Here is a 57,105-nt window from a genome sequence, read left to right on the forward strand (position 1 = left end):
CACGCGTCTGTGGCATTGGACCGTCAGTCGCGGCAACTACCAGGATTGCGCCGTCCATCTGAGCCGCACCGGTGATCATGTTTTTCACGTAGTCGGCGTGGCCTGGGCAGTCAACGTGCGCATAGTGACGGCTTGGCGTATCATATTCTACGTGAGAAGTAGAGATGGTGATACCACGCGCTTTTTCTTCTGGCGCGTTATCAATCTGGTCGAATGCGCGAGCGTTACCACCGAAGGTTTTAGCCAGTACAGTAGTGATGGCAGCAGTCAGGGTAGTTTTACCATGGTCAACGTGGCCGATAGTACCAACGTTAACGTGCGGTTTTTTACGTTCAAATTTTTCTTTAGACACGACTCTATTCCTTAATATCGCTCCCTCGTTATATTGGGAGGGAGCTAAATCTAGATATTAAACCCGAAAAGCTTATTTAGCTTTACGAGCTTCGATAATAGCCTGAGCGACGTTGCTCGGCGCTTCATTGTACTTCAGGAACTCCATGGAGTAAGAAGCACGACCTTGGGTCTGAGAACGCAGGTCAGTAGCATAACCAAACATTTCAGATAATGGTACCTGAGCACGTACGATTTTACCGGTAGTCATATCTTCCATACCATCAATCATACCACGGCGGCGGTTTAGGTCACCGATAACGTCACCCATGTAATCTTCTGGTGTTTCAACTTCAACTTTCATGATAGGCTCCAGCAGAGCTGGTTTCGCCTTCATAAAGCCTTCTTTGAAGCCCATAGAACCTGCGATTTTGAACGCCATTTCAGAAGAGTCCACTTCGTGGTAAGAACCATCGAACAGTGCCACTTTAACGTCAACAATCGGGTAACCGGCCAGAACACCATTTTTCATTTGTTCCTGAATACCCTTATCTACTGCTGGGATATATTCTTTAGGAACAACACCACCAACGATTTCGTTGGCAAATTCATAGCCTACGCCACCTGGTTCCATTGGCTCAATACGCAGCCATACGTGACCAAACTGACCACGACCACCAGACTGACGAACAAATTTACCTTCTTGTTCAACAGTAGAACGGATGGTTTCACGGTAAGCAACCTGAGGTTTACCGACGTTCGCTTCAACTTTGAACTCACGACGCATACGGTCAACCAGAACATCCAAGTGAAGCTCACCCATACCGGCAATAATAGTCTGACCAGACTCTTCATCGGTAGACACGCGGAATGATGGGTCTTCTTGAGCCAGACGACCTAAAGCGATACCCATTTTTTCCTGGTCAGCTTTAGTTTTTGGCTCGATAGCAACAGAGATGACTGGCTCTGGGAATTCCATACGCTCCAGGATAATTGGTGCGTTGATATCACACAGCGTATCACCGGTAGTCACATCTTTCAGGCCAATCGCAGCAGCGATGTCACCTGCACGAACTTCTTTAATTTCTTCACGTTTATTAGCATGCATCTGAACGATACGGCCAAAACGCTCTTTTCTGTCTTTCACTGGGTTAAGAACGGTATCACCGGAGTTAACCACACCAGAGTAGACACGGAAGAAGGTCAAGTTACCAACGAACGGGTCAGTAGCGATTTTAAACGCCAGTGCCGAAAATGGTTCGTTGTCGTCAGAATGACGCTCTGCTGACGTATCTTTACCGTCTGGCAGAATACCTTTAATGGATTCAACATCCGTTGGTGCTGGCAGGTACTCAATAACTGCATCCAGCATTGCCTGAACACCTTTGTTCTTAAATGCAGAACCACAGGTAACCAGGATGATTTCGTTAGTCAGAACACGATGACGTAGACCAGCTTTGATCTCTTCTTCAGTCAGTTCTTCACCGCCAAGGTATTTTTCCATCAGTTCTTCTGATGCTTCCGCAGCGGCTTCAATCAAATTGCTACGCCATTCTTCCGCCAGATCCTGCATATCAGCTGGGATATCTTCGTAAGTGAAGGTGGTTCCCTGATCTTCATCGTTCCAGTTGATGGCTTTCATTTTCACCAAGTCAACAACACCGGTGAACGCATCTTCTGCACCAATGGCTAATTGCAGAGGTACTGGGTTTGCCGCCAAGCGAGTTTTGAGCTGCTCAACAACGCGTAAGAAATTCGCTCCCATACGGTCCATTTTGTTAACGAACGCGATACGTGGAACTCTATATTTATTTGCTTGACGCCATACGGTTTCGGACTGTGGCTGAACACCACCAACCGCACAATAAACCATTACGGCACCATCAAGAACACGCATGGAACGTTCTACTTCGATGGTGAAGTCAACGTGCCCTGGGGTGTCGATGATGTTGATACGATGCGCATCAAACTGCTTAGCCATACCTGACCAGAAAGCAGTTGTTGCTGCGGAGGTGATGGTAATACCACGCTCCTGCTCCTGTTCCATCCAGTCCATAGTAGCAGCGCCATCATGAACTTCACCGATCTTATGGTTTACACCAGTGTAGAACAGAATACGTTCGGTAGTGGTGGTTTTACCGGCGTCGATGTGTGCACTGATACCGATGTTACGGTAGCGTGCAATGGGTGTTGTACGAGCCATTTGATTCCTCTATTCCTAGGACGTTCAATGTAAATCTGGGTGGCAGAACAGCCACCCAGGGCATCATCACTACGATGGGATTACCAACGGTAGTGTGCGAACGCCTTGTTAGCTTCTGCCATACGGTGAACGTCTTCACGTTTCTTAACAGCAGTGCCTTTATTTTCGGCTGCATCAGATAATTCGTTCGCCAGGCGCAGGGCCATAGATTTATCACCGCGTTTACGAGCAGCTTCAACGATCCAACGCATTGCTAACGCATTGCGACGAACCGGACGAACTTCAACTGGTACCTGATAAGTAGAACCACCAACACGGCGGGACTTAACTTCCACGGTTGGACGCACATTATCTAATGCAAGTTCAAATGCTTCCAGGTGCTCTTTACCAGAACGCTGAGCCAGGGTCTCAAGCGCACTATATACAATTGCTTCCGCAGTAGATTTTTTACCATCTACCATCAGGATATTGACGAATTTGGCCAGTAATTCAGATCCAAACTTTGGATCTGGCAAAATTTTACGCTGACCAATTACACGACGACGTGGCATGGAAATACTCCGTTTCGAATTCAGGGTTGTCCAAAACTCTACGAGTTTATTTTGACATTAAGGTAAATAATGTTTGGCCTTACTTAACGGAGTACCATTAAGCTTTTGGCTTCTTCACACCGTACTTAGAACGACCTTGTTTACGGTCTTTAACACCGGAACAGTCCAGTGCACCGCGAACAGTGTGGTAACGCACACCTGGCAAGTCTTTAACACGACCGCCACGGATCAGAATTACGGAGTGTTCTTGCAAGTTGTGGCCTTCACCACCGATGTAAGAAGAAACTTCGTAACCGTTAGTCAAACGCACACGACATACTTTACGCAGTGCAGAGTTTGGTTTTTTAGGGGTGGTGGTATATACGCGAGTACATACGCCACGCTTCTGCGGGCAAGCTTCCAGAGCAGGAACGTTGCTTTTTGCAACCTTCATGCTACGGGGTTTGCGCACCAGCTGGTTAATAGTTGCCATTATTAAAAAAACTCCTGGTTTTTTTGCTTCGTAAACACGGATTAAATCTCTTGTCTGCCCTAACGGCAAAACACGAGGACGCGGAATTTTATGGCTGACTCGCCAAGGTGTCAAGAAATATACAGCTTTTTCTCAACTACCAAGCGAATTGTTGATGGTGTTTTACCGTCAGGTTAACAAAGTCAGTATAGTCGATCACTTGCACTTTGTCTGAAACCTGATCGTCCAATCCCCGCGCCTCAATATCTTCTTTCAGTGCATACAAGGCAGCACCACAACTGATCAACGCCGACAGATAGCAATTACCCTCAATACCTGCCAGTACACCATCCTGAATAAACAAGATGTCATCACCACGGGCAAGCAGCTTGGATATCACATTGAAATCACATTGATAAGGCGATCGGCCAACAGTATATAGCATCTCATTGTCCTTCCAATAGCTCAGAATGTCAGCACAACATCATAGTCAACCAGTTTCTCACGGATCGTTTCTGCGGGTATCACTTTCGCATCCAGAACAAAATGATTGACTGAGCTTAATCCACGCATAACAAGATCTTCCTGGCACAAATAACATTCTTCAATATCGTACAAAGGCAACACCTTAAAAGTAGCGATATAGTTTCTGGCGAGAATTCTGTCAGGCTGCTGATTGGGTAGTAGTTGAAGTACACCGTCAGAAATAAAAAATACCCCTACCTTTTCTGTTAATGCCGAAGTGGCCAGCAATGCATCTAAACCTTCTCGACCCCCTGCATCACCATGGGGTGTTTTAGTGAAGACAAAAGCAATTTTTTTCATTTTTGCCTCTTAGAATTGCACCACACGGTCGCAAATCAACATAGCTTCAGCTAGTGTGCCCAATCCACTTAATTCAAACCCTTCCGCGAGGTTTGCTACCGGTAAATTCAACTCACTCGCCTGCTGAGCATCAATAACACCACGGCGAAGGGCAGCGGCAATACAAATGTGCATGCTAAACCGATGCTCTGTTGCCATCATCTGCCATGCGCTAACCAAATCAAACTCATCACTGGCTGGTGAGGTCAATTGATTGCCGTTATAAACCCCTTCCCGATAAAAAAATACGGTATTAAGTTTATGCCCCATCGTAATCAAGGCTTGCGCGAATTGGTAAGCACTGCTGGCTTGTTGGGTACCATATGCGGGCCCCGTAACCAGCAGACAATAAGACAGCGAAGACATTACCGCTCAGGCCCTAAACATTCACCATTTTTAAACTGGCGAATATAGAGGTAAACAGTATGCTTAGAAATATTTAAACGCTCAGCAACCTGATTGATTGCATCTTTAATATCAAAAATGCCTTTCTCATAGAGATTTAGAACCACCTGTCTGTTCTTGGCATTATTGGATACACTGCGATCAATATTGACTTCTTCGATAGTATATTCAAGCGTTTGCGCAACCAAATCATCCACAGATGAGGCAAAATTTACATTTGGAGCGACATCATGTGTTTCCTCTGGAATAAATGTCTGAATAATTTCAGAGAAAGGGACATCGAGATTCATATTAATGCACAAGAGGCCGATCACTCGGCGGTTCCGGTTGCGGATCGCAATTGTGACTGACTTCATCAATGAACCGCTTTTCGCTCGGGTAAAATAGGCTTTGGATGCACTACAGTCTTCGTCTGTAATGTCATGTAACATACGCAATGCAAGATCAGTGATAGGTGAACCTATCTTACGACCTGTATGTTCTCCGTTGGCTATTCTGACAGCTGAACATTTAAGATCTTCCAATGAATGAAGGACAATCTCGCAATGCCCACCAATTAGCATAGCCAAGCCATCAACTGCGGCTTCATAAGACTTTAAAATTTCGTGATCCGTTTCAGTAAACGGTTGGTTTTCCAGTAAATCGACATCACTGATATCACCAGATAATAACGGGTTAGACATTAAATACACCATCCTTCAATCGCAGACAACGTCTTGCTAAAAACACAACGTGATAAACCTATAAAAATTTCTTGTGAAAATTCAATTATTGCAGATTAACAGAGATCTCAATCAAAGATCTTTGCATCCACATGAAATATTGACGTTAAAACCACATGACATTATCGTCAAGCCATTGCTACTCAGACATTTGGGCTCTATCACAGCTTTCAGTAACAAAAAACCGTTGACAGAATCTCTACCAACGGTTTTATCCGTATTGATCAAAGATATTTAGCGAACAGCTAAATAGCTTACTTAGCTTTGGTCTCCGCTTTAACATCCAGCAGCTCAATATCAAATACTAGTGTCGAATTTGCAGGAATACCCGGCAGATCCGCTTTACCATAGGCCAGCTCTGGTGGAATAACCAGTTTAATTTTTCCGCCTTTTTTCACATTCTGTAAACCTTCTGTCCAACCTGGGATAACGCTATCCAGGCGAATAGAAAGGGGTTCATTACGCTTATAGGAACTATCGAACTCTTTACCGTCAATCAATGTCCCCCGGTAGTTCACAACTACCGTGTCGCTTGCCACAGGCTTCTTACCACTGCCTTCCTTCTCTATTTTATACAAAAGGCCGGTTTTACTCTTAACGACACCCTTTTCCTTAGCAAATTCTTCACGATATTTAACGCCTTTAGCTTCATTCTCGCTGGCTTCTTTTTCCATCTTAGCTTCAGCAGCAGACTTCACTTTACCTTCAAATGCACGCAGCGTATTTTCAATTTCGCTGTCAGTCAGTTTGCTCTTATTATTGAAAGCATCCTGCACACCCGATAACAATTGATCTTTATCCAATGGGATACCCAGAGATTTCTGTTCTTTCAGGGTGTTTTGCATATAACGCCCTAAAGATGCGCCCAGAGCATAAGCATTTTGCTGATCTTCTGTTTTAAATGCGCTGTTCAATTCTGTACTACTCTGGCTATCTGCTTTAGCCGCCAACACCTGAGGGGCGCTGAAAGCCATCGCTAATGTGGTAGCAAGCAGGGTAACTTTAAACAATGATTTCATCTGTTTCTCCAATAGCTTTGGGGGATTTTACCGTCAGCAAAAGTTATGCAATCAAGTCACTATAACCGTCTACAGGAGCACAACACAATATTTGCCGTTTTTTAGTGCCCCAAACTTATTAGGACAACATAAATGACTAGAGGTTTCATAACAACCGCATTTCACAGAATATTCTGGGCATAGTAGGCTACTCTTAATTAATATGAGGCATCTAACACAGGCAATACAGGACCTGAAACGGGAGAAAATCATGGATCTGTCAAAATTTGAGCAACGGCTTGAGTGTTTGGAAAGTCGAATGGCCTTTCAAGAAAGAACTATCGAAGAATTAAATCAGGTAGTGACTGAACAGCAAATGGAGATCACTAAATTAAGAGAGCATTTGCGGTTGATGACAGAACGATTGAAAGCCACTCAACCCTCAATGATCGCTTCACAATCTGAGGAAACACCTCCGCCTCATTACTAGAAAAGACATTAAATTACAATAAATTAGGGCAAGCACTGAAACTAACTATTCCAAACTTGCCCCGCTTTTTTTAAATATTAAAAGCCCACTATCCGCTTCAGCTTATCAGTGGCAACCACCGCCACCGCAGCATCCGTGTCCTTCATTATGGTGATGATGACTGTCGTCATCGCCGTGACCACCACAGCACCCCTCACCATGTTCGTGACCATGAGCACCATGAACATGGCCATGAGCCAGCTCTTCTTCGGTCGCTTCACGAATGGCAATGACTTCAACATTGAATTTCAGATTCTGACCCGCCAGCATATGGTTACCATCAACCACAACATGCTCACCTTCAACTGCTGTAATTTCTACGGGTACTGGCCCCATATCGGTATCAGCCAGGAAACGCATGCCAACTTCCAGTTCATCAACACCAACAAAGACATCTTTTGGCACACGCTGAACCAGATTGTCATCATACTGACCATAGGCATCATCAGCCTGTACGCTGACATCAAAACTCTCACCCGCCTCACGGCCTTCTAGCGCCTTTTCCAAACCGCTGATCAGTGAACCACGGCCATGCAGATAGTCCAACGGCGCACTCGCCGGTGACTCATCAACTAAAACACCATCTTCCGTTCTTACTTGATAAGCCAGGCTGACTACCAAGTCTTTTGCTACTTTCATGACATCTCCTACCCGTGGGTCTAAAAATTTTTACCAATTGTAGCGGAATTTTCAGTCTCTGTACTCACTCGCGCTAATATTCACATAATTACTGTGGGGTAAAAATACCAATAACCTGCTCCTGCTTTCTGACATGAGAGCTCACTTTCTCATCAGTCTGGCGTTGTTGGTGACCACAATGGACACATTCCACCACATCCACCTGATCTTCTTGCCACATTGCCAGCGTGTCCTGAGAGTGACATTCTGGACAGACAGCACCGGCAATAAATCTCTTACGGCTTACTGACATGATTTGCTCCGCTATTATTCATGTATTCATACTCATTCCAACCATCCGGTTGACGACGTTCACTCAGCATTTCTCGTTCGAATAGCTCTTCCAGTTCCCGTCGTGCCTCTTTTATACGAGATATGTGAGCCACATCAATACAGCAGCAGGACTTTAGGCGGCTGTAACATCGTTCCCTCCTCAAGAACGTGTCAGAACACGTATTTTCCGTTACCATGCATACGAACGTTATAAAATAAAACGCTTACTATCTGTTATTGCTAATTTAACATATTCTATACAAACGATACTTATGATTGTTTTCTCTTCATTACAAATTCGTCGCGGAACTCGTGTTCTGCTGGACAATGCCAGCGCCACTATCAATCCCGGGCAGAAAGTTGGTCTGGTAGGGAAAAATGGCTGTGGTAAATCTACCCTACTTGCACTATTAAAAAATGAGCTTCAGGCTGAAACAGGCACATTCACTTTTCCCAGTAACTGGGCACTTTCTTGGGTGAATCAGGAAACGCCAGCACTGGAAATACCCGCTCTGGAATATGTCATTGATGGTGATCGTGAATTCCGTCAACTGGAACAACAACTGCGGATAGCCAATGAAAAAAATGAAGGTAATCTGATTGCTCATCTGCATGGTCAATTAGACACGATTCAAGCCTGGACGATCCGTTCAAGAGCATCAAGTCTACTGCACGGTTTAGGTTTCTCTCAAGAGCAACTTGATCAACCTGTACGTGCATTTTCCGGCGGATGGCGCATGCGCCTCAATCTGGCTCAGGCACTACTCTGCCGTTCTGATTTACTGTTGCTTGATGAACCGACTAACCATCTTGATCTGGATGCGGTTATCTGGTTGGAAAAATGGCTGAAAAGCTACCCCGGAACATTAATCCTTATCTCCCATGATCGGGATTTTCTTGACCCGATTGCCGATAAGATCCTCCATATAGAACAACAATCCCTATTTGAGTACAGTGGCAACTACTCATCTTTCGAACGCCAGCGCGCCACCAAACTGGCGCAACAACAGGCCCTTTATAAAAGTCAGCAAGAGAAAGTTGCCCATCTGCAAAGTTATATTGACCGTTTCCGTGCCAAGGCCAGCAAAGCCAAACAAGCTCAGAGCCGTATCAAGATGTTAGAGCGGATGGAATTAATCGCTCCTGCCCATGTTGATAACCCATTTCATTTCAGTTTCCGTAAACCGGAAAGTCTGCCAAACCCACTCCTGAAAATGGAAAAAGTCAGCGCAGGCTATGGCGAACGGACCGTTTTAAATTCCATCAAACTGAATCTGGTTCCCGGCTCCCGCATTGGCCTGCTTGGCCGTAATGGTGCGGGTAAATCCACGTTAATTAAACTACTGGCTGGCGAACTGCAATCTCAGAGTGGAACGGTAGAATTAGCTAAAGGGATTAAACTGGGATATTTCGCCCAGCATCAACTGGAATATTTACGTGCTGATGAATCACCATTACAGCATTTAGTCCGCATTGCGCAACAGGAAACAGAACAACAACTTAGAGATTATCTGGGCGGCTTTGGTTTCAAAGGTGATCAAGTGACTGACCCAAGTGGGCGTTTTTCCGGGGGAGAAAAAGCACGTTTGGTTTTGGCATTGATGGTCTGGCAACGCCCTAACCTCCTGTTACTCGATGAACCAACGAACCACCTCGACCTGGATATGCGTCAGGCACTGACAGAAGCTTTGATCGACTTTGACGGTGCATTGGTTGTGGTTTCTCACGACCGACATCTATTACGTTCAACAACCGATGAGTTGTATCTGGTTCATGATGGCCGGGTAGAATCATTCAACGGCGATTTAGAAGATTATCAACAATGGCTGATAGATCAACAACGTCAACAAAATCAGCAAATACGTGAAAACAACGATAAGGAAAAAGAGACATCCAGCCAAAGTGCTCAGGAAAGAAAAGATCAAAAACGGCGTCAAGCTGACTTCCGTAACCAAACGCAACCATTGCGTAAGCAACTGGCTAATTTTGAAAAACAGATGGAGAAACTGGGTGGCGAATTGGTTGCACTCGAAAATCAACTTTTAGACAGCGCTATCTATGATAGCAGCCGTAAAGTCGAATTAACTGAATATCTGCAAAAACAAAATCAGACCAAATTAAAATTGGAAGAAATTGAATTAGCATGGATGGAAATTCAAGAACAGCTTGAAAAAATAACACAAGAGTTTGAAGGATAAATGATTTTACAAATTATCATTCAATAAAAAAATAAAGCGGAAAAAACAATCCGCTTTATTTTTCGATAAGTGAATCTGTCATTGAGTCAAAAATTCAAGATAATTTCAATTAATCCTTGGATATCAGTTAAAATTCACATTGTTATTTAATAACGTCATGTATTATCCCCTAATAAATCAAAAAATCAGCATTCAATGATATTCATTATTATCATTGAATAATGAAAAATCCTCATTAGCTCAACATTAATGAGGATTTCTTATCATCAGATGACATTTTTTTGTTATAAGAGAAAAAATTTCTCATATCACAACATATTTTATAAAAAGAGGGTATTAACTGAATCCTTTTGAAGGAATTTCCCATATATTGGAGAACCGTTTTACATTGCTTGCTGTGTAAATAACAGTGTGGGATATATTGCGGTGACCGAGATAATCCTGAATAAGGCGTGTATCTCTTCCCAAATCAGCAAGAGCATAGCCGCAGGCATGTCTTAACATATGTGGATGAGGCGAAATATCGACTAATGCTTGCCTGCCATAACGTTTTAACAAACTATAAACCTGATAGCGTGAAATCGCACCTGATTTTTGTGATAAAAAAACCCACGATGTGTCTGATTCTCTCCAGCTCTTACGGATATTAATCCATTGATTTAACGCATTAAGTTCTTCAGGCACCAATGGATGTGTTGTTGATAGTCCTCCTTTTAATCGCCTTACGTGAATAATTTCCGAGCTAAGATCAAGATCGGATAGTGTCAGATTACATAGCTCACTGACTCTAAATCCATGAATAAAACACATGAGTAGCATGCAATAATCCCGCTCAGCATGACGCCCCTGACGTGCTTTTTCTAAAATCGCATCAATTTCATGTCTGGTTAAGAACTTACGCTTCTTCATGAAAATAATTCCTGTGAGATTTGGGCAGATAGTTACCGATAGAGAATATTAATCTAAATAACTATATCAATTAATAGAGATTTTATGGAATTACTGATCTAAAATTCCATTTATTTATCATAAGAAAGAAACAAATATTTTTTATATATAAATATAAAATTATATATATCATTGAACAGTGATTTTTTGATAGAAAATATCAGGATGTAGAATTTTTATTAAAAATTAAGAAACTATTTTACAACAAAAAACTAAACAGAATGCACCAAACTGTGAATAGTTTTACACAAAACTATCACCTAAGTCAACTATTGTACCTCTCCAGACCGACAACATTTAACCATTTGTAATATATGGTTTTTTTAATATCTTTTTATGACTTTTAATATTTTATCAATATTATTTTATAAAAAATTAGTTGGTTTGTTTGAGCTTGATCAGAGATCAATCAATTGGAAAGTTTATAAATTTAAATTAATGTCTATTTTTGGATATTAATTCCAAAATATTATGCATTTTAGTATTTATAACTAAACAAAACAGTTTGGTGCATTTTGTTTGGTTTTAAAAAATGTTGATATGAGATTTTAAGACCCTTTTTGCATTGGATATCTGGTGTAGGAGTTAAAATCCTACACTGCTACTTTTGTATGGTTATGGGTATCTTATCCTTAAGTTAAGGAATTAACTCACATGAAATTGAATAAATTGGTTATGGCTCTCGGATTGGGTGTAACCCTAGCAGCAGGTTCTGTCAATGCGGCCCCCGAGCCTTCCCCCAAAACTAAAAGTACTAACCAAGGCCACGGAAAAGTGACTTTTGAAGGTTCTATTATCGATGCGCCTTGTTCAATCCACCCCGGTGATGACGATCAGACTGTGAAACTGGGGCAGATTTCCAACAAAGCACTGGCAGGAGGCGGTAAGTCCACCCCGGTTCCTTTTAATATCCGCTTACTAGACTGTGATGCTAACGGCTTGGAAAAGAGGACTGTAATGGCGACTTTCTCTGGGGTACCCTCTGCTGTGAATAAGGACCTACTGGCAATTGTTGGTTCGGCCTCTGGTGCGGCTATTGGTATCACCAACGATAACGCCAAGCTTATCAAACTAGGACAACAGAGCTCACCCACAATCATCACCGATGGTTCCGACTCTACCATGCGCTTCGCTGCTTTCTTACAAGGTGACGGGGCTTCTACGACTATCGTTCCTGGTGATTTCACCGCTGTGGCTAACTTCACTCTGGCTTACCAATAAAGGTGTTGAAAGAAGCCTTTCTGTGCGTTGGAAAGTCTATCTGTTTCTCTTTCCCGCGGTTGCCTAGCCTTCAGGCTGACAGGGGAAACAGCGGGAAAGAGGGGTCCCTACAAGATTAGGGAAATGAATTTGCCGGTAAACCAAATTTTGGAGAGCGAGATGACTCTTCTTAGCCGTCCAACCTGTTCTAAGATGTTGCCTTCCCTGCTGACGTTGTTAGTGCTAACCAGTCTGATATTGTCATTTATGGCAACCGCTATCAACCAAGAGCACGGCCGCGTCAACATGCAAGGCTCCATCATTGATACACCCTGTACAATTGCTTTGGGCAATCAAGATCAGACCATCGACATATCATCTATTTTGGTCGGACAAATTATCCGCAGTGGTCACGGGCCGGTACGGCTTTTAAGTATACAGTTGATTAATTGCCTGTTGGCTCCCGTATTACTGAATCGCCTGAGCAGGTCATACTTTCAAGTGACTTTTGATGGTGCGGCTGCTCGTAACGACCTATTTAGCATAAATGGCGAGGCGAGTGGTGTGGGATTACAGATATCGGACAGTACAGGAGCGGTAGTCGCGCCGGGCAAACCCATGCCTGTAGAGGATCTGCAAATAGGCTCAATGCGGCTGGATTATACTTTACGTCTGGTAACAGCTCACCAAGTGTTACGCGCCGAGGTCCTCCACACCATGATACGTTTCAAACTGGATTATTTCTGATGAAAGGACCCATCATGCCATCGTTACTTTGTGGAGCGAGGGATAGCTCGGTGGCACTGTGTATCTTGTTGGCTCTTTGTCGCGTGCAGGTGGTCAAGGCTGCCGATAGGGTGGAATTCAACACGGATGTTCTTGATGTCAAGGATCGGGCGCGTATTGACTTAAGTCAGTTTTCCCATGCTGGCTACATTATGCAAGGTAGCTACCAGATGGTATTACGCTTGAATAAAAACGAATTGCCCGAGCAGACAGTGCAGTTCATTGCTCCTGATCATGATCCAAAAGGCAGTGAAGCGTGCCTGACGCCGAAGATGGTTGATCAACTGGGGCTTAAAGCGGATGCAATCCGTCAGCTTACTTGGTGGTATAACGGCCAATGCCTAGAAATAGCTTCTCTGAAAGGTATGGAAGTTCGAGGTGACTTGGGCGCTGGGGCACTATACATCAGCATGCCGCAGGCTTACTTAGAATATACCGTAGAAAACTGGGATCCGCCGTCACGTTGGGATAATGGGATCTCCGGTATGTTGTTTGACTACAGCGTCAATGCACAGGTGACAAATCAGTCAGGCGCAGGCAGCCAAGCGCAATCTTTAAGTGGTAACGGAACAGCTGGGGCCAACTTGGGACCTTGGCGTCTGCGGGCTGATTGGCAAGTGCAGTACAGCCATACTACGGGACAGGTAGGAAGTGCCCAGCAAAGCTGGGAGTGGAGCCGCTATTACGCCTACCGTGTGATAGCCGCTCTGCGTGCCAAGCTGACGTTGGCGGAAGACTACCTCAACTCTGGGATGTTTGACAGTTTCCGTTACATCGGAGCCAGTCTGATATCGGACGACAACATGCTGCCACCGAACCTGCGCGGTTATGCGCCGGAAGTGACAGGGGTGGCGAAGACTAACGCCAAGGTGACCATCAGTCAGCAAGGGCGTGTGATTTATGAAACTCAGGTGGCAGCAGGCCCTTTCAGTATTCAGGATCTGAATACTGCGGTGAATGGCAAGCTGGATGTGAAGGTACAGGAGCAGGATGGCAGCGTACAGACCTTTCAGGTGAATACCGCTAATGTCCCCTATCTGACACGTCCGGGTATGGTTCGTTACAAAATTGCCGCCGGTAAGCCATCAGATATTAAGCATCGCAGTAAAGGGCCGGGCTTTGCAACCGGAGAATTCTCTTGGGGGGTGAACAACGGTTGGTCGCTGTACGGAGGCGCTTTGCTGGCTAGGGGCTATAACGCTCTGGCTATCGGTATCGGCCGTGACTTGCTGGCGTTTGGTGCATTGTCATTTGATATAACGCAGTCGCGAGCTCAGCTTCTGCATGATGACACCAAACATGGAGGTTCGTATCGGGTTAGCTATTCTAAACGCTTTGACGAATACGACAGCCAGATAACATTTGCAGGTTACCGTTTCTCAGAACGTAACTTCATGAGCATGTCACAGTATTTAGAGGCGCGTTATTACGGTGTCAATAATGGCAGAGGTAAAGAGTTCTATACCACCACGTTTAACAAGCAGTTTAAGGAATTGGGGCTTAGTGTTTATCTGAACTACGGCCATCAGACCTATTGGGACCGTCCGAACAACGATACTTATAACCTGTCACTATCACGTTATTTCGACATTGGACGCTTTAAAAACATCAGCCTGAGCCTAACGGCATATCGGACTCAGTACAACGGCACTAATGATGACGGTTTGTATCTGAGTATGGCTGTACCGTGGGGTGAAAATAGCACAATAACCTATGACGGTCAGCTTAGCCGTAATAGTAGTAATACTGTGGGCTACTATGACCGTATCGATGACAACAATGCATATCGGATTAATGTCGGTAACGGTCAGGGTGGGCGTAGTATTGGCAGTGGTTACTTCACCCATGAGGGGGATATAGCTAAGTTGACAGCGAATGCCAATTTCCGTGGAAGTGAATATAGCGCTATGGGGCTGTCACTTCAGGGGGGAATGACGGCAACGGCAGATGGCGCTGCGCTACACCGTATCAACATGATAGGGGGAACACGCATGATGCTCGACGCTGATGGGATTGGTGGTGTACCAATACGCGGTTATGGCAGTGTGACCCATACCAACATTTTTGGTAAAGCGGTGGTGAGTGATATCAACAGTTACTACCGCAGCAGCGTTAATGTGGACGTGAACCAACTGGCGGATAACGTGGATGCAACTCGCTCGGTGGTACAAGGCACGCTAACGGAAGGCGCTATTGGTTATCGCAAGTTTGGGATGATCTCCGGCGAGAAGGCGATGGCCATTATTAAGTTGACAGACGGTACGGCTCCTCCATTCGGCGCTATCGTGATGAATGAACGTGAAATGCAAACTGGCATCGTGAATGATGAAGGAAGTGTATGGTTAACCGGCATTAATCCAGGCGAGAACATGAGTGTGCATTGGGATGGTCACATACAGTGTCTCATCACATTACCGCAATCTCTTCTAGCCAACTTGATGAATAATCTGTTGTTACCTTGTCGGCGTGTTAAAGGGAATGATGGTAGTGACGCTGTAGAGACAGTTGTTACACCAGCCAACACAGGTAACGTAGCGAGGATCGGCGGCGAAAATGGCAGGTGAGTTAAGACAAACTGGATGGGTAATTCAGGTGTGGAGAATCAGGTGTGGAGAACCGTAAGCCGCGTAAGTATGTGCTGCGAGATTAGATTTATATCCTATGGATTTCAAGATGCATCGCGACGGCAAGGGAGCGAATCCCCGGGAGCATAGAGAGCTATGTGACCGGGGTGAGTGAGTGCAGCCAACAAAGAGGCAACTTGAAAGATGACGGGTATAGCCGTGATATCAACCATATTTGCGCATTCGCACTCGATTCCAGCCAAGGGTGGTGGTTCTTTCCAGAAGATTAATAAAAGTGTGGGGTGGATGAATGGAAATGTTGCCTAAAGATAAGTACAACCGCATGAGTATGACAATGAAAAAAAACGCGGCGGCTTCTGCTGTCATGTTGGCCGGTATTCTGGCTGTTCAGCAAGCTAATGCAGCTATTGCCCTCGATCGCACCCGCGCGGTGTTTAATGGGGAAGATAGATCAATGAGCCTTAGTATCAGTAACCAGAATAAAGAGTTGCCCTATCTTGCGCAGGCTTGGATTGAGGACGAGCATGGCAACAAGATTAACACTCCACTGACTGCACTACCGCCACTTCAAAGAGTAGAGCCGGGAGCCAAAAGCCAAGTGAAGTTGCAAGTCACTCAGGGCATCAACATGTTGTCTCAGGATAAAGAGACGCTGTTCTATTTCAACCTCCGGGAAATTCCGCCAAAGTCCAACAAACCCAACACATTGCAGATTGCGCTGCAAACACGTATCAAACTGTTTTATCGGCCAAAGGCTATTACTGTTGGCCGCACGGACTACGAAAATCCTTATCAGGAGAAGTTGACGATGACTCGACAAGGGGATCGCTATGTAGTGAACAATCCGACGCCATACTACGTGACCATCGCATCAGCATCGTCCAGCCTAAATGGAACAGCGGTATCCGGTTTTAATCCGATGATGATCCCACCAAAAGGCAGTGCTGTGTTGGGTGGCAGTGCGTCAGCAATGGGTAACAATCCTGTACTGATTTTCATCAATGATTTCGGTGGTCGGCCAAAATTAGTGTTTGGTTGTAGTGGTGGCACTTGTACCGTGAAAAGTAGTAAACCCGGTTGAGATGTTTGCTGAAATTGGGGTAGCTCAGTAAAGGAGGCATGTATGAACACCATCCTAAAGCCAGATCGAGATGGACTGATACCGTCCTTGTGTCGGCGTAACCGATTACATGTTCTTAAAGCGTTGTTGCTCTTGCTTTCGATAAGCTCAGTGTGTAATGCGAAGGATAAATTTGAATCCATTGTTCGTATAAAAGTTAATGTACTTAGAGAAGCTTGCGGTATCCAGCCTGGAGATGATGCAATTACCGTGGACTTCGATACAGTGTCCGGAAAACACCTTTATCAAAATGAACGTAGTCATAGTAAAACGTTTTCAATTCACCTCATAAACTGTGATGTGACAAGAGCTCGGGAGGTGAATATAAAATTTCTAGGTAAGGAAAATAATGAGCTTCCTGGGCTTTTGGCTTTTCAACCGGGAAGTCAAGCATCAGGGGCAGCGGTTGGAATAGAGTCTCTGGCTGGAGAACCTATTTCGATAAACAAGACTGTTAAAAAATACAGTTTAAATAATGGCAATGCCACGCTGGACTTTAAAGCCTATGTGCAAGGGGAGCCTTCTGCTATCAAAAATCACTCAATAGTATTTGGTAAGTTCTCGGCTATTTCGACGTTTATGTTGGACTATGAGTGAAATGGAGGGAATATGAGGGGCTTTTTCTATCTTGTTTTTTTCATGACATTGGCTGGTGTTCCATTTATAGAGGTAAATGCAGGAGCCTTTGTAACGCCAATTGACATGTACCAAGTCAATGCTGGTGGTCGAGACACACGTGTAGTTCTACAAATAGTTGACTGGACGGAAAATGATACAGACCAAAACCCATGTTACAACTCTATGCTTTGTTATGTTGGTCCAGATGTGAAATATCGCAGTGCCCCTGTAAACCCGGGGATGTATGGTAGCTGTAAGATGGAGGATCATTGTCTTGAAATCTCTCTATATAAGACTAAGAAGAAGGTAGCCGAGGAGTACAAAAAAAAATTTCCGTTGCCATATCGATCAGATTTCCTTTTGCGATCCTCTGAAGCAGATTGTGTAGGATTGTTTTATATTCGACACCAACCTACTACAGGTGATTCAGATGCACAGCAGTGGCCTGGTAGTGTTTGTGGCAAGGTGCCATCAGTCAAGCAATCTTGCAGTCTTTCTTTGCCATCTGTCATTGATCATGGCAATTTGGGGCAAGAAAATCTCAACGGGAATAAGAAAACGATAACAGGAAATGTGCAGTGCACATTGCCAGCTAACCTGACTTTATATACAAAATCCTCAACGGGTGAAAAGTTTATTTATTTAAATCCTAAAAAAACACTTTACTCCGATGTGGATATCAATGGCTCAAATGCTTGGAATGGTGTTCCAATAACGGTAAGTGGAAATAATCTCTATTCATTTTCCTTTTCATCCAGACTTCAATCATTGGGTAAAGTTGATGCAGGTGCCTATTCAGGAGATGTTATTGTGATTATGGCTTTTAATTAGTTTTGATACTAATGATGCTGGGGAGTAATAAGGTGAATAACTTGTTTGTTCTTAAACATATATGTGTGATGTTGCAGGTTTGGAAAATAACAAGGCGCTGCATTGTACCTTATGGTTGTTATTTCTACCTACTATTAGCAGCCGCATTTCTTTTAACAGGATGTGCTCAAGAGCTCACACCAAAGAGAGTGCCGACATCAAGTAAAATAAAAGTATCGTCAACCACTAAGACATTGGTTCATTCTTCATTACCCCCTGAATCTGGAGGCGGTGATTGTCGTTTTACCGGAAATGTGCAGCCCTCTGCTGACAGCAATTCCGGTAAATTGGCACAATGTACTCGCGAGTTGGAGGCATTGAAGCAGTTCAGCGGCACTAAATACACACGCTACAAAGCCGAATTTGATCGCATTGCCCGTACGGGTAGTCAATATTTGGCGGTGGCTAACGGGATCAGTGAGGATATCAATGACTTAGTACGTCCTAAGTATCAGTATGCTCTTACCAGTTTGTGTTATCGTATAAAAAACGACTTATCATTGGCATTAATTAATCAGGTAGATGCACAATGAGCTGTATACGAATGCATCTTCATCGCTGTGCCTGGTTATTAATTGGTTTTTTGGGAACGGTTGATATTGTAAGTGCAGCAGAAAGTGGAAACTATACACCTCCTGGCGGTACGCCCTCGGTGGATAGCTTGATGGAAAGCGCCAGTAATTCTGATTATGGTCTGAGTACCCTAATGGCGCAACAGTCCAAATCTGGTGAGTCATCTTCAAACAGAAGTGCATCAAAGCATGCGGTTGGAACATCCATTCTTGTTGGTATGGGGGCCTCGTCCGGTGGTAGCGAAGCAGCAGCCCGTAAAGTATTGCGTGCAGAGAATCGTAAGCTTAAGAGACAACTTACCGATAGTATCGCCGAGTTGAAGTCTTCCCAGACTGAACTAGAGAAGAGCCGTAAGCAGCTATCTGACCACCAATCAGTCAGGATAGAAGTGCAGAAGCAAAAGGATACATTACAAAAACAGTTAAGTGACCATCAGACCCTACTGACAGCTACGCAGCATCAGTTCAAAGAAGCACAAACGCAGTTAGAGGCCGTGCGTAAACAGTTCAGAGAAGCTGACATTGTTCGAGAGCAGTTAGAGACGGCATTGGTTTCTACTCGTTATCAACTAGTGCAAGCCAATGATCGAGCGGTAAAAGCCAGTAAATCCGTGAGTGTACCGCTCGATAGCGATAACCGTAAGCGTGACTATGTCGTGGGCCAAGCGATGGCCTCGGGGCTAAAAGAGACACTGGCGAGTTATGCAGAAAGTGGGTTATCTCTGGATCCTGTTCGAGTGACTGCCGGATTAACTGATGGATTACGCAATCGCATGCAGCTTAAACGCAGTGATATGGATAAATATTACCTGACCTTTGCGGAGCAATTACAAAAACAGGTAAATGCCAAGGTTAAGATGGGAGAAGCACTGATTGCGAAGAAAACTGCCGGACGCAAGCCAGCAAAGAAAGTCAATGGCTTGGTGTACTTTGTGGTCAAGAAAGGTCACCCTATTAAGGATCAGGATGCACCGGTTTCACTAGCTTTGTCTGAGCAGATTGTTGATGGTGCCACTTTAAGCGCTATTCCGACACTGACACTTACCGCTGACGATGATATACCCGCCGTAGTGCGTGAGGCGCTTCCATTGTTGGGTGAAGAGGCCGAAGTTGATGCCTATGCTTTAGCTAAGGTCGTGTATGGCAACTTACCGATGCCGAAAGGGGTAACCCCGTTTACGGTCTTGGTCTATCACCTGAAAGGGATTAAACCCCAGTAAAAATAAACCATTTTGACATCCTTATGCCTTGGATTTACCCAGGGCATCATCAATCTCATATTCACCTGATTTACCCTCATAATAATGATAGATTTATCAGGCACAACAAAATCATTATTATTTAACCAGAGGTTAGATAATTAATAAAAACATTCCCCTCTTCTACATTACAATATACCCGTTATCTTTCAATCTGCCTCTTTTACACATTATCAATCAGTGAAGAGAATAACTCCGTTTCATTTATCAATTCATAATTGATAATTGGACTCCATAAGATACCAAAATCAATCTCCATATCGGTTTTTAACACTTCTAATAAATCCAAATATTGTGATGGAATTGAGCGAATAACTTTTTCCGGAATTAATGAAAAACCATTACGTTTAATTATTAGTTCAATCATTACCATAATATCATTCGTTTTTAACATTAAATTCATACTATTATCATAAATAGAAAATGCGTTAATACCATCAATAAAATCAATTGGGATATCATTCTCATCCATGTCAATAAGCTGATACAACGATGCCATTTCAGCACTTAATTCTGTAAAATGCCGAAACCAATCACTCCCTTTTTTAAAAAGGTAAACGAGTTTTTCAGTAAAAATCTTTCTAGGCATAAGTGATGAAGTCAATGGTAGAGGAACAATGGCGATATGTAATAAACCAGAGTTTAATAGATTCATTTGCTGCTCAAATGTCAGACCAGTAATTAGCACAAGCACGGCTTTTTCCTTCCTACCTAGAAAAATCCGCTCTTCCATTTTTCCAGAATCATAAATAGGAAAACAAGAGCTAACATAAAGGTAATGTGGCGCATCATCTTGCAAATCATGATTAACCTGAATCTGAAATTGCTCAAAATGACCCAGTAATTTCTGAGCATTCTCAAAGGTTTTTTGTCCAAAATCAGTCAATCTGGTACCACCAGGTCCTCTGGAAAACAAAAGAGCCCCAAATTCCGCTTCCAGTGCATTAACTTTCTTAGTCAGTGCAGGTTGAGAAATATGTAGTATTTGAGAAGCCTTATGATAATTAAGTGTTTCAGCTAACACGATAAAAGCTTTGAGATTGCGTATATCCATATCTCCACCATTCAGGTTTATCTTTCATACTTTCTTACGTTATTATTTCAATAATGAACTAAATTATTTAGACTTAACTGAAATTAATTAAATAGAGATTAAACAACAATTATAAGATGATCAATTAATTTATTATAAAAATGTTGTCAATATAAATATAGATTTTATTAATACCATAATTCCTTCTTACCCTCTAAGATAAATGGGTAAGTAATTCACTTAAATTAAATTCGTTAGAAGATAAGAAATTTCCCGATTTTTAACTGTTTTCCCTATAGTAATTCCTATGCACCTAATGACATGTATTTCCTACTATATAGGATAGCGAAATATAGCAGGTAAGCATCATTCTGAAAATATAACTATTAATTCTCATTTTTAAATAAAACCTCTCCTCCATCCACCAATAAGACTAATATCAATCACATAGTTTAATATCTTTTACATAGGTATTAGGCGACGTCAAAGAGATTCTTGGACATACCAAATAGTTATCACTCTTTAATTTATAATTCACATACAAAGATGTAGGAAAACTTAAAAAAAGTGAAATAATGGCTATCGAACCAAAATATTTATTAAAACTATCATGATACTTAGGATAATGACCAGTTATACTGACAAAAAGAATAAAGAATAAAGAATAAAAAACCAAAGGAGAAAAAAAGAATATAATAATAACACTACTTGAGAATGTTATTTTCTTATCCATTTTAACTAAAGAGATTAAATTTTCTCCTGTCAAAAAGAAACCAAATGACGTCAAAATAAAAATAGCAAGAGCGCCGATGATATATATAATCTTTTTTTATCTCCCATACTGCCCCCAATTATGAAGAAATTGATTGAAATCAAATAAAACAATATCAATCACATAGCTTAATATCTTTTACATAAGTATTCGGCGACGACCAAGAGATTCTTGGGCATACCAAATAGCCATCACTTTTTAACTTATAGTTCACATATAAAGACGTAGGAAAACTTAAAACAATTGAAACAATAGCTATCATTCCCAAATACTTATTAAAATTATCATGATTTTTTGGATAACAGCCAACCACATTAACAAAGATAATAAAAACTATATAATATAAAACCAAAGGAAAAGAAAAAAATGTCATAAAAACACTGCTTGAGAATGTTATTTTCTCATCCATTAAAACCAATGAAAGCAAATATTCACTTACTATAAACATAGAAAATGACATTAAAGCCAATATAAAAATTGCGCAAATAATACGTATTATTTTTCTTTTTTTATCCACAACCATATCACTCATATCAATCACATAGCTTAATATCTTTTACATAGGTATTAGGCGACATCCAAGATATTCTTGGACATACCAAATAGTTATCACTTTTCAATTTATAACCCACATATAAAGATGTAGGAAAACTCAAAACAATTGAAACAATAGCTATCGAACAAAAATATTTATTAAAGCTATCATGATGTTTAGGATAACGACCAGTTATATTAATAATAATAACTAGAATAATATAATATGAAACAAATGGAAAAGAAAAAAATGTCATAAAAACACTGCTTGAGAATGTTATTTTCTCATCCATTAAAATTAATGAAAGTAAATATTCACTTACTATAAACATAGAAAATGACATCAAAGCCAATGAAAAAACTGCGCAAATAATGTGTGTTATTTTTCTTTTACTATCCATAACCATATCAATCACACAGTTTAATATCTTTCACATAAGTATTCGGCGACGTCCAAGATATCCTTGGACATACTAAATAGCCATCATTTTTTAACTTATAATTCACATACAAAGATGTAGGAAAACCTAAAAAAAATGAAATAATAGCTATCGTCCCAAAATATTTGTTAAAACTATCATGGTATTTAGGATAACGTCCAGTTATATTAACAAAAATAACAAAAATAACATAATAAAAAACCAACGGAGAAGAAAAAAATATCATAAAAACACCACCTGAGAATATTATTTTTTCATCCATTTTAATTAAAGAATTTAAATTTTCCCCCGTCAAAAAGAAAGTGAATGACGTTAGAATGAAAATAAAAAGAGCACAGATGATATGTATAACCTTTCTTTTATTTCCCATAATTCCCCCAGTTATTAAGGAATTGATTTAAATCAAATAAAACAATATCAATCACATAGCTTAATATCTTTTACATAAGTATTCGGCGACGACCAAGAGATTCTTGGACATACTAAATAGTTATCACTTTTCAGTTTATAGTCCACATAGAAGTAGACGGGAAAACTCAAAAAAACCGAAGAAATCGCTATCACAAATAAATATTTTGCACAGGTGTCATAGTGTTTTGGATAACGCTTTGCTAAAGAAAGATAAACAGCCGAAACCACAAAATAAAAAACAAAAGGAAATGAAAAAAAATATCATAACATTACCTGAAAATGTTATTTTTTCATCCATTAAAATCAACGAAAGCAAATATTCACTTACTATATACATAGAAAACGACATCAAAGACAATATGAAAATCGCGCAAATAATGTGTATTATTTTTCTTTTACTATCCACAACCATATCACTCATATCAATCACATAACTTCATATCTTTCACATAAGTATTCGGCACCATCAAAGAGATTCTTGGACATACCAAATAATCATCACTTTTTAACTTATAATGCACATATAAAGATATGGGAAAACTTAAAAAAAATGAAGTAATAGCTATCGTCCCAAAACAGTTAACAAAACCATCATGATGCTTTGGAGAACGACCAGTTATATTGACAAAAATAACTGCAATCATATAATAAAAAATCAAAGGAGAAGAAAAAAATATTATAACAACACGACCTGAGAATGTTATTTTCTCATCCATTTTAATTAAAGAATTTAAATTTTCCCCCGTCAAAAAGAAAGTGAATGACGTTAGAATGAAAATAAAAATAGCGCAGATGATATGTATAACCTTTCTTTTATTTCCCATAATTCCCCCAGTTATTAAGGAATTGATTGAAGTCAAAAACAACAATATCAATCACATAGCTTCATATCTTTTACATAGGTATTAGGAGACTTCCAAGAGATTCTTGGACATACCAAATAGTTATCACTCTTTAATTTATAATTCACATACAAATATGTAGGGAAACTTAAAAAAAGTGAAATAATGGCTATCGAACCAAAATATTTATTAAAACTATCATGATACTTAGGATAATGACCAGTTATACTGACAAAAATAATAAAAAATAAAGAATAAAAAACCAAAGGAGAAAAGAAGAATATAATAATAACACTACTTGAGAATGTTATTTTCTCATCCATTTTAACTAAAGAGACTAAATTTTCTCCTGTCAAAAAGAAAGCGAATGACATCAAAATAAAAATAGCAAGAGCGCCAATGATATATATAATCTTTTTTTTATCTCCCATAATTTCCCCAGTTCTTAAGGAATTGATTGAAGTCAAAAACAACAATATCAATCACATAGCTTCATATCTTTCACATAAGTATTAGGAGACATCCAAGAGATTCTTGGACATACCAAATAGCCATCACTTCTTAACTTATAATTCACATACAAAGATGTAGGAAAACTTAAAACAATTGCAACAATAGCTATCGAACAAAAATATTTAACAAAATTATCATGATACTTTGGATAATGTCCAGTCACAGTAACAAAAACAATAAAAAATGTAGCATAAGAGATCAAAGGAAAAGAAAAAAATATTATAACAACACCACCTGAGAATATTATTTTTTCATCCATTTTAATTAAAGAATTTAAATTTCCCCCTGTCAAAAAAAAAGTGAATGACGTTAGAATGAAAATAAAAAGAGCGCAGATGATATGTATAGCCTTTTTTTTACTTCCCATAACCCCCCCAGTTATTAAGAAATTGATTGAAATTAGCTTCTGGAATTCTTGGTTTCCTCTCCATTTCTTTTCTAATTAAATTAATAACAGTTTCACTAATTTTAAATCTTTTATCTATAGCATCAAGTGCATATGTCATTACAAAACCTACGATAAACACAACACCAGCTACAAAAATTATGCTAGCACCAGCAATAGATGTAGCCATCATTACAGACCCAATAGCCCAAGAAACAAAAGCTGCTACTACTGCCTTAGCCAGATCCACAGCAATATTACCTAGAAAATCAGCCAGTGTGTATTCATCCTTAAATATAAGCTCAACCGTTCGATAAGCCGCGGAAAAGAATATACTGAACTTCATTCCCTTAACTATGCCACTATTCAGTCCTTGTTGCCCAATCCCCATAGATATCATCTTCATATTAGCAGCTTTATATCTTGAAGCCGTGATGATCTTTCTAACTCCCGCATAACCTGATATTTTAATGTATCTGTTTCCATCTTTACCCATATACTCTGTGGCTTTAATTCCTAATTTCTTAAACTCCCCAATAACATTAAAAAGATCAAGAGAATCATGTATGTTACCTGCATAGGGTGATATGGGATCGGTAATCTCAAATATTTTCTTTATAAATGGACTTTTGGGTTTTGGCGAGTCAATATCTTCTAGCACATCTTTCGCTTCATCTAACGATAGCAGCGCAATATAGGTTGTATTCTCTCTTAACTGCTTTTCGAGACCAATGGCATCAAAGAATTCATGCTGAGGTTTTAATTGGTTAGCTCCAACATGACCTCTCAGGAAATCCCCCATATAGCCCTCCAGCGAGGGGTTGTATTTTTTATATGTCATCGTGAAACCCTTTCCACATTTCTTAAAACCAATAATTATCACATTAGTGTCTAACCGCCGGAGTTTCTAATTTGAGAGAAAGAACACGGCCATCTGAAATCTTCATGTCGATCGCACAGGCTTGAGTTGACAACAATAACTCAAAACACTGCATCATCATCATTGCCAATTTTTCTTCTGGAATTAATGGGCTATTCACTAATACGTCAGTGAGCTGTTGTAATAACTGTTGCCTATCTCTATCGTTCATACGGCTAACCCCATTAGCAATTAAGAATTCGAAGATAGCACTATATTACATAAAAAATAGTCATGTCGACTATATAATAGCAAAATGTTAAACAAACGCAGAACGCCTACAGTTAAGTTACTGTATAGTAATACAAAATAATGCCTGATGTTTAAGGATAAAAGTAATAAATACATTATTGAGCAAAAAATTCCAAACTCTATTAAATACTGTTTCTATCCTTTAAGAAAGAAATTCAATATTGAACTGTTAATTTTTTTATATTTTGGTGTTAAGGTCGTACTTTCACCGCCTAGACATACAGTCTTAGGTAATTTAAATAAAGAGTTTGTCTGGTAATTACTTATGTCACATATAATTTATTTATCTTTAGATGGTAAGAAACAAGGTTTAATTTCTGCCGGTTGTTCAACGCTAGACTCAATAGGAAACCGATACCAACAGGGGCACGAAGATCAAATACAGGTATTGCATTTGAATCACACGATAACTCGCCAAAAGAATGTCGATCATCACCCGGTACAATTTATCAAGCCAATCGATAAATCATCGCCGCTGTTAGCATCCGCAATATCTTCAAATGAACTAGTGAATGCGATTTTCTTCTTTTACAGAACAAATTTCGCTGGGCAGTTAGAACTTTTCTATGAGGTCAAATTAACAGAAGCGAGTGTTGTTGACATTTCTTGCGTCTACCCGCATTCAATAAATGATAATGAAATGATGCCGTACGAAAAAGTCTTTCTCAAATATAGATCCATATCCTGGAATCACATAACCGCCGGCACATCTGCCTATAGTATATGGGATGATAGAATTTATTAATAAGCCAGCTTTAACTGATTGAATCACTATTATGAATATAAAGATTCTTAATCCTCAACACATTTTAAATAATTAACACCGTGATAATAATCACATTTTAAGAATAAATGATTTTTTATACCCTATGGATTTCAAGATGCATCGCGGCGGCAAGGGAGTGAATCCCCGGGAGCATAGATAACGATGTGACCGGGGTGAGCGAGTGCAGCCAACAAAGAGGCAACTTGAAGGATAACGGGTATATCATCAATTCCAGAATATTCCCTTAGGAAAACAATATGAAAATCAATCTCAACAATATGGTTACCGAAAGTCGTAATCCAGCCAGTGCCAACATTGATACTTTGCCAACCCTTGAAATGTTAAAACTAATTAATGACGAAGATAAAAAAGTCGCATTGGCTGTAGAACAAACTTTGCCAAAAATCGCTGAAACAGTAGACAAAATTGCCGAAGCATTTCGTCAAGGAGGTCGTTTAATTTATATCGGTGCCGGTACATCGGGCCGATTAGGGATTTTGGATGCCAGTGAGTGTCCTCCCACTTATGGTACCAAACCGGAACAAGTGGTTGGATTAATTGCCGGCGGGCATCAAGCCATTCTACATGCGGTTGAGAATGCAGAAGATAACCAACAACTAGGCGCAAATGATCTTCAAGCGCTACACTTTAACTCAAAAGATGTATTGGTTGGCATTGCCGCCAGTGGTCGTACACCTTATGTCTTGGGTGCCATGATGTATGCGAAATCCGTTGGTGCGACCGTTGCCTGTATTAGCTGCAACCCGGAAAGCCCGATGACACAAGCCGCCGATATTGCTATTGCACCGATAGTTGGGCCAGAAATTGTCACAGGTTCATCACGTATGAAAGCCGGTACAGCACAAAAGCTCATTCTGAATATGCTGACCACCGGTGCCATGATCCGTACAGGTAAAGTTTATAGCAACCTGATGGTGGACGTAGAAGCGACCAATGCCAAGCTGGTTGAAAGGCAGAAAAATATCGTTATCGCCGCCACCGAATGTAATCGTGAACAAGCTGAGCAGGCACTGGCTGAATGTGATGGACATTGTAAAACCGCCATTGTGATGATTCTGGCTGGCATCAATGCTCAACAAGCAAAGACTTTACTGAAAAAGCATCACGGTTTTATTCGACCGACGATCTCAGCCGTTCGGTAATGACTTCCTCTGCTGAGAAGGAGTAAGAAGATGGCGAAAATTAACCAGTCAGTCATTGCCCAGATCCTTAAAGCTATCGGCAATGCAAATAATGTGGCGCAATGTGGCAACTGCATGACTCGCCTGCGACTAACACTGCGTAACAGTACTCAGGTGGATAAAGTGGCGTTAAAACAGATCCCCAATGTGTTAGGTATTATTGAGAGCGACGATCAGTTTCAAATTGTGCTTGGGCCAGGAAAAGCCCAAGCGGCGGCTGAGATAATGAATGAATTGCTAAATTCTTCTACTCCTACAGCACAATCGAAACCAAGCGACACCCATTTAGCCAATATTGCTTCTGCTAATAAAAAGCAACTTAAAGAGAAACAAGTCAGTGCGGTACACAAATTCCTGACCAAATTCGCTACCATTTTTACCCCACTGATCCCCGGTTTTATTGCCGTTGGTCTGCTTCTCGGCTTTGCTACTTTACTTGAACAGATAACTATTCAGGGCGTTGAACACCCTAATACCATTTTGGTTGAAATCATCGGCTATATGAAAGTTTTCAGTAAAGGTATGTTCAGTTTTCTGAGTATTCTGATCGGTTATAACGCGCAAAAAGCATTTGGTGGTTCGGGAATAAACGGTGCCATTATTGCTTCGCTGTTTGTACTCAGTTATAACCCGGATGCCACCAGCGGTTTTTATTCCGGTATTTCTACTTTCTTTGGTTATAGCATCGATCCACGCGGCAATATTATCGGCGTTCTTATTGCCGCTATTCTGGGAGCATGGGTAGAACGACAAGTTCGTAAGATCATTCCAGACAATCTGGATATGATCCTCACTTCGGCTATTACTCTGCTAATCATGGGAGCCATTGCCTTTATCTTTATCATGCCGCTGGGGAGTTATCTATTTAGCGGCATGTCATGGTTATTCCTTCACCTTAACGGCAATCCTTTTGGCACGGCGATATTGGCTGGGCTATTTTTACTCGCTGTTATGTTTGGTATTCATCAAGGGTTTGTTCCCGTCTATTTCGCACTCATGGAGGCTCAAGGCTTTAATTCTCTGTTCCCAATTCTTGCAATGGCAGGCGGCGGGCAGGTTGGTGCAGCGCTGGCACTGTATGTCAAAGCGAAAAAAGACTCGCTGCTGCGCACGCAGATAAAAGGCGCGATTATTCCAGGCTTGCTCGGCATCGGTGAACCGTTGATTTACGGAGTCACACTTCCACGGATTAAACCCTTTATCACCGCCTGTTTAGGCGGTGCCGCCGGTGGTTTCTTTATCGGTTTAATAGCTTATTTAGGATTACCTGTTGGGTTGAATACGGTTTTTGGTCCATCCGGATTAGTAGCACTGCCACTGATGACCTCAAACAGCGGTATTTTTGCCGGAATGGCAGTGTACGCCGCCGGGCTAGTGGTGGCTTATATCAGCGGTTTTGTACTGACTCTGATCTTCGGGAATAAAAAAATAGAGGTGCTTAAAGCCGATGTCCAAAGCCAAAAAGAATGAATAAATATTCTTTATAACCAAAATACAATTTACCGATGAATTACCCAATCCAGATTAATGGCACACAAGTTGCCGTTAATACGCCCATCATGATGTTGAAAATAAACCAAGCATTGCGACTACGGAGTAACGTCCCTATCAACGAACCAAAGCCCGCCCACACCATGCCGCACAAGAAATTAATAAACATCACTGCAATACTGATCACGATGATGGAATAGAGATAGTGATCACCGGCAATACTGTAGCTGCCAACCGCACCCAACCCCATCAGCCAAGCTTTGGGATTCAAAAACTGCAATAACCAACCTTGATACCACCGCACCGGCTTGATAACAGCGCTATCTTTGGTATCCAGACGTCGGTAACTGGCTGTTGCTGTTTTCCATGCCAGCCACAGCAAATAGAGGCTACCTGCAATTTTCATCACCGTGTGAATAGCAGGATAGACCAACAACAATGCGGCTATTCCGAAAGCCGCCAGATATAAAATCGTCTGCATGCCCAGAACAACGCCAAAGAGTAACCCCAAAGAGCGGATAAAGCCGAAGTTAGCGCCTGATGAAGTCAACAACATGTTGTTTGGACCCGGTGTAATGGAAGAAATAAATAAAAAAGTTGTTAATGAAAAAATTAGGCTTGCTGTCATGAAGAGTTACCTTTCATCCTGAACAATGGCGTTTCCCTTTCACAGAAAATATCAGTATGTTATTCACCATACAAGATAACTAATCAATTTAACTCGAAACCATTATGACCGATATCTTTCGTCCTCTAACCGGAGCCAGTAATCCGCATTTGCAGACACTCCTCCCGCGTCTGGTGCGGCGGTATCCTGAACTGCAACCCTATTGGCAACGACTTGATTTACCAGATAACGATTTTGTTGATCTGGCGTGGAGTGAAGATCCCGCCACCGCAGCACACAAGCCACGATTGATCCTATTTCATGGTCTGGAAGGCAGTTTTCACAGCCCTTATGCCCACGGTTTGCTTCATATCTGTCAGAAGAAAGGTTGGCTTGGTGTTGTCATGCATTTCCGCGGATGCAGTGGTGAACCAAACCGCCAAAAACGTCTCTATCATTCTGGCGAAACAAGCGATGCCCGTTATTTTCTAAGCTGGTTAAAACAGACTTACGGTGATGTCCCCACCTCAGCCGTAGGTTATTCAGTCGGCGGTAATATGCTGGCCTGCTATCTGGCAGAAGAAAAAATAGATGCTCAGATCAATGCTGCCGTTATTGTTTCCGCGCCTCTGATGCTGGCAGCCTGCTCCCTGCGGATAGAGAAAGGATTTTCTCATGTCTATGAACGCTATTTACTCAATAGCCTGAAACGTAATGCCACCCGCAAATTGTTACGCTACCCCGGTTCACTCCCCATCAATCTGTCTCAAGTAAAAGGATTGAAACATATTCGGGAATTTGATGAAATTGTGACCGCGAAAATCCACGGCTTTAAAAATGCAGCGGACTATTACCACCAGTGCAGTGCTCTGCCGCGTCTGCCTGATATTACTGTGCCACTGCTGATTATTCATGCTAAAGACGATCCTTTTATGGCACCGGAAGTCATCCCTGATCTCAAAATGTTACCCAAAAATATTGAATATCAAATGACAGAATATGGTGGACATGTCGGCTTTGTCAGTGGCTCATTGAAGAAGCCACAAATGTGGCTGGAACAACGCATCCCAAATTGGCTGTCATCTTATCTGGAGCAACCATAATGATTATCCCGTGGCAACAACTGGAACCCGAAACTCTGCTAAATTTGATAGAGAGCTTTGTCTTGCGGGAAGGCACTGACTATGGCGAAGATGAAAAATCGCTGGAGCAGAAAGTCGCTAATATACGCCATCAGTTGGAACGGGGGGATGTTATGCTGGTGTGGTCTGAACTGCATGAGAGCGTCAATATTGTGCCAAAAGAAATGTTCCATTCTTAACATTATGGAGTTTACTGAATGTCTGTCAAACATCCGATTATTGCAATTACCGGCTCCAGCGGTGCCGGAACCACCACCACCAGTTTAGCTTTCCGTAAGATTTTCCAGCAACTTAACATCAGTGCAGCGCAGATAGAAGGAGATAGTTTCCACCGCTACACCCGCCCTGAAATGGATGCCGCAATCCGTAAAGCCAAAGAACAAGGCAGGCATATCAGTTATTTTGGGCCAGAAGCCAATGATTTTGGCATGCTGGAAAAAACCATGATTGATTATGGTGAAACCGGTGAAGGCCGCCGTCGGAAATATCTTCATACCTATGACGATGCCGTCCCTTACAACCAGCTTCCCGGTACATTTACGCCATGGGAATCTTTACCCAAGCAGACCGATGTACTGTTTTATGAAGGTCTACACGGTGGTGTTGTCACACCACAACATAATGTTGCCAGTCATGTTGATCTGCTCGTGGGCGTCGTGCCGATTGTCAACCTTGAATGGATACAGAAACTTGTCCGCGATACCGGAGAACGAGGACACTCTCAGGAAGCTGTGATGGATTCCGTCGTGCGTTCTATGGATGATTATATTAACTACATTACGCCACAATTCTCGCGAACACATATCAACTTCCAACGTGTCCCTACCGTTGATACATCCAATCCATTCTCAGCCAAAGCCATTCCATCACTGGATGAAAGTTTTATTGTCATCCGCTTCCGTGATCTGACTCAAATTGATTTCCCATACTTGTTAGCAATGTTACAAGGCTCATTCGTTTCAAGCATTAATACCATCGTGGTCCCCGGTGGAAAAATGGGCCTAGCAATGGAATTAATTATGACACCCTTGGTGCAGCGATTACTGGAAGGGGAAAAGATTTGTTAATCAGCGCCTGAGGTCAATTTAGCAAATCCGGCACTTAAAATTTGCATCTTATATTATTCAGTTAAAAAAACAGGTAACTGAAATATTAGTTACCTGATGTTATTTTTTGATCACGAAATAATATCTTAATCTATATCTTTAACTTCAAAACTGTGGGTAATTTCAACTGATTTCCCCAACATCAATGCAACAGAGCAATATTTTTCTGCTGAAAGCATGACGGCACGTTCAACCGCTTTATCTATTAAATCTTTACCCGTAACAATAAAATGCAGATTAATATGAGTAAACAAGCGTGGCGGCTCTTCACGACGGCGGGAAGTTAATTTTACTTCACAATCTCTGATGTCATACCTGCCTTTATGCAAAATAGAAACTACATCAATCGTACTGCAACCACCGGCTGCCATTAATACCATTTCCATTGGGCTCGGTGCCTTATCACCGGCATTACCATCCATCATGATCTGATGACCGGAAGATGACTCCCCCAAAAGAGATAATCCTTCAACCCATTTTACCCGTGCTTGCATAAATACCTCTTAAGTCGTTCTTTGCATCCAAGCCTACTCTTTCAGTATTAAACTGGCAATCTAGTGAGCGGTTTATTATGCTGAAACAATACAAGACAAGACAGAAACCCTTTCCTGTGTTAAAAACAGAAGTGGGCTAAGTATAGGTAGGTTATGATCAATACTTAAGGTTCAAATTTCAGATAACCTATATAAAACCCTTATCTGTCGGTTTTTCAACAAACTAATATGTTAAGCTAGTGTCTTTATAAGCCAGCCTGACGAGAAACTTTTAGATTCTCGTGTTATTTAGGCAGCGATAACAACAGAGGATGAAACGAATGGTTCTCGGCAAGCCACAAACAGACCCCACTCTTGAATGGTTTTTGTCACACTGCCATATTCATAAATATCCATCTAAAAGTACGCTTATTCATCAAGGCGAAAAAGCAGAGACGCTTTACTACATTGTAAAAGGTTCTGTTGCAGTTTTGATTAAAGATGAAGAAGGCAAAGAGATGATCCTTTCCTATCTAAATCAGGGGGATTTCATTGGTGAACTTGGATTATTTGAAGAGGGGCAAGAGCGTACAGCTTGGGTACGGGCCAAAAGCGCCTGTGAAGTGGCTGAAATCTCCTATAAAAAATTCCGTCAACTGATTCAGGTAAACCCGGATATTTTGATGCGTTTATCTGCCCAAATGGCAAACCGTTTGCAAACAACTTCTGAGAAAGTCGGTAATCTGGCTTTCCTGGATGTTACCGGCCGAATTGCCCAAACTTTACTGAATCTGGCGAAACAACCAGATGCAATGACCCACCCAGACGGAATGCAAATCAAAATCACGCGTCAGGAAATTGGCCAGATTGTTGGCTGTTCCCGCGAAACAGTTGGTCGTATTCTGAAAATGCTAGAAGATCAAAATTTGATCTCCGCACACGGTAAAACTATTGTTGTTTACGGTACACGTTAACGCCCGATTAATCAGCGCATAATCCTGCGCTGATTTCTCTTGTATTTAATTACACCAACTGATTAATTACCTGCTCTAACCGCTCCATTCCTTGAGCAATCTCTTCTTCACTAATAATCAACGAAGGCGTGAAACGCAGTACATCGCCTCCCGCACTCAACAACATTAAGCCATTTTCAGCCGCCAGTTGCAGAATATCTTTAGCTTTTCCCTGATGTGGCGCTTTAAGTTCTGCCCCAATCAGCAGACCCTTTCCACGGATTTCACCAAATATCGAATATTTCTGATTGATATCATTCAGAAAATTCACCATTAAATTATGGCGTTTTTCAACTCCCGCCAGAACCGCTGGTGTATTAATAATATCAAAAGCAACATTTGCAACTGCACAAGCCAACGGATTACCGCCATAAGTTGTACCATGAGCTCCCGGTGTCATCACTGAAGCAATATTCGTTGTCGTCAGCATGGCGCTGATAGGGAAGCCATTTCCCAATGCTTTTGCCGTGGTAATGATGTCTGGCGTAACATCATAATGCATATAAGAAAATAGCTTACCAGTACGTCCCATCCCACTTTGCACTTCATCAAACACCAACAGCACCTGATGCTTATCACAAAGCTCACGCACCCCATGAATAAATGCCGGTGCTGCCGCCGTGACTCCCCCTTCGCCCTGAACCGGTTCTAATACAACAGCACAAGTATGGTCATCTATGACGGCCTTCACTGCATCTAAATCATTAAAAGACACATGAATAATATCCGCGGGTTTTGGTCCAAAACCATCAGCATATTTTGGCTGACCACCCACGGAGACAGTAAATAGGGTACGACCATGAAAGCCCTGATGAAATGCGATAATTTTGGTTTTATAGGGATTGTGACGCGCAATGGCATAGTGGCGAGCCAGTTTAAATGCCGCTTCATTCGCTTCCGCTCCTGAGTTGGCAAAAAACACCCGCTCAGCAAAAGTCGCATCAATCAGTTTCTGCGCCAGAATCAAAGCCGGTTCATTGGTGAAAATATTACTGATATGCCAAAGTTTTTCCCCTTGCTGCTTCAAAACATCCACTAACGCAGGATGACAATGGCCCAAAGCCACAACAGCAATCCCTCCCGCAAAATCAATATACTCTTTCCCATGCTGATCCCATACACGACTACCCTGCCCTCTCACCGGTATAAACTGCGCTGGTGAATAAATTGGCAACATAACTTGATCGTATGTGTTTCTATCTACTGCGATATGCTCCTTCATTTCCCCACCCGTTTTTTATATATACGCCATTCAGAAGTGAAAATATAATCACCGAATATGCATAAAAAATCAAAGATGGGCAAATGAAAAAGATGAATAAATGAAGAAATTATCGGTATCTGGTTAATATCTCAGAAAGTTGCTCAGTAACTGGTGACCTTGCTCACTGAGAATACTTTCAGGATGGAACTGCACCCCTTCTAGCGGTAGAGTACGATGACGAATGCCCATAATTTCATCGACATTGCCGTTATGCTGGCTCCATGCAGTGACTTCAAATGAGGCCGGTAATGTCTCTGCGGCAATCACCAATGAATGGTAACGAGTCGCGGTCAATGGCCGGTTAAGCCCTTTGAACACACCTTGCTGATTATGATGAATAGCAGAAGTTTTCCCGTGCATCACTTCTCTGGCTTTTACCACGCTGGCACCAAACGCCTGACCAATTGCCTGATGTCCAAGACAAACACCAAGAATCGGCAACTTATCCGAAAAATGAGAAATCGCAGACAGAGAAATGCCGGCTTCATTTGGGGTACAAGGGCCTGGGGAAATAACCAAATGGGTAGGCGTCAATCTCTCAATATCTTCAAGTTGCAATTCATCATTGCGCTTAACTAAAACATCTGTACCCAATTCACAAAAATATTGATATAAGTTATATGTAAAAGAATCATAGTTATCTATTATTAGTAACATAGGAGTCTATCCTACTCATTTTTTTCGCTGTATTTTGTTGCCCTGCCACTCCTGCAATTTGTTTATCCTGCACAACTGGCTCCAGGTAAAACGGCCTCGCAACAATGGGGCGGCTATCATAGCACATCAACATTTGTAGCATAGTACAACAAAATTAATGGCTGTTTTTTCTTCAATCAACTTACTCTCATAACCCTACAAAAAAACATACGCTCTATTTTGATATTCAATAAGTAAAGGTAATTGTTATGAAGACAAAACTGATTATAGCATCTCTTTTTTTACTGTCCTTCCCCACGCTGGCTGTTACCAAAGCCGCCAACATTTTCTTTCCGGAAAAAGGGGTGGTTTGTGATAAAAAAGGAAAATATTGCTCTGATCAACAAGGGCTATCACTAAAATTAACCGAAAGATATTTAGGTAAGAAAGCGGTAAAACGCCTGAAAAAAGAGATTGGTGATGGAAAAGATGTCGACTTTTCCTCTTACACTTTAAGTAACGGCGTACACTGTGAGAGTAAAGAGAAGAAATGCTACAAAGACAGATATTATCCACGAACCGAAGTAAATAAAGAATTTACCCAAAAGATGTATGAATAACGGCGAAACTGGCCTCCATTTAATGCAGGCCAGTTTGTTAATCTGATGAGAGTTAACCGGAAGACCAGAAACTGCCACAGCCAAAGTCATAGGAAAAAATTAAGGGATAATCTCCGCAGACAGAATAGCAACAGGTTTAACCGGTACATTCTGATATGGACCAACGTTTTCCGTTTTGACTTGAGAAATTTTATCCACAACATCCATACCTTTTACGACTTTACCAAATACTGCATAGCCAAAATCACGCTGACCGTGATCAAGGAAAGCATTATCCGCTACATTAATAAAAAATTGGCTAGTGGCACTGTCTTTATCAGCGGTACGTGCCATAGAGATAGTTCCGCGTAAATTACGCAGTCCATTATCTGCCTCATTTTTAATAGCAGCTTTAGTCGATTTTTGCTGCAAATCTTTGGTAAAACCACCACCTTGCACCATAAATCCAGGGATTACCCGATGGAAGATTGTATTGTTGTAATAACCCTCATTGACGTATTCAATAAAGTTTTTCGTTGTAATTGGCGCTTTCTGGTTATTTAATTCCAGTTCAATATTACCCTCCGTTGTTGTCAGCTTCACGTGGGTTTCTCCCACCGCCAAAGCCAGAGGTGCCATTGCGCTCAGAGAGCATGCAGTTACAAGTGCTACTAAAATACGTTTAAACATTCTGGGTTCCTATATTATTAAGGTCAACAACACAAACTGAATCAATTCTAATAATCTCTTCAACATCGTGCTTAATATTTACCTACATTTACGCTATCAATCGGCTGGTGCTTTGAAGAAAAATGTATCCTTTCAATAACAGGTTAAATTTTATTTCATAAACCGGAGCGTCATCAGTAACAAAATAGCAAGCTTGGTTCAACCCATCAGAAATATGTCATTATTTTTAATCCTGTCAACCAACAGTGGCTATCGGTATAATCCCCTTTGCCATATATTCAGCGCATTTCTCAGGGAGATAATCATTTTGACCATCAAAAACCACAACTATCATATGACCCGTTTTATCACGAGCGCACCTGATATTCGCCATCTGCCTCAAGATATGGGCATTGAAGTCGCGTTTGCCGGTCGCTCAAATGCAGGTAAATCTAGCGCTCTGAATGCTCTGACGAAACAGAAAAGCCTCGCCCGCACCAGTAAAACGCCAGGTCGAACTCAACTCATCAATTTATTCGAAGTAGAAGAAGGTATTCGCCTGGTTGACTTACCGGGTTATGGTTATGCCGAAGTGCCGGAAGAGATGAAACGCAAATGGCAAAAAGCACTGGGTGAATATCTGCAAAAACGTGAATGCCTGATCGGACTGGTTGTACTAATGGATATCCGTCACCCATTGAAAGATCTTGATCAGCAGATGATCCAATGGGCAGTCGCAATGCAAGTACCGGTTATGGTGTTGTTGACTAAAGCCGACAAACTGGCATCTGGTGCCCGTAAAAGTCAACTGAATAAGGTGCGTGACGCTTTGCTCGCGCTTAATGGGGATATTCAAGTAGAATATTTCTCAGTCCCGAAAAAAATCGGTATCGATAAACTACATCAGAAACTGGATATATGGTTCAGCCAGAAAGCCGTTCAAGTTGAAAACCATCGTTAATCCATCCTCTCTTTATACTTTTACGTGTTAAATTCAGTTGAAAAAAATGCCCCAGTCAAAATTGACTGGGGCAGCTAATATTCAGCTAAATCCGATTACATGAAGTAAAAGGTCTGAAAGATAGAACATCTTACCTCTGTACCCTACGCCAATAACTCTACCCTATTTTATTTATTAGAAAAAGCCTTTTTGTAATTTATTTTCAGAAATTATCTCGATTCAGCCAGGGGTTTTGCTCATTTTGACGCCATGAAATGTAGTTTAATTACATATTTATGCGATCTAGATCTAAATATGCATTACATGGACAACAAATCATTACAAGTGAATACAAAAAATTTATTTAACTAATAATATTACTTAGTGTAAATAAAATAACTGTTACACTTTCTCCCAATTGGGCATGGTTTTCCGCATAAACTCCTTGTGGACTAAGAATAAATCCGATACGACCTTAACCAGGAGAATAATAATGAACCAACATGATAATGCTTCATCAGGTATAAATCACAATAGTAACTCTCCATTAGAATGGGAAGAAAACGTCTATTGCAGCAATAACATAGCTCTCGCATCCACCATCGGAGCAACCGCTATGTTATTGCAGAATGGCAGTGTAATTACCTGGGGACTTACACATCTTGGCGGTCAAGTCCCACCTGACATTGCTGTATTACGAGATATCGTTAGCCTGAGCTCAACACAATACGCATTCGCAGCTTTACGGGCAGACCGCAGCGTGGTTGCCTGGGGAGATTCAGTTAACGGTGGACAACTTCCTCCCGACATTGCTCAACTAAAGGATATTGTTAGCCTGAGTTCAACGGCTAACGCCTTCTCAGCTCTACGAGCAAATGGTAGCGTAGTTGCTTGGGGAGATAATCGCTATGGCGGCCAAGTTACACCAGAAGTTGCCCAATTACAGGACATTGTCAGTGTAACTTCATCAGGTAATGCTTTCCTGGCTCTGCGGGCAAACCGCAGCATAGTTGCTTGGGGGCGTTTAGCTGGCGTGCTCCCACCCGAGATTACCCAACTACAGGACATCGTCAGTGTGCTTGGCAAAAACGACATGTACTCAACCTTCGCGGCCTTACGGGCAAACCGCAGTGTGGTTGCTTGGGGATATTCACTGTTTGGCGGTCAGGTTCCACCAGCAATTGCTCAATTACAAGATATCGTTAGCCTGAGTCAAACAGGTACTGCATTCGCAGCCCTACGGGCAAACCGCAGCGTGGTTGCCTGGGGAAATGCAAGCAGGAGCGGCACAGTTCCGCCTGCCATTGCCCAACTGCAAGATATTATTAATTTAATCGGTTCGGGCGGCACATTTATAGCTCTGCGGTCAAACCGTAGTATTGTCGCCTGGGGAGACACGCCAATCCCATCAGAAATTGCTGCATTAAGCGATATCGTTGACCTCATCACAACAAGTTCAGCTTTCACAGCCCTACGAACAAATCGTAGCGTGGTTACTTGGGGAACAATAGAGAGTATTGAGCAGGTCCCATATGACGCAGCCCAAGTACAGAATGTCATCAGCCTGAGTGCATCAAGTGATGCCTTTGCCGCCCTACGAGCAGACCGCAGCATAGTCGCCTGGGGAGATATATACAATGGTGGAAAAATTCCACCCGAAATTGCGAACTTAAAAGACGTTATCAGCCTGACGTCAACACCCCGTAGTTTTTCAGCCTTGCGAGCAAACGGCAAAAGAGTCGGCTGGGGAGGCGGAGATTTTGTATCGCATGGTGAATATGACTAATGCACCATTACACATGGCTTATAATCACTTAACATGTTAAACCAAAGGGAAAAAAAGCTTAACATACTGCGTTGGCATCAGGAAGAACCAATGTCCCAACGCAGTTGCTGATATTTTTTAACCTTATCATGTAAGTTCCGCAGTTTTTCGATGTTGTCAATTGACTCACTCATGCTGTTGAATCGTTACCCTGCCCACATAACATCCAACCTACACAATCAACTAATGACTTTTTCCTATTACACTTTTTTGCATTAATACATTAATATTTTTTAATTAGAGTAGTCATCTAACTTAGCCCGTATAGGGACAAGTTTTACAATACAGACTCCCTGTGGGTAAAGGTAAATCCGATATAACCTTATCAGGAAAGTAATATGAATCAATATGATAACTCATCACCGAACAAGAGTAATGATAAAAGCTCTTCTTTGGGAAGATATGCACTTGAAGATAATTGGCCAATTTATTGGAAAAAATATTCATTTAACAGCAACAACAGAGTTATTGCATCTACTCTCTCAGCAACTGCCATGCTATTGAAAAATGGCAGTGTCATCGCCTGGGGGAATACAAGGTTTGGCGGCTATGTTCCGCCTGAAATTGCTCAACTACGGGATATCGTCAGCCTGAGTTCAACAACTTATGCTTTTACAGCGCTACGAGCGGACCGTAGTGTGGTTATTTGGGGAAATATCAACCCAGTTTCACCCGAAATTACCCGACTAAAAGATATCGTCAGCCTGAGCTCAACAACTTCTTCTTTCGCAGCGCTACGGGCGAACCGTAGCGTAGTTGCCTGGGAAGATAGTTCTGGTAGTAATCTCCCATCCGAAATTGCCCAACTACAGGACATTGTTAGTCTGCGTGCAATAGGAGAGGGATTCGCAGCCTTACGGGCAGACCGTAGCATGGTTGCTTGGACCAACGGCAGAATAGTTTCACCCGAAATTGCACAACTAAAAGATATCGTCAGCTTGAGTGTAGCTAACTATACATTCGTAGTGTTGCGGGCGGACCGTAGCGTAGCTGCCTTGGGAAATATAATTCCACCCAAGATTGCTAAACTGAACGATATTGTCAGTCTGAGTACGACAAATCAAGCATTCGCGGCGCTACGGGCGGACCGTAGCGTGGTTGCCTGGGGACTTCCGGATCATAATGTCTGTATCCCACCCGATATTGCCCAACTACAGGATATTGTCAGCTTGAGTACAACAGCAGATGCATTTACAGCTTTGCGGGCGAATCGCAGCATAGTTTGCTGGGAAGATTCGGGTAAGGATAATCGAGTTCAAATTCCATACGAGATTTCTCAACTAAAAGATATCATCAGCCTAAGTTCAACAGAGGGGGCATTCGCAGCGCTGCGAGCAAACGGTAGTGTAGTCGCCTGGGGACACGGACAACATGGTGGTTATGTTCCCCCCGAGATCGCAAAATTAAAAGATATTGTCAGTCTGAATTCAACAGCGACTGCTTTTTCAGCTTTGCGGGTAGACGGCCGGAGAGTCGGCTGGGGCGGAGGAGATCTTTTAGAACATGGAGAATATAACTAGCTGGCTATTAGACATTATTTTTTCATCACAAATAAGAAAACCATTAACATCCCTAAACGAAAGCTGCACCCCAACTTAGCCCGTAAGGGTAAGCAAGTTTCACGACAACAAACTCCCTATGGGTAAAGGTAAATCCGATACGACCTTATCAGGAGAGTAATATGAATCAACCTAATGATTTCTCACCAGATATAAATACTGATGATAGTTTTATAAAACAATACTGTAAATCTGCAAGATATAGTAATGATAGTAACATTGATCATAATAATAGCTATATTGTCACCAATGAAAGAGTAACCGCCATGTTATTACAAAATGGCAGTGTAATCACTTGGGAAAGCCCCTTTTACTGGTGGGACGGTGACAATCATGGCAGCCTAATCCCCCCTGAGATTATTGCATTACGAGATATCACCAGCTTGAGTGCAACTAACCGTGCATTCGCAGCGCTACGGGCAAATCATAGCGTGGTTGCTTGGGGAGATGAGAATTATGGTGGTCAACTCCCACCCGAAATTGCCCAACTACAAGATATCGTCAACCTGAGTTCAACACGTGGAGCATTCGCAGCTCTGCGGGAAGACCGCAGTGTAGCTTCTTGGGGAGATCTTTATTTAGGAGGAAGAATGCCATCCGAAATTGCTAAATTGAAAGATATTATTAGCCTGAGTGCAACACAATTGACATTTATAGCTATACGGGAAAATGGCAAGAGAGTGGCTTGGGGAGGCGGTGACACCAGAGCACATGGTGACTATGATTAGCAGAGCTATTAAACATTGCTGTTTATGGTGAACAGTTCAAAAAAGGCTGAGCCAAATACACAGCTCAGCCATCACTGTTAATTCAAAATATCAGTGCGCCTGATCCCAATTGTCACCGATACCCACATCCACTTTCAACGGAACATCAAGCACCATACTCTTCTCCATCAATTCACGAATTTTCTGTTTTGCATATTCAAGTTCTGATTCATGAACCTCAAATACCAGCTCATCGTGAACCTGCATAATCATACGAACTTTCGGCGCTTCACTGACAATCCAATCATCCACTGCAATCATGGCTTTTTTGATGATATCCGCAGCAGTTCCCTGCATTGGTGCGTTAATAGCTTCACGCTCTGCTGCCTTACGGCGCATGGCATTGCGAGATTTGATATCTGACAGATAAAGACGACGACCATCCAGCGTTTCAACGTAACCCTGCTCTTCCGCTTGTTTACGAGTACGCTCCATATACGCCAATACCCCCGGGTAGCGCTCAAAATAGAGATCCATATAGCGCTGAGCTTCGCCGCGAGGAATACCTAACTGACGGGAAAGGCCAAATGCACTCATTCCATAGATCAAACCAAAGTTAATCGCTTTGGCACTACGGCGCTGCTCACTGGTTACCTGTTCCAGTGGCAAACCAAAGACTTCCGCCGCCGTTGCCCGGTGAATGTCTTGTCCCTCAGCAAAAGCCTTTAACAACCCTTGATCTTGAGATAAATGGGCCATAATCCGCAACTCAACCTGAGAATAGTCAGCAGCCATAATCCGGTAACTTTCAGGTGCCACAAACGCCTGACGAATGCGGCGGCCCTCTTCATTACGGACAGGAATATTTTGTAAATTAGGATCACGTGAAGAGAGACGCCCAGTTGCCGTTACCGCTTGGTGATAGGAAGTATGCACCCGTTTGGTCAGCGGATGGACCATCTGCGGTAATTTATCGGTGTAAGTGGATTTCAATTTTGCCAACCCACGATGCTCTAAGATCACTTTCGGCAATGCATGGGTATCTGCCAACTCTTCCAGTACCTCTTCATTCGTGGATGGCGCACCATTTGGCGTTTTCTTTACCACCGGCAATTTCAATTTTTCAAACAATATCGTCTGTAACTGTTTTGGCGAAGCCAGATTGAAAACTTCACCTGCTAATTCGTGCGCTTCTTTTTCCAACTCATCCAGACGGGTAGTGATCTCTTTTGAATGCTCAGCCAAAATATTGGCATCAATAAGTACACCTGTACGTTCCATGCGGGAAAGCACCATAACCAGTGGCATTTCTGTATTCAGGAATACCTTTTCTAGCGTCGGCGCTTTCTCCAATTGCGGCCACATAGCCTGATGCAGCAATAAAGTAACATCTGCATCTTCTGCGGCGTACATTGCGGCCTGTTCCACCGCGACCTGATTAAAAGTGAGCTGATTTTTACCTTTACCAGCAATCTCTTCAAAAGTCGTGGTCTTATGATTCAAATGGCGTTCAGCCAAGCTATCCATATCATGCCGACCCATGCCTGCAACGCTATTAAGTACGTAAGATTCCAGCATGGTATCGTAAGCAATGCCTTGCAGTTCAATGCCGTAACGCGCCAACACGCCACGATCAAACTTAATATTCTGACCAATTTTCAGCAGGTTACTATCTTCAAGTAGCGGTTTTAATGCAGCCAACACAACTTCTCTGTCAAGTTGTTCAGGCGCGCCCAGATAGTCATGCCCTAGAGGTAGATAAGCCGCATCGCCGGCAGAAATTGCGAATGACACCCCCACCAGATTAGCAGTCAAAGTATCAAGGCTGTCAGTTTCGGTATCAAAAGCAAAAACAGACGCTTTTTTCAGTTTCTCAATCCACTCATCAAAGCTTTGCTGATCAAGAATAGTCTGATAATTATCAGAAGAGAGTGTGGCCGCCGCAGATTTATCCTCCGTCGGAGATGATTCATCATTACCAGTGGATACCGGTTTTTTGCCTTTCTCTGCCAACCAATCGCCGTTTGCCACATCACTTAACCAACGTTTGAACTCATAACGAGAAAACAACTGGTGCAGTTTCTCCGTATCAGGCTCTTTGACTGACAAAGCAACGCAGGTTTTATCCAACTCAACATCGGTTTTAATAGTTGCCAGTTGATAGGAGAGATAAGCGACATCTTTATGCTGCACCATCTTATCCGCCAGCGTTTTCGCCCCACGGAAACTGAGCCCGGCAATTTTATCCAGATTGGCAAAGATATCATCCATGCCACCAATCCCTTGCAGTAATCCCAGTGCGGTTTTTTCTCCCACCCCAGGTACGCCAGGAATATTGTCAGAAGAGTCTCCCATTAATGCCAGAAAATCGATAATCAGCTCCGGCGGCACACCATACTTTTCAACGACGTCTTCCGGCCCCAAAATGGTGTTATTCATGGTATTGATAAGCGTGATATTCGGCGTGACCAGTTGCGCCATATCTTTATCGCCAGTGCTGATAAGTACCGCACGCCCCTCTTTTTCTGCCTGTAACGCCAAAGTCCCGATAACATCATCAGCTTCTACTCCGGGCACCACCAGCAATGGTAATCCCATAGCTTCAACCATCTGATGTAGCGGTTCTATCTGAGTACGCAGATCATCCGGCATAGGAGGACGATGAGATTTATACTCAGCGAACAATTCATCACGAAAAGTTTTGCCTTTAGCATCAAATACCACCGCTACATGGCTTGGTTTGTACTGCATTATCAAGCTGCGGAGCATATTCAATACACCATACATGGCTCCGGTCGGTTCCCCTGCGCTATTCGTCAGCGGAGGGAAAGCATGATAAGCACGATAAAGGTATGAGGAGCCATCAACCAAAATCAGGGGATTGTCTGCTATCTGAGCCATAAATCTTCTTCACTATCTGTATCTGTTACGGGTGTGATAAGGAAATAGGATGCCACAGCAAGAAGTAGGAAACGAATTTTATGTGAATTTTCTTTACTGAAACCTGATTCAGATACTCACACCCTGCTATAAATTCTGTGGATAACTTTGTGCATAGATATTACAAGTTCTATTTAGCTATATATCGTTGATAAAAAAAACTTATCAACCCTAGGTAAAAAATCAATGACTTATAATCTTAGTCATCAAACTGTCATATTGCCTTATAGATCACAGAGTTGTGGATATAACCAGAGTTTGTCTTACAAAAAAGTCTTCCTGACATGCATTGTGCCAAAGGTTCTCACTCTCGTTTCCCCCCGTTTCTGCTGACTCAACCTGAGGTTGGAAAAACGGTGTCTTATGGTTTCAGTTTCTATGCTCATTTTTATGCCCTTTATATAAGCACGTGAGTAGTGTTAAATATGAGTGAAAACGAGATTTACAGACGCATAACGCTTGCTCTTGACAAAGCGCCAAGAAACCAGTTTACGGTTGAGTTACATTTGCAAATGCTCAAGCATGCCGACGAATTAAAACACATTACAGAGAGGGAGTTTTGTGAAGGTGTAGGTTTTCGCCCGGGCTTCGGCACGAAGTCGCGGAATTTAGTAAAATGCGTAATTTGACCTCTCATCTTAAAGCTGCTGGTCTTGACACGAATCTTCTTTGAACAAAATATTTTTGGAGGAGGGTATTAATGAGTGACGACACTTTTGAATATGGCAGCCGGTGGCTCAAGACGGATTTTCATCTCCATACCCGTGCGGATAAAGAGTTCAAATACACGGGTGCAGATAACGACTACGTAAATCAATACGTACATTCGCTAAAAGATGCCGATATTGGCCTTGGTGTGATTACCAACCATAACAAGTTCGACATGTCTGAATTTAAGAGTCTGCGCAAAAGGGCTCAAAAATCTGGCATTGGTCTGCTGCCCGGTATTGAGCTCTCGGTAAAAGATGGGAACGCGGGTGTGCATACCCTAGTGGTGTTTTCCGATGAGTGGATAAGCAACAAGGAGCAAAAAAATTATATCCAGGACTTTCTCAATGTGACCTTTACCGGGAAAGCTAATTTTGAGCAGGAAAATGCGCGTTCGAATCACGATATTCTCAAAACCATTAAAATTTTGGATGGTTATCACAAAGACTACTTTTTAGTTTTTGCTCATGTGGAAGCACCCAACGGTTTATGGGGTGGTTTATTGCCGGGTCGGATAAAAGAACTTTTCGACAATGCTTTTGTTCAATGCAGAGCTTTGGCATTCCAAAAGGTTCGCACCCGAGATGAGCGCTCTAAGATCCAGCAAGCACTGGGTGACTTATATCCTGCTGAAGTGGAAGGTTGCGATGCTAAGAACCTTGCCGATATGTCGGCCAGAAAGGAAGCCAGCTATCTCAAACTCGGCGCGTTCAGCTTTGAGGCTGTAAAATTTGCCTTGCGGGATAAGACATCTCGCGTACAAGCTAAGCTACCTGACTATCACCATTCGTTTATTCGTAAAATCAGTTTTGAAGGTGTGGGCACCTTGGGTGGCACTGAAATCTGTCTATCACGGGAACTGAATACTCTGATTGGTATTCGTGGCAGTGGCAAATCTTCCGTATTGGAAGGTATTCGCTATGCCCTGAATATCCCGTTTGGCGATAAGTCCTCTGACGTTGAATACAAAGAAGGTTTAGTAAAGCACCTGCTATGTAGTGGCGGGAAGATCACTATCGACGCGATTGACCGGCGAGGCCAGCCTTACCAAATACGTCGTATATTAGGTGAACGCCCTGATGTATATGTTAACGGGCAATTACAGCCGGGTGTGTCGATTCGAGAAACCGTCCTACATCAACCCATTTACTTTGGTCAAAAAGACTTGTCGAGTACTGGCGCTGGGTTTGAAAAAGACCTCATTGAAAAGCTGGTTGGGGAAGCTTTAATTTCTGTTCGCCAAAAGATAGAGCAAGGCCGTCAGCGCGTAGTGGATGCTATTGATCAGATTAAACGTTTAACCCGTGATGCCTTGCAGAAACAAGAGTGGCTGCAAAAAAAGCAGGATGTTGAGTTTAAGTTAAGGTTTTACCAGCAACACGGCGTAGAAGCCAAACTGCAAAAGCAGATTGATTTTGATCGGGATGAGCGCAAAGCGCAGCAGATGATCCAAGGGGCGCAGCATTATCTGACCGAGCTAAATAGCTTTATTGCCAGCTTTGAAGATGAACTGAAAAACCAGATTCTGTATAAGTCAGCACAAAATCAGCCTTTTTTCGATGGCTTTTTTGCGGTCTATCAACAGTTGCTCACTGGCTTTGATGGAATTAAGCAAGTGGCTGGAAGTGACCAAGCGACAGTTCAGCAATTGCAGCAAAAGTTGGCGGGCTTTCAACAACAAAAACAAGCTCTGAAAGAAGAATTTGCGGAAATCGAGCGCAAGTTAGCCAGTGAGTTTCAACAAGCGGGTGCACAAGCAATCAGTCTGCAAGAGTTTAAGCAGCTTAAAAGTCAGCTCGATCATGCTGAGCAAATGCTGGCTGTATTGGCCAAGAGTGAGCAGCAATATACGGATTTGAATCAAGGAGTTGAACGGGAATTGGTTCAACTGAATAGTCTTTGGTTTGAAGAATACTGCGCTATTGAGCAAGTGCTAAATAAAATCAATCGAGTGAATTCGCCGTTAAAAATTGTGCCGAAATTTAAAGATAACAAAGCGGCCATGCTCAAGCATATTCAGGATTTGTACCGCGGCAGCCGTATTCGAGAAGCTACATTGCAAACAGTGGTGGATGAGTTCAGCGATTTTGGTGCGGCATGGCGAGAAAAGGATAAGTTGAAATTGCTGGTTGGTGGTTCATTCGATACCTTCTGGCAGCATTTTGAAGATAATCTAGACACTTTGCTGACTTGGCAGGTACCGAATGTTTTCACCATTGAATACCATGGTAAGGCTCTGGCTCATCATTCATTAGGACAGCGCGCATCTGCATTAATACTGTTTGTTCTAAGCCAACAAGAAAACGATGTTGTGATCATCGATCAGCCAGAAGACGACTTGGATAACCAGACGATCTATGGCGATGTTATCAAGCTCATTCGTGAGTTAAAGCCAAAAACACAGTTCGTCTTTGCCACTCATAACGCCAACATTCCAGTGTTAGGCGATGCTGAGCAAGTCATCGCCTGTGAATATCAGGATGATCATATTAATATTGTCAGTGGCAGCATTGACTGCGCGGATGTTCAGCAGCGTATAGTCGGTATTATGGAAGGTGGTGCAGAAGCCTTCGAGAAACGTAAACAGGTATATGAAGCATGGAAACCCAAGAGCTCTTAGCAATAATTGCACGTGATGAAGATAGCCGTCATCAATTTAAAGCAGACGTCAACAATGCATCTTCGTTGGGTGCCGAAATGGTAGCGTTTTCCAATGGTACTGGAGGCTTAATTCTCATTGGTGTTAACAATGGCGATGGGTCTCGATCTGGATTGACGAGAGAAGATATCGGTCGAATTAATCAAGTCATAGCGAATGCTGCTACAAATAATGTTCGCCCCCCAATAAATCCTGTTACTGAAAACATTCAACTCCCCGATGGCCTGGTCATTGCTGTACATATAGAGCAAGGCATCAGTAAACCTTATATGGATACTCAGGGCTATGTTTGGGTGAAAAATGGTTCTGATAAGCGAAGGGTGACCGCTCGCGAAGAATTGCAACGAATGTTTCAGGAGGCGGCACTGATTCATGCAGATGAGACGCCGGTAAGTGGTACGTCAGTAGCCGACATCGATCAGGAGTTCTTTGATTCGTTTTTTGAGGGGGAATACGGAGAGAGGGTTGAGGAGCAAGGTATATCTCGCTCTCAGCTTTTAGAAAATATGAATTTGGCTAAAAATGGTCAGTTGAATATTTGTGGTACTTTGTTGTTTGCATCGCGGCCTCAGATTCGTCTTCCTGTTTTTATCGTAAAGGCTGTTACCTTCCCCGGTGTGGATATTGAAGATGAGCACTATATTGATAGTCAAGATATCAATGGCAAGCTGTCGGATGTGTTCCAAAAGGTGCTGGGGTTTGTATTGGCAAATATACGACATATTCAAAATAAGCAAAGCTTTAACTCACTTGGCGAGCCTGAAATCCCGAGGATTGTTTTAGAAGAACTGATTTCCAATGCGCTTATTCATCGCGATTACTTTGTGTCAGCCCCCGTTAAAGTGCTGGTTTTTGCAGATCGAATTGAAATTATTAGCCCCGGCCACTTACCCAATAATTTAACCATTGAGAACATCAAGATGGGGAACTCTAATATTCGTAACCCAATCTTGGCTTCATTTGCTTCTAAGGTATTGCCATACAGAGGCTTGGGAAGTGGTATTAAACGTGCAATCAAAGCATATCCAGATATTGAATTGATTGATAATAGGGAGGGGAATACATTCAAAGCTATCATTAGCCGAATGTTACTCAATGAGTGACTCCAAATCACTTCACTGAATATTTTCCGCCTGTATTTTGTGACGAAAACTGGCAAAAGCAGAAATCCGGTACCTGAGCAATCAGACTGTCGCCTACTAAGAGGAATCCCCCTCCTGAGTCACGAAGTGCAAAGGTGGGGGAGAATGCCAAAGTATTACTTCTGACTTAACAAGAAGTTAACAACATCTGAATAGGGTTTCGCATAGTTATCAGCAGAAGTGGCATCAATGCCGTCATTTTTCACCATATACTTGCCGTTAACAAACATTGCCGGTACACCTCGCAATTGCAAATCCTGAGCGGCTTTTTGCTGCTTAACAACTAAGGATTTCACCACAAAACTGCTCATAGCAGCATCATAATCCTCAGCAGTCACCCCGGCTTTGATAAAAGCATTGCGAATATCATTCGGAGTCTTAATAGCCAGTGTTTTCTGAATCCCCTCAAACAGCACCGGAGTCACTTTGTCTTCAACACCCATTGCCATTGCCGCAGCCCAAGCAGTAGTCAATTCTTTACCCAGTGGCCCTAAAAAATCCACATGATAACGGACAAGTTTTGTCCCTTCCGGTAAATGCTGTTTCACCGTCTGAGGCACTTTAAAAATCTCTTCAAACTGATAACAATGGGGACAATAGAAAGAGAAGAATTCTAGCACCGGTGGTTGATCCGCTACCGGCGATTTCAATTCAACATACTGTTTTCCTTCAGTAAAATTGGCGGCAGATACGCTAAATGCCATAACCATTCCGACTAAAGCTAACCACAACTTCTTCATAACTATCTCCATGATAAACATTAATACATCGGGTTAAGCTGCAAAGGTGATTCCTGCAACAGCTTAATCTGTTCAGAAAAAAGTGACGTCTGTTTTAACCAAAAATCGGTATCTGCCATCCAAGGAAATGCTTTGGGAAAAGCAGGATCCTGCCAACGTCGAGCAACCCATGCCAAATAATAGATCATCCGCATAGCACGCAATGGTTCTATCAATGACAATTCCTTCGGATCAAAATCTGCAAATTCACTATAGGCTTCCAGCAGTGTATCTAACTGCAATAGCTGTTCCTGACGAGAGCCATGAAGCAACATCCATAAATCCTGAATTGCTGGGCCGTTACGCGCATCATCAAGGTCAACAAACCAAGCTTCGTCACGCCACAAGATATTACCCGGATGACAGTCACCATGAAGCCTCAATATTTGCCAATCATCGCGCCAATTTGATGCTACAGCATTTATCAAATCATCCAATACTGCCAAAAATTGCCTTTTCTGTCCCGCAGGGACCAACTCACATACAGCCAAATACTGTCGTGGTTGATGCAGATACTCATTTAACCCGATAGTTGGACGAGAAGTGAATTTTTGCCGACGGCCAATCTGATGAATTCTCCCTAGCAAACGCCCTACATCCTCTAACTGAAAGAGATTATCGGATTCATACTGACGCCCCCCAATGCTTGGAAAAACGGCAAAAAAGAAATCTTTAAAAGTCAGTAAAGTTTGCTTATTAAATACCAAAGGTGCCGCAACAGGTAAATCAGCCTGTTGTAACGCCAAAGCAAAATCGTGCTCTTCCTGAATCTGCTGCTGGTCCCAACGTAGTGGCCGATAAAATTTCACAACATAACGTTTACGATCTTCATCCGTAAACTGATAAACACGGTTCTCATAACTGTTTAGCTCTGTCAGCCCGGAATCGATATACAGCCCGGTCTGCACCAATGCATCCATAATCAAATCCGGCGTTAACTCCCGGAAATTAAAAGCAGACTGGTTTGTTAGCACATTCTATTCTCTTGATTAATCTGTAATAACGGCTATACAAATTAACAGGGATGACCGCCCAGAGAAAGGACTGCTCTGTCAATAAGCGTAAAGATGACCCTTTTATCAGCAAGTTATCCGGTGATCTTATTTAAAAACGCTTACTTAAGCCCACATAATCAAGCTGAAAAAAGTTATATTAACAGTAATAACTACCTCAGTTGATAACTTGAACATTATGCAACCAAAAATAAGCGGCGCGATCCTTGCTGGAGGTCGCGCCACCCGTATGGGCGGCAATGATAAAGGGTTAATTTTTTTAAATAAAAAACCACTGTACCAACATATTGCAGATAAGCTATTTCCACAAGTGGATGAATTAATTATCAACGCGAACCGCAATCTGGATATTTACCGACAAAGTGGTTATCACATTGTTCCAGATTTAACACCAGACTTCTCTGGCCCCCTTTCAGGCATGCTGACAGCCCTAAAATCAGCTAGTTACGATTGGGTTATATTTGTTCCTTGTGATGTACCAGATCTCCCTACCGATTTGGTCATTCGCTTATGGCAGGGAAAACAGCAAGCATTGGCAGCCTATGTAAATGATGGCAGCCGGGCTCACCCTACCATCGCTTTACTACACCGCAGTCTGACTTCTCAATTAGAAAATTATCTGGCTAACGGTGATCGTAAATTGATACTGTTCATGCATAAGATCAGAGCGATAGCCGTTCAATTTGATGATAATCCCATCGTCTTTACTAATCTGAATACACCGCAAGATTGCCAACATTGGGAACATATACAGGAGATCAAAAAATGAGAGCCAAACCGCTTCCGCTACTAGGTATTACAGCCTATAGCGGAACAGGAAAAACTACACTTCTCAAACAAGTGATCCCACTATTACGTCAACGGCAAGTCCGGGTTGGTCTGATAAAACACACCCATCACGATATGGATGTGGATAAACCGGGCAAAGACAGCTATGAGCTGCGCAAAGCCGGTGCAGAGCAAACTCTGGTTGCCAACCAGCAACGCTGGGCGTTAATGACAGAAACGCCAGATTTGATGAAAATAGATTTGAACTATCTTGTCAGCCGTTTTGATCCAGATTCACTGGATCTAATTCTAGTGGAAGGTTTTAAAGATGAGCCAATCAACAAGATCGCTCTATACCGCAACACTCTTAACCACCGATTAAACGATCTTCTTGATCAACATGTGATTGCTGTTGCCAGTGATGAACAATTGGAGACTATTTTGCCACAATTGAATATCAATCAACCTGAACAGGTAGCTGATTTTATTGTCGAATGGCTGAATATGGAACGTTAAGTCACTTCCGCCTGCGCCCAGAACACAGGCAGAAGACCAAAAACAACTATTGATGAGGGAATAATTGACCAGCTGTGCTTTTGTGTAAATCATAAGCAGTCCAATGTGATTCACTGGTTTTTACCTGAGCAAAAGTGAGGTCTGTTGGAGAGTATTCATCATCTAATATTAGAACATCATCATGATACTCGAAGATAAATACATAGTTTTTTCCATCCAGTTCATATTCCAACATTTGAGACAAAGCCCAACAGGTCTGATAGTCAAACCCTCGTTGAGCAATCTCACCACCTCTTTCAGACTGTGGAATACTAATCAAAGCTTCAGCTAGCCCCATAAACTTCCTTATGCTTTGCCAAATGGACATACTCAATCACAATGCTTATTAGATTGGATGTGAATTGTAGCATAATCAAAAACTGGGGTTACCTTATTCTTCTTACAACACGCGGTCAGACAAGTTTCAAATGAATTTCCCAGTCCCCGTGAACGATATTATTGTCAAATCTCAACATCACTACATTGACATAAAAGGCCAGAAATTACTCTGGCCTTACTAGGTTTTTCCAGTGGGAGAAACGTATGTAGGTAGGTTTTCTACACTACCCCCTCATAGTAACAAACTCTTCCGCCGCAGTGGGATGAATTGCAACCGTGTTATCAAAGTCTTTCTTCGTTGCTCCCATCTTCAATGCAACAGCGAAACCTTGCAGCATTTCATCCATTCCGAAGCCGATACCATGAATGCCAACAATCTTCTCTTCCGGCCCGACACATACCAATTTCATCCGGCACGGCTGGCGATGTTGAGTGACAGCGGTATACATTGCAGTAAAAGAAGATTGATAAGTTTTCACCTGTTCTTCACCAAATTGCGCTTTCGCCTGAGGTTCAGTCAGCCCCACAGTACCAATAGGCGGATGGCTGAATACGACAGTTGGAATATTGGTGTAATCCAAATGTTCCTCTGGTTTATTGTTAAACAAGCGCTCAGACAGACGACGACCTGCGGCAACCGCAACGGGAGTTAACTCCACTGCACCGGTGTTATCACCTACTGCATAAATCCCTTTCACATTTGTGTTCTGATATTCATCAACTCTGATGTAGCCTTTTTCATTCAACTCAACACCGGCTACAGACAGGTTCAGATTATCCGTTACTGGTTCGCGGCCAATAGCCCAGATAAGGGTATCAACGGTTTGTTCTTTACCATTTTGCAGTTGCAAGGTCAGGCTACCATCCGCATTTTTACTTACTGATTTTGGCACCGATTCTGTATGCAAAGTAGGTCCTTCGGTATTGATAACTTCCAAGAGTGTTTCAACAATCATCGGATCAAAAGAACGCAACGGTGCATGTTGACGCACAAATAGATGGGTTTCACTACCAAGAGCATGCAATACACCGGCAATTTCTACGGCAATATAGCCTGCGCCAACAACCGCAACCCGCTTTGGCATCTCTTCCAATGCAAAAAAACCATCAGAATCAATACCATATTCTGCCCCTGGTATATCAGGCCGCACAGGACGACCACCTGTCGCAATCAAAATATGACCTGCGGTGATTTTTTCACCATTCACTTCAACAGTATGTGCATCAACAAAACGGGCAAACCCCTGGATCACATCAACTTTATTGTTACCCAAGCCACGCCCATAAGACTGGTGGATACGATCGATATAAGCCGTGCGACTGGCAATGAGTGTCTTCCAGTTAAAGCGGTTGATTGTCGCATCAAAGCCATAATCTGGCCCATATTGGTGGATAGATTCAGCAATTTGCGCCGCATGCCACATCACTTTCTTCGGAACACAGCCCACATTGACACACGTTCCACCCAATGCCTTAGCTTCAATTAGGGCACATTTCTGCCCATACATAGCGGCACGGTTAATTGATGCTATGCCACCACTGCCACCACCAATCGCTATATAGTCGTAATGTTTGCTCATCCGGATTGTTTCCATCTAATCAATTCAAGGGGGTTAATACCCAAAGCCTATTATGGCAAAAAATATTAAGCAGTCGCGATGGTTTTGGCTCTCGCTGCCATTGTTAAAAGCTATTCTGGCACCACCCATTTAACCAAGGTGTGACCAATTCCTTCTGGCACCAGAACCTGATGTAACCACGGCAACACTGATTTCATCTGCTGTTCCAGTTTCCAAGGTGGGTTAATCACTATCATGCCAGAGGCGGTCATGCCTCGTTGATCGCTATCAGGCCGGACAGCCAACTCAATTTGTAGAATACGGCGAATGCCCGTTGCTTCCAGCTCTTTAACCAGTCGTTTAATCTGCTGGCGTAATACCACCGGATACCACAACGCATAAACACCGGTTGCAAAACGCTTATAACCTTCCTGAATTGCCTGTACAACTGCCTGATAATCCGATTTCAGTTCATAAGGAGGATCAATCAGAATGAACCCACGGCGACTCAATGGTGGCAATTGTGATTTTAATTGCTGATAACCATCTTCACGCAAAACTCTGGCGCGGTTATCGCGGGAGAATTCATTACGTAATAAAGGAAAGTCACTCGGATGCAGTTCTGTCAGATTGAACTTATCATCCTGCCGTAACAAATGGCGGGCGATTAAAGGCGATCCTGGATAGTAACGTAAGTTGCCACTCTGATTCAGTGCAGCTACTGCACTCATATAAGCGTTCAACTCCTGCGGTAAATCTTCACGCTGCCAAACGCGGCCAATCCCTTCCAAATATTCACTGGTACGTTCAGCATGTTCACTACTGAGTTGATAGCGGCCCGCACCGGCATGCGTATCCAGATAGAGAAAAGGTTTCTCTTTTTCTTTAAGAGATTCAATGATCAAGCTTTGTACAGTATGCTTGAGCACATCGGCGTGATTGCCAGCATGAAAACTGTGACGATAACTTAGCATTAATTTCAGACCCCAGAGCAGAGAATAGGTTGATTGCCAGATGGAGTACCTGACAACTAAAAACCCATCCCAGTAGATGGGACAGATGGTAAGGCCCTATTATAGCCCTATTAGCGACAAAAATGTCAGACTCCTCATCTTTCTCCTGGAGATCCCTTTAGTCATATTAATAAAAATTTAGGATAAGTGAAAAACTCTACCCAGACCAATATGATATTTAATAAGTAATACTATTTACATTTCCACTAAAAATCATAAGTAATACTTACGTAATGACAAACAACAAGAATTGTGCAATTAAAAAAACAAGACATTAAACGAACAATTAAATATACAAGATCTTATGTTGATGTTCACAAAATCACCAATCAGGAACAGAGATTGAAAAATGTTAACACTCGCTATATGGAAAAATAATTAAAAGAAAAGCCAGAAAAAATGACTTAATGTTATCGAGAACATTAAGTAATATCGTTAAATAGTACGTGTAAAAAATGAAAGGGAGAGAAAGAAAAAAAATCAAAAAAGCTGAAAGAAGTTGAAGACAGTTATTAAAAATCTTCAACTTAAAATAAAGAAAAATTAAGCTTTTCAGCCAATGAAGAGATATTTCATTGGCTGAATGATTATATTACCTATCAGGCAACAATAGGTGCACGCCAATCATCTGCGCCGGAAGTACCTGCGGTTGTATGCTCCCAATTAATCTTACGATAAGACAGAGAAACACGAACCAGCTGAGTAAATTCAGATTTTGTTGGGTCCTGACAATGAGGCATTTGGCAATCAATGTCGATAATAGTGGCATCTTCCAACTGCGTCGTGAAGAAATGCTCTTGTTTCCCTTCAACAGAAGTGCGATACCATTTCAATACTACACTCGTCAGCATTTCACCCGAAGCCAATGCGTTATAAAGCAATGGAACAGATTTATTTAATGCAACTGTAAAACGGAATGGTTTATGAGCACGCTGACCTGAAGGCTGACCTGATTGAGGATCAGTGGGTACGGTGACGACATGATCAAATGCTTGAACTAGCATTTCATCTTCGTGGCCCTGAACGTAAATATTACCCACTGATTCAGCAGTGAATGAACCCGCAGTAATATTACCCTGTGTTTTTCCGGTGATAGAAATATAACATGGAGTTGGCATTGCAAATATCCTTTATAGAGATTGTGTCAACATTAAGGTAACGCTCATATTAATTTCAATAGTGATTATTTCATCTTGGAAGAAATCACTTGCGAATACATTGAACGCTAAAATGAATAATAAATACCAACCCGCTCGTTTCAAAATAAAATCTAAATTGCAAAATTGTTAATCCATCACCAACAAATAAAAACATTATAATTAATGCCATTTTTAAAAAAAACTTTGAAATTGACTTAATTTACAGAACAA

General features: G+C 42.1%; 64 protein-coding genes and 2 pseudogenes. 28 read left to right on the plus strand and 38 right to left on the minus strand.

From position 1 onward, the window contains the following. From AACQ38_RS16960 to fkpA, 9 genes are all read right to left on the minus strand, one after another. On the minus strand, positions 1-352 hold a 352-nt coding region (locus AACQ38_RS16960), incomplete at its 3' end, for a GTP-binding protein (protein WP_192880129.1). A 72-nt stretch (positions 353-424) separates the two neighbouring features. Next, positions 425-2,533 carry an elongation factor G gene (gene fusA, locus AACQ38_RS16965; protein ID WP_011144817.1) on the minus strand — a complete coding sequence of 703 codons (2,109 nt, stop codon included), beginning with the start codon at positions 2,531-2,533 and terminating at the stop codon, positions 425-427. Between the two features lie 80 nt (positions 2,534-2,613). Next, positions 2,614-3,084 carry a 30S ribosomal protein S7 gene (rpsG, locus tag AACQ38_RS16970; RefSeq protein ID WP_011144816.1) on the minus strand — a complete coding sequence of 157 codons (471 nt, stop codon included), beginning with the start codon at positions 3,082-3,084 and terminating at the stop codon, positions 2,614-2,616. 97 nt (positions 3,085-3,181) lie between these two features. Then, on the minus strand, positions 3,182-3,556 hold the full coding sequence (gene rpsL, locus AACQ38_RS16975; protein ID WP_011144815.1) for a 30S ribosomal protein S12: 375 nt from the start codon (positions 3,554-3,556) through the stop codon (positions 3,182-3,184). Positions 3,557-3,692: 136 nt separating this feature from the next. Beyond that, the gene (tusB, locus tag AACQ38_RS16980; protein ID WP_011144814.1) at positions 3,693-3,980 is read right to left on the minus strand and encodes a sulfurtransferase complex subunit TusB; all 288 of its coding nucleotides are present in this window, start codon (positions 3,978-3,980) and stop codon (positions 3,693-3,695) included. Between the two features lie 20 nt (positions 3,981-4,000). Further along, positions 4,001-4,360: a sulfurtransferase complex subunit TusC gene (gene tusC / locus AACQ38_RS16985; RefSeq protein WP_165578645.1), complete on the minus strand. Its 360-nt coding sequence runs from the start codon at positions 4,358-4,360 to the stop codon at positions 4,001-4,003. A gap of 9 nt (positions 4,361-4,369) precedes the next feature. Further along, positions 4,370-4,765, minus strand: a complete 396-nt coding sequence (gene tusD / locus AACQ38_RS16990; RefSeq protein ID WP_011144812.1) for a sulfurtransferase complex subunit TusD — start codon at positions 4,763-4,765, stop codon at positions 4,370-4,372. After that, positions 4,765-5,487, minus strand: coding sequence for a helix-turn-helix transcriptional regulator (locus tag AACQ38_RS16995; RefSeq protein ID WP_036779966.1), 723 nt, complete (start codon positions 5,485-5,487; stop codon positions 4,765-4,767). The genes tusD and AACQ38_RS16995 overlap by 1 nt, the downstream gene beginning before the upstream one ends. Before the next feature lie 293 nt (positions 5,488-5,780). Beyond that, a complete protein-coding gene (gene fkpA, locus AACQ38_RS17000; protein WP_011144810.1) occupies positions 5,781-6,545 on the minus strand; it encodes an FKBP-type peptidyl-prolyl cis-trans isomerase in 765 nt (254 codons plus the stop codon). A 250-nt stretch (positions 6,546-6,795) separates the two neighbouring features. Between fkpA and AACQ38_RS17005 the strand changes: the two genes are divergently transcribed. After that, positions 6,796-7,014, plus strand: coding sequence for a protein SlyX (locus tag AACQ38_RS17005; protein ID WP_011144809.1), 219 nt, complete (start codon positions 6,796-6,798; stop codon positions 7,012-7,014). A gap of 105 nt (positions 7,015-7,119) precedes the next feature. On the opposite strand, the gene slyD is transcribed toward AACQ38_RS17005, so the two are convergent. The 3 genes from slyD to AACQ38_RS17020 all read right to left on the minus strand — a co-directional run bounded on the left by slyD (position 7,120) and on the right by AACQ38_RS17020 (position 8,117). After that, entirely contained in the window at positions 7,120-7,692 is a 573-nt protein-coding gene (gene slyD / locus AACQ38_RS17010; RefSeq protein WP_011144808.1) for a peptidylprolyl isomerase, read from the minus strand. Between the two features lie 88 nt (positions 7,693-7,780). After that, positions 7,781-7,984: a YheV family putative zinc ribbon protein gene (locus tag AACQ38_RS17015; protein WP_011144807.1), complete on the minus strand. Its 204-nt coding sequence runs from the start codon at positions 7,982-7,984 to the stop codon at positions 7,781-7,783. Then, positions 7,968-8,117 carry a potassium transporter KefB gene (locus AACQ38_RS17020; protein ID WP_228957132.1) on the minus strand — a complete coding sequence of 50 codons (150 nt, stop codon included), beginning with the start codon at positions 8,115-8,117 and terminating at the stop codon, positions 7,968-7,970. Before AACQ38_RS17020 ends, AACQ38_RS17015 begins: the two co-directional genes overlap by 17 nt. 159 nt (positions 8,118-8,276) lie before the next feature. Here AACQ38_RS17020 and AACQ38_RS17025 point away from each other — a divergent pair, with 159 nt between their 5' ends. Continuing rightward, positions 8,277-10,202 (plus strand): ABC transporter ATP-binding protein, encoded by a 1,926-nt coding sequence (locus AACQ38_RS17025; RefSeq protein ID WP_011144806.1) that lies wholly within the window; start codon positions 8,277-8,279, stop codon positions 10,200-10,202. Between the two features lie 235 nt (positions 10,203-10,437). On the opposite strand, the gene AACQ38_RS24145 is transcribed toward AACQ38_RS17025, so the two are convergent. Together AACQ38_RS24145 and AACQ38_RS17030 are read right to left on the minus strand one after the other, a co-directional pair. Further along, positions 10,438-10,569 carry a hypothetical protein gene (locus AACQ38_RS24145; protein ID WP_445260629.1) on the minus strand — a complete coding sequence of 44 codons (132 nt, stop codon included), beginning with the start codon at positions 10,567-10,569 and terminating at the stop codon, positions 10,438-10,440. Further along, positions 10,539-11,111 (minus strand): tyrosine-type DNA invertase, encoded by a 573-nt coding sequence (locus AACQ38_RS17030; protein WP_011144805.1) that lies wholly within the window; start codon positions 11,109-11,111, stop codon positions 10,539-10,541. The genes AACQ38_RS24145 and AACQ38_RS17030 overlap by 31 nt, the downstream gene beginning before the upstream one ends. Before the next feature lie 693 nt (positions 11,112-11,804). Between AACQ38_RS17030 and AACQ38_RS17035 the strand changes: the two genes are divergently transcribed. The 9 genes from AACQ38_RS17035 (at position 11,805) to AACQ38_RS17075 (ending at position 20,121) form a co-directional block, all read left to right on the plus strand. Then, positions 11,805-12,371, plus strand: a complete 567-nt coding sequence (locus AACQ38_RS17035; RefSeq protein WP_165578646.1) for a fimbrial protein — start codon at positions 11,805-11,807, stop codon at positions 12,369-12,371. Positions 12,372-12,530: 159 nt separating this feature from the next. Next, positions 12,531-13,097, plus strand: a complete 567-nt coding sequence (locus tag AACQ38_RS17040; protein WP_049789725.1) for a fimbrial protein — start codon at positions 12,531-12,533, stop codon at positions 13,095-13,097. A 14-nt stretch (positions 13,098-13,111) separates the two neighbouring features. Next, positions 13,112-15,700, plus strand: a complete 2,589-nt coding sequence (locus AACQ38_RS17045) for an outer membrane usher protein (RefSeq protein ID WP_165578647.1) — start codon at positions 13,112-13,114, stop codon at positions 15,698-15,700. Between the two features lie 158 nt (positions 15,701-15,858). Further along, positions 15,859-15,990, plus strand: a complete 132-nt coding sequence (locus AACQ38_RS17050; RefSeq protein WP_255562391.1) for a hypothetical protein — start codon at positions 15,859-15,861, stop codon at positions 15,988-15,990. Between the two features lie 65 nt (positions 15,991-16,055). After that, positions 16,056-16,802 carry a fimbria/pilus periplasmic chaperone gene (locus AACQ38_RS17055; protein ID WP_228985296.1) on the plus strand — a complete coding sequence of 249 codons (747 nt, stop codon included), beginning with the start codon at positions 16,056-16,058 and terminating at the stop codon, positions 16,800-16,802. A gap of 42 nt (positions 16,803-16,844) precedes the next feature. Next, on the plus strand, positions 16,845-17,438 hold the full coding sequence (locus AACQ38_RS17060; RefSeq protein WP_165578648.1) for a fimbrial protein: 594 nt from the start codon (positions 16,845-16,847) through the stop codon (positions 17,436-17,438). Between the two features lie 12 nt (positions 17,439-17,450). Further along, positions 17,451-18,290: an MrpH family fimbial adhesin gene (locus tag AACQ38_RS17065; protein ID WP_165578649.1), complete on the plus strand. Its 840-nt coding sequence runs from the start codon at positions 17,451-17,453 to the stop codon at positions 18,288-18,290. Between the two features lie 32 nt (positions 18,291-18,322). After that, a complete protein-coding gene (locus AACQ38_RS17070; RefSeq protein WP_165578650.1) occupies positions 18,323-18,862 on the plus strand; it encodes a hypothetical protein in 540 nt (179 codons plus the stop codon). Next, complete coding sequence (locus AACQ38_RS17075; RefSeq protein ID WP_165578651.1) at positions 18,859-20,121, plus strand: FKBP-type peptidyl-prolyl cis-trans isomerase N-terminal domain-containing protein; 1,263 nt, start codon at positions 18,859-18,861, stop codon at positions 20,119-20,121. Before AACQ38_RS17070 ends, AACQ38_RS17075 begins: the two co-directional genes overlap by 4 nt. Positions 20,122-20,323: 202 nt before the next feature. Here AACQ38_RS17075 and AACQ38_RS17080 read toward each other — a convergent pair whose 3' ends face one another. The 11 genes and pseudogenes from AACQ38_RS17080 to AACQ38_RS17130 all read right to left on the minus strand — a co-directional run bounded on the left by AACQ38_RS17080 (position 20,324) and on the right by AACQ38_RS17130 (position 26,181). Then, positions 20,324-21,214 (minus strand): LysR family transcriptional regulator, encoded by an 891-nt coding sequence (locus AACQ38_RS17080; RefSeq protein WP_011144796.1) that lies wholly within the window; start codon positions 21,212-21,214, stop codon positions 20,324-20,326. A 418-nt stretch (positions 21,215-21,632) separates the two neighbouring features. Next, positions 21,633-22,033, minus strand: a pseudogene (locus AACQ38_RS17085) (DUF1240 domain-containing protein). A gap of 47 nt (positions 22,034-22,080) precedes the next feature. Then, complete coding sequence (locus tag AACQ38_RS17090) at positions 22,081-22,497, minus strand: DUF1240 domain-containing protein (RefSeq protein WP_242685615.1); 417 nt, start codon at positions 22,495-22,497, stop codon at positions 22,081-22,083. 1 nt (position 22,498) lies between these two features. Next, positions 22,499-22,900: a DUF1240 domain-containing protein gene (locus AACQ38_RS17095; protein ID WP_165578652.1), complete on the minus strand. Its 402-nt coding sequence runs from the start codon at positions 22,898-22,900 to the stop codon at positions 22,499-22,501. A 7-nt stretch (positions 22,901-22,907) separates the two neighbouring features. Continuing rightward, positions 22,908-23,309, minus strand: a complete 402-nt coding sequence (locus AACQ38_RS17100) for a DUF1240 domain-containing protein (protein ID WP_165578653.1) — start codon at positions 23,307-23,309, stop codon at positions 22,908-22,910. Positions 23,310-23,356: 47 nt separating this feature from the next. Continuing rightward, positions 23,357-23,578, minus strand: a complete 222-nt coding sequence (locus AACQ38_RS17105) for a DUF1240 domain-containing protein (RefSeq protein ID WP_339367062.1) — start codon at positions 23,576-23,578, stop codon at positions 23,357-23,359. Positions 23,579-23,772: 194 nt separating this feature from the next. Further along, positions 23,773-24,174: a DUF1240 domain-containing protein gene (locus tag AACQ38_RS17110; RefSeq protein ID WP_165578654.1), complete on the minus strand. Its 402-nt coding sequence runs from the start codon at positions 24,172-24,174 to the stop codon at positions 23,773-23,775. A gap of 47 nt (positions 24,175-24,221) precedes the next feature. Continuing rightward, the gene (locus AACQ38_RS17115; RefSeq protein ID WP_165578655.1) at positions 24,222-24,623 is read right to left on the minus strand and encodes a DUF1240 domain-containing protein; all 402 of its coding nucleotides are present in this window, start codon (positions 24,621-24,623) and stop codon (positions 24,222-24,224) included. 47 nt (positions 24,624-24,670) lie between these two features. Beyond that, positions 24,671-25,072: a DUF1240 domain-containing protein gene (locus AACQ38_RS17120; protein WP_165578656.1), complete on the minus strand. Its 402-nt coding sequence runs from the start codon at positions 25,070-25,072 to the stop codon at positions 24,671-24,673. Then, positions 25,062-25,931, minus strand: a complete 870-nt coding sequence (locus tag AACQ38_RS17125; protein ID WP_242685613.1) for a hypothetical protein — start codon at positions 25,929-25,931, stop codon at positions 25,062-25,064. The genes AACQ38_RS17120 and AACQ38_RS17125 overlap by 11 nt, the downstream gene beginning before the upstream one ends. Positions 25,932-25,974: 43 nt before the next feature. Further along, the gene (locus AACQ38_RS17130) at positions 25,975-26,181 is read right to left on the minus strand and encodes a hypothetical protein (RefSeq protein ID WP_165578657.1); all 207 of its coding nucleotides are present in this window, start codon (positions 26,179-26,181) and stop codon (positions 25,975-25,977) included. Positions 26,182-26,526: 345 nt separating this feature from the next. Here AACQ38_RS17130 and AACQ38_RS17135 point away from each other — a divergent pair, with 345 nt between their 5' ends. From AACQ38_RS17135 to murP, 3 genes are all read left to right on the plus strand, one after another. Beyond that, a complete protein-coding gene (locus AACQ38_RS17135; protein ID WP_165578658.1) occupies positions 26,527-27,006 on the plus strand; it encodes an Hcp family type VI secretion system effector in 480 nt (159 codons plus the stop codon). Positions 27,007-27,284: 278 nt separating this feature from the next. After that, the gene (gene murQ, locus AACQ38_RS17140) at positions 27,285-28,190 is read left to right on the plus strand and encodes an N-acetylmuramic acid 6-phosphate etherase (protein WP_165578659.1); all 906 of its coding nucleotides are present in this window, start codon (positions 27,285-27,287) and stop codon (positions 28,188-28,190) included. A gap of 30 nt (positions 28,191-28,220) precedes the next feature. Continuing rightward, positions 28,221-29,699, plus strand: coding sequence for a PTS N-acetylmuramic acid transporter subunit IIBC (murP, locus tag AACQ38_RS17145; RefSeq protein ID WP_165578660.1), 1,479 nt, complete (start codon positions 28,221-28,223; stop codon positions 29,697-29,699). 40 nt (positions 29,700-29,739) lie between these two features. On the opposite strand, the gene AACQ38_RS17150 is transcribed toward murP, so the two are convergent. Continuing rightward, on the minus strand, positions 29,740-30,348 hold the full coding sequence (locus AACQ38_RS17150; protein WP_165578661.1) for a LysE family translocator: 609 nt from the start codon (positions 30,346-30,348) through the stop codon (positions 29,740-29,742). A gap of 104 nt (positions 30,349-30,452) precedes the next feature. On the opposite strand from AACQ38_RS17150, the gene AACQ38_RS17155 reads away from it, so the two are divergent. The 3 genes from AACQ38_RS17155 to AACQ38_RS17165 are packed head-to-tail and all read left to right on the plus strand — an operon-like array spanning position 30,453 to position 32,536. Then, complete coding sequence (locus AACQ38_RS17155) at positions 30,453-31,430, plus strand: hydrolase (protein WP_011144785.1); 978 nt, start codon at positions 30,453-30,455, stop codon at positions 31,428-31,430. After that, a complete protein-coding gene (locus AACQ38_RS17160) occupies positions 31,430-31,648 on the plus strand; it encodes a YheU family protein (protein ID WP_011144784.1) in 219 nt (72 codons plus the stop codon). Before AACQ38_RS17155 ends, AACQ38_RS17160 begins: the two co-directional genes overlap by 1 nt. An 18-nt stretch (positions 31,649-31,666) precedes the next feature. Then, entirely contained in the window at positions 31,667-32,536 is an 870-nt protein-coding gene (locus AACQ38_RS17165; protein ID WP_058588694.1) for a phosphoribulokinase, read from the plus strand. A 125-nt stretch (positions 32,537-32,661) separates the two neighbouring features. Here AACQ38_RS17165 and AACQ38_RS17170 read toward each other — a convergent pair whose 3' ends face one another. Then, on the minus strand, positions 32,662-33,069 hold the full coding sequence (locus tag AACQ38_RS17170) for an OsmC family protein (RefSeq protein ID WP_011144782.1): 408 nt from the start codon (positions 33,067-33,069) through the stop codon (positions 32,662-32,664). A 320-nt stretch (positions 33,070-33,389) separates the two neighbouring features. Between AACQ38_RS17170 and crp the strand changes: the two genes are divergently transcribed. Continuing rightward, on the plus strand, positions 33,390-34,022 hold the full coding sequence (crp, locus tag AACQ38_RS17175) for a cAMP-activated global transcriptional regulator CRP (RefSeq protein WP_010848517.1): 633 nt from the start codon (positions 33,390-33,392) through the stop codon (positions 34,020-34,022). A 49-nt stretch (positions 34,023-34,071) separates the two neighbouring features. On the opposite strand, the gene argD is transcribed toward crp, so the two are convergent. Both argD and AACQ38_RS17185 read right to left on the minus strand, forming a co-directional pair. Continuing rightward, the gene (gene argD / locus AACQ38_RS17180) at positions 34,072-35,283 is read right to left on the minus strand and encodes a bifunctional acetylornithine/succinyldiaminopimelate transaminase (RefSeq protein ID WP_165578662.1); all 1,212 of its coding nucleotides are present in this window, start codon (positions 35,281-35,283) and stop codon (positions 34,072-34,074) included. A 123-nt stretch (positions 35,284-35,406) separates the two neighbouring features. Then, entirely contained in the window at positions 35,407-35,982 is a 576-nt protein-coding gene (locus AACQ38_RS17185) for an aminodeoxychorismate synthase component II (RefSeq protein WP_011144780.1), read from the minus strand. Positions 35,983-36,230: 248 nt separating this feature from the next. Between AACQ38_RS17185 and AACQ38_RS17190 the strand changes: the two genes are divergently transcribed. After that, positions 36,231-36,581 carry a YcgJ family protein gene (locus AACQ38_RS17190; protein WP_011144779.1) on the plus strand — a complete coding sequence of 117 codons (351 nt, stop codon included), beginning with the start codon at positions 36,231-36,233 and terminating at the stop codon, positions 36,579-36,581. Between the two features lie 99 nt (positions 36,582-36,680). Here AACQ38_RS17190 and ppiA read toward each other — a convergent pair whose 3' ends face one another. Further along, positions 36,681-37,250 (minus strand): peptidylprolyl isomerase A, encoded by a 570-nt coding sequence (ppiA, locus tag AACQ38_RS17195; RefSeq protein WP_165578663.1) that lies wholly within the window; start codon positions 37,248-37,250, stop codon positions 36,681-36,683. Between the two features lie 307 nt (positions 37,251-37,557). Between ppiA and yihA the strand changes: the two genes are divergently transcribed. Beyond that, the gene (gene yihA, locus AACQ38_RS17200; RefSeq protein ID WP_011144777.1) at positions 37,558-38,190 is read left to right on the plus strand and encodes a ribosome biogenesis GTP-binding protein YihA/YsxC; all 633 of its coding nucleotides are present in this window, start codon (positions 37,558-37,560) and stop codon (positions 38,188-38,190) included. Between the two features lie 81 nt (positions 38,191-38,271). Here the strand turns inward: yihA and AACQ38_RS24150 are convergent, their stop codons facing one another. Further along, a complete protein-coding gene (locus tag AACQ38_RS24150) occupies positions 38,272-38,319 on the minus strand; it encodes a hypothetical protein (protein WP_438361642.1) in 48 nt (15 codons plus the stop codon). Positions 38,320-38,662: 343 nt separating this feature from the next. Between AACQ38_RS24150 and AACQ38_RS17205 the strand changes: the two genes are divergently transcribed. The 3 genes from AACQ38_RS17205 to AACQ38_RS17215 all read left to right on the plus strand — a co-directional run bounded on the left by AACQ38_RS17205 (position 38,663) and on the right by AACQ38_RS17215 (position 42,281). Next, positions 38,663-39,955, plus strand: coding sequence for an RCC1 domain-containing protein (locus tag AACQ38_RS17205; RefSeq protein WP_011144776.1), 1,293 nt, complete (start codon positions 38,663-38,665; stop codon positions 39,953-39,955). A 377-nt stretch (positions 39,956-40,332) separates the two neighbouring features. Then, a complete protein-coding gene (locus AACQ38_RS17210; protein WP_165578664.1) occupies positions 40,333-41,514 on the plus strand; it encodes an RCC1 domain-containing protein in 1,182 nt (393 codons plus the stop codon). A gap of 161 nt (positions 41,515-41,675) precedes the next feature. Further along, positions 41,676-42,281, plus strand: a complete 606-nt coding sequence (locus AACQ38_RS17215; RefSeq protein ID WP_165578665.1) for a hypothetical protein — start codon at positions 41,676-41,678, stop codon at positions 42,279-42,281. Positions 42,282-42,371: 90 nt separating this feature from the next. Here AACQ38_RS17215 and polA read toward each other — a convergent pair whose 3' ends face one another. Continuing rightward, positions 42,372-45,161 carry a DNA polymerase I gene (gene polA / locus AACQ38_RS17220; protein ID WP_165578666.1) on the minus strand — a complete coding sequence of 930 codons (2,790 nt, stop codon included), beginning with the start codon at positions 45,159-45,161 and terminating at the stop codon, positions 42,372-42,374. A 464-nt stretch (positions 45,162-45,625) separates the two neighbouring features. Between polA and AACQ38_RS17225 the strand changes: the two are divergent. The 3 genes and pseudogenes from AACQ38_RS17225 to AACQ38_RS17235 all read left to right on the plus strand — a co-directional run bounded on the left by AACQ38_RS17225 (position 45,626) and on the right by AACQ38_RS17235 (position 49,670). Next, positions 45,626-45,873, plus strand: a pseudogene (locus tag AACQ38_RS17225) (HTH-like domain-containing protein). Between the two features lie 27 nt (positions 45,874-45,900). Beyond that, a complete protein-coding gene (locus AACQ38_RS17230; RefSeq protein WP_165578667.1) occupies positions 45,901-48,528 on the plus strand; it encodes a TrlF family AAA-like ATPase in 2,628 nt (875 codons plus the stop codon). Further along, on the plus strand, positions 48,507-49,670 hold the full coding sequence (locus AACQ38_RS17235) for an RNA-binding domain-containing protein (protein WP_165578668.1): 1,164 nt from the start codon (positions 48,507-48,509) through the stop codon (positions 49,668-49,670). Before AACQ38_RS17230 ends, AACQ38_RS17235 begins: the two co-directional genes overlap by 22 nt. Before the next feature lie 155 nt (positions 49,671-49,825). On the opposite strand, the gene dsbA is transcribed toward AACQ38_RS17235, so the two are convergent. Then, positions 49,826-50,449, minus strand: coding sequence for a thiol:disulfide interchange protein DsbA (gene dsbA / locus AACQ38_RS17240; RefSeq protein ID WP_011144770.1), 624 nt, complete (start codon positions 50,447-50,449; stop codon positions 49,826-49,828). A gap of 20 nt (positions 50,450-50,469) precedes the next feature. Beyond that, positions 50,470-51,462, minus strand: coding sequence for a serine/threonine protein kinase (locus tag AACQ38_RS17245; RefSeq protein ID WP_165578669.1), 993 nt, complete (start codon positions 51,460-51,462; stop codon positions 50,470-50,472). A gap of 217 nt (positions 51,463-51,679) precedes the next feature. Between AACQ38_RS17245 and mobA the strand changes: the two genes are divergently transcribed. Both mobA and mobB read left to right on the plus strand, forming a co-directional pair. Continuing rightward, the gene (mobA, locus tag AACQ38_RS17250) at positions 51,680-52,270 is read left to right on the plus strand and encodes a molybdenum cofactor guanylyltransferase MobA (RefSeq protein ID WP_041379884.1); all 591 of its coding nucleotides are present in this window, start codon (positions 51,680-51,682) and stop codon (positions 52,268-52,270) included. Next, complete coding sequence (gene mobB / locus AACQ38_RS17255; protein WP_165578670.1) at positions 52,267-52,785, plus strand: molybdopterin-guanine dinucleotide biosynthesis protein MobB; 519 nt, start codon at positions 52,267-52,269, stop codon at positions 52,783-52,785. The genes mobA and mobB overlap by 4 nt, the downstream gene beginning before the upstream one ends. Positions 52,786-52,831: 46 nt before the next feature. Here the strand turns inward: mobB and AACQ38_RS17260 are convergent, their stop codons facing one another. From AACQ38_RS17260 to AACQ38_RS17275, 4 genes are all read right to left on the minus strand, one after another. Next, positions 52,832-53,122, minus strand: coding sequence for a dsDNA nuclease domain-containing protein (locus AACQ38_RS17260; protein ID WP_242685614.1), 291 nt, complete (start codon positions 53,120-53,122; stop codon positions 52,832-52,834). A 265-nt stretch (positions 53,123-53,387) separates the two neighbouring features. Next, positions 53,388-54,743 carry a glutathione-disulfide reductase gene (gene gorA, locus AACQ38_RS17265; RefSeq protein WP_207631904.1) on the minus strand — a complete coding sequence of 452 codons (1,356 nt, stop codon included), beginning with the start codon at positions 54,741-54,743 and terminating at the stop codon, positions 53,388-53,390. 110 nt (positions 54,744-54,853) lie between these two features. Next, complete coding sequence (locus AACQ38_RS17270) at positions 54,854-55,696, minus strand: 23S rRNA (adenine(2030)-N(6))-methyltransferase RlmJ (RefSeq protein WP_165578672.1); 843 nt, start codon at positions 55,694-55,696, stop codon at positions 54,854-54,856. Between the two features lie 638 nt (positions 55,697-56,334). Beyond that, entirely contained in the window at positions 56,335-56,853 is a 519-nt protein-coding gene (locus AACQ38_RS17275; protein ID WP_112878150.1) for an Hcp family type VI secretion system effector, read from the minus strand. Positions 56,854-57,105: the final 252 nt, after the last annotated feature.

The organism is Photorhabdus sp. RW14-46 (assembly GCF_963887965.1).
GTDB lineage: Bacteria > Pseudomonadota > Gammaproteobacteria > Enterobacterales > Enterobacteriaceae > Photorhabdus > Photorhabdus laumondii.

Bases quoted from the DNA above. Each gene is read 5' to 3' on its own strand.
- fusA (WP_011144817.1), bottom strand. From the start codon at position 2,533: ATGGCTCGTACAACACCCATTGCACGCTACCGTAACATCGGTATCAGT.
- rpsG (WP_011144816.1), bottom strand. From the start codon at position 3,084: ATGCCACGTCGTCGTGTAATTGGTCAGCGTAAAATTTTGCCAGATCCA.
- rpsL (WP_011144815.1), bottom strand. From the start codon at position 3,556: ATGGCAACTATTAACCAGCTGGTGCGCAAACCCCGTAGCATGAAGGTT.
- tusB (WP_011144814.1), bottom strand. From the start codon at position 3,980: ATGCTATATACTGTTGGCCGATCGCCTTATCAATGTGATTTCAATGTG.
- tusC (WP_165578645.1), bottom strand. From the start codon at position 4,360: ATGAAAAAAATTGCTTTTGTCTTCACTAAAACACCCCATGGTGATGCA.
- tusD (WP_011144812.1), bottom strand. From the start codon at position 4,765: ATGTCTTCGCTGTCTTATTGTCTGCTGGTTACGGGGCCCGCATATGGT.
- AACQ38_RS16995 (WP_036779966.1), bottom strand. From the start codon at position 5,487: ATGTCTAACCCGTTATTATCTGGTGATATCAGTGATGTCGATTTACTG.
- fkpA (WP_011144810.1), bottom strand. From the start codon at position 6,545: ATGAAATCATTGTTTAAAGTTACCCTGCTTGCTACCACATTAGCGATG.
- AACQ38_RS17005 (WP_011144809.1), top strand. From the start codon at position 6,796: ATGGATCTGTCAAAATTTGAGCAACGGCTTGAGTGTTTGGAAAGTCGA.
- slyD (WP_011144808.1), bottom strand. From the start codon at position 7,692: ATGAAAGTAGCAAAAGACTTGGTAGTCAGCCTGGCTTATCAAGTAAGA.
- AACQ38_RS17015 (WP_011144807.1), bottom strand. From the start codon at position 7,984: ATGTCAGTAAGCCGTAAGAGATTTATTGCCGGTGCTGTCTGTCCAGAA.
- AACQ38_RS17025 (WP_011144806.1), top strand. From the start codon at position 8,277: ATGATTGTTTTCTCTTCATTACAAATTCGTCGCGGAACTCGTGTTCTG.
- AACQ38_RS24145 (WP_445260629.1), bottom strand. From the start codon at position 10,569: ATGGGAAATTCCTTCAAAAGGATTCAGTTAATACCCTCTTTTTATAAA.
- AACQ38_RS17030 (WP_011144805.1), bottom strand. From the start codon at position 11,111: ATGAAGAAGCGTAAGTTCTTAACCAGACATGAAATTGATGCGATTTTA.
- AACQ38_RS17035 (WP_165578646.1), top strand. From the start codon at position 11,805: ATGAAATTGAATAAATTGGTTATGGCTCTCGGATTGGGTGTAACCCTA.
- AACQ38_RS17040 (WP_049789725.1), top strand. From the start codon at position 12,531: ATGACTCTTCTTAGCCGTCCAACCTGTTCTAAGATGTTGCCTTCCCTG.
- AACQ38_RS17045 (WP_165578647.1), top strand. From the start codon at position 13,112: ATGCCATCGTTACTTTGTGGAGCGAGGGATAGCTCGGTGGCACTGTGT.
- AACQ38_RS17055 (WP_228985296.1), top strand. From the start codon at position 16,056: ATGAAAAAAAACGCGGCGGCTTCTGCTGTCATGTTGGCCGGTATTCTG.
- AACQ38_RS17060 (WP_165578648.1), top strand. From the start codon at position 16,845: ATGAACACCATCCTAAAGCCAGATCGAGATGGACTGATACCGTCCTTG.
- AACQ38_RS17065 (WP_165578649.1), top strand. From the start codon at position 17,451: ATGAGGGGCTTTTTCTATCTTGTTTTTTTCATGACATTGGCTGGTGTT.
- AACQ38_RS17075 (WP_165578651.1), top strand. From the start codon at position 18,859: ATGAGCTGTATACGAATGCATCTTCATCGCTGTGCCTGGTTATTAATT.
- AACQ38_RS17080 (WP_011144796.1), bottom strand. From the start codon at position 21,214: ATGGATATACGCAATCTCAAAGCTTTTATCGTGTTAGCTGAAACACTT.
- AACQ38_RS17090 (WP_242685615.1), bottom strand. From the start codon at position 22,497: ATGAGTGATATGGTTGTGGATAAAAAAAGAAAAATAATACGTATTATT.
- AACQ38_RS17095 (WP_165578652.1), bottom strand. From the start codon at position 22,900: ATGGATAGTAAAAGAAAAATAACACACATTATTTGCGCAGTTTTTTCA.
- AACQ38_RS17100 (WP_165578653.1), bottom strand. From the start codon at position 23,309: ATGGGAAATAAAAGAAAGGTTATACATATCATCTGTGCTCTTTTTATT.
- AACQ38_RS17110 (WP_165578654.1), bottom strand. From the start codon at position 24,174: ATGGGAAATAAAAGAAAGGTTATACATATCATCTGCGCTATTTTTATT.
- AACQ38_RS17115 (WP_165578655.1), bottom strand. From the start codon at position 24,623: ATGGGAGATAAAAAAAAGATTATATATATCATTGGCGCTCTTGCTATT.
- AACQ38_RS17120 (WP_165578656.1), bottom strand. From the start codon at position 25,072: ATGGGAAGTAAAAAAAAGGCTATACATATCATCTGCGCTCTTTTTATT.
- AACQ38_RS17125 (WP_242685613.1), bottom strand. From the start codon at position 25,931: ATGACATATAAAAAATACAACCCCTCGCTGGAGGGCTATATGGGGGAT.
- AACQ38_RS17130 (WP_165578657.1), bottom strand. From the start codon at position 26,181: ATGAACGATAGAGATAGGCAACAGTTATTACAACAGCTCACTGACGTA.
- AACQ38_RS17135 (WP_165578658.1), top strand. From the start codon at position 26,527: ATGTCACATATAATTTATTTATCTTTAGATGGTAAGAAACAAGGTTTA.
- murQ (WP_165578659.1), top strand. From the start codon at position 27,285: ATGAAAATCAATCTCAACAATATGGTTACCGAAAGTCGTAATCCAGCC.
- murP (WP_165578660.1), top strand. From the start codon at position 28,221: ATGGCGAAAATTAACCAGTCAGTCATTGCCCAGATCCTTAAAGCTATC.
- AACQ38_RS17150 (WP_165578661.1), bottom strand. From the start codon at position 30,348: ATGACAGCAAGCCTAATTTTTTCATTAACAACTTTTTTATTTATTTCT.
- AACQ38_RS17155 (WP_011144785.1), top strand. From the start codon at position 30,453: ATGACCGATATCTTTCGTCCTCTAACCGGAGCCAGTAATCCGCATTTG.
- AACQ38_RS17160 (WP_011144784.1), top strand. From the start codon at position 31,430: ATGATTATCCCGTGGCAACAACTGGAACCCGAAACTCTGCTAAATTTG.
- AACQ38_RS17165 (WP_058588694.1), top strand. From the start codon at position 31,667: ATGTCTGTCAAACATCCGATTATTGCAATTACCGGCTCCAGCGGTGCC.
- AACQ38_RS17170 (WP_011144782.1), bottom strand. From the start codon at position 33,069: ATGCAAGCACGGGTAAAATGGGTTGAAGGATTATCTCTTTTGGGGGAG.
- crp (WP_010848517.1), top strand. From the start codon at position 33,390: ATGGTTCTCGGCAAGCCACAAACAGACCCCACTCTTGAATGGTTTTTG.
- argD (WP_165578662.1), bottom strand. From the start codon at position 35,283: ATGAAGGAGCATATCGCAGTAGATAGAAACACATACGATCAAGTTATG.
- AACQ38_RS17185 (WP_011144780.1), bottom strand. From the start codon at position 35,982: ATGTTACTAATAATAGATAACTATGATTCTTTTACATATAACTTATAT.
- AACQ38_RS17190 (WP_011144779.1), top strand. From the start codon at position 36,231: ATGAAGACAAAACTGATTATAGCATCTCTTTTTTTACTGTCCTTCCCC.
- ppiA (WP_165578663.1), bottom strand. From the start codon at position 37,250: ATGTTTAAACGTATTTTAGTAGCACTTGTAACTGCATGCTCTCTGAGC.
- AACQ38_RS17205 (WP_011144776.1), top strand. From the start codon at position 38,663: ATGAACCAACATGATAATGCTTCATCAGGTATAAATCACAATAGTAAC.
- AACQ38_RS17210 (WP_165578664.1), top strand. From the start codon at position 40,333: ATGAATCAATATGATAACTCATCACCGAACAAGAGTAATGATAAAAGC.
- AACQ38_RS17215 (WP_165578665.1), top strand. From the start codon at position 41,676: ATGAATCAACCTAATGATTTCTCACCAGATATAAATACTGATGATAGT.
- polA (WP_165578666.1), bottom strand. From the start codon at position 45,161: ATGGCTCAGATAGCAGACAATCCCCTGATTTTGGTTGATGGCTCCTCA.
- AACQ38_RS17230 (WP_165578667.1), top strand. From the start codon at position 45,901: ATGAGTGACGACACTTTTGAATATGGCAGCCGGTGGCTCAAGACGGAT.
- AACQ38_RS17235 (WP_165578668.1), top strand. From the start codon at position 48,507: ATGGAAACCCAAGAGCTCTTAGCAATAATTGCACGTGATGAAGATAGC.
- dsbA (WP_011144770.1), bottom strand. From the start codon at position 50,449: ATGAAGAAGTTGTGGTTAGCTTTAGTCGGAATGGTTATGGCATTTAGC.
- mobA (WP_041379884.1), top strand. From the start codon at position 51,680: ATGCAACCAAAAATAAGCGGCGCGATCCTTGCTGGAGGTCGCGCCACC.
- mobB (WP_165578670.1), top strand. From the start codon at position 52,267: ATGAGAGCCAAACCGCTTCCGCTACTAGGTATTACAGCCTATAGCGGA.
- AACQ38_RS17260 (WP_242685614.1), bottom strand. From the start codon at position 53,122: ATGGGGCTAGCTGAAGCTTTGATTAGTATTCCACAGTCTGAAAGAGGT.
- gorA (WP_207631904.1), bottom strand. From the start codon at position 54,743: ATGAGCAAACATTACGACTATATAGCGATTGGTGGTGGCAGTGGTGGC.
- AACQ38_RS17270 (WP_165578672.1), bottom strand. From the start codon at position 55,696: ATGCTAAGTTATCGTCACAGTTTTCATGCTGGCAATCACGCCGATGTG.
- AACQ38_RS17275 (WP_112878150.1), bottom strand. From the start codon at position 56,853: ATGCCAACTCCATGTTATATTTCTATCACCGGAAAAACACAGGGTAAT.